At 58.5% G+C, this 57,671-nt stretch carries 49 protein-coding genes (1 of these 49 only partly in view); 24 read left to right on the top strand and 25 right to left on the bottom strand.

The window, feature by feature from the left end; genetic code table 11:
* Positions 1-264 precede the first annotated feature (264 nt).
* Positions 265-474: a hypothetical protein gene (locus IEX44_RS14820; protein WP_188695498.1), complete on the bottom strand. Its 210-nt coding sequence runs from the start codon at positions 472-474 to the stop codon at positions 265-267.
* A 693-nt stretch (positions 475-1,167) separates the two neighbouring features.
* Positions 1,168-1,740 (bottom strand): flavodoxin family protein, encoded by a 573-nt coding sequence (locus IEX44_RS14815; protein ID WP_188695494.1) that lies wholly within the window; start codon positions 1,738-1,740, stop codon positions 1,168-1,170.
* 186 nt (positions 1,741-1,926) lie between these two features.
* Between IEX44_RS14815 and IEX44_RS14810 the strand changes: the two genes are divergently transcribed.
* The gene (locus tag IEX44_RS14810; protein WP_188695491.1) at positions 1,927-2,313 is read left to right on the top strand and encodes a tautomerase family protein; all 387 of its coding nucleotides are present in this window, start codon (positions 1,927-1,929) and stop codon (positions 2,311-2,313) included.
* Here IEX44_RS14810 and IEX44_RS14805 read toward each other — a convergent pair.
* Positions 2,308-3,213 carry a LysR family transcriptional regulator gene (locus IEX44_RS14805; RefSeq protein ID WP_188695489.1) on the bottom strand — a complete coding sequence of 302 codons (906 nt, stop codon included), beginning with the start codon at positions 3,211-3,213 and terminating at the stop codon, positions 2,308-2,310. The genes IEX44_RS14810 and IEX44_RS14805 overlap by 6 nt on opposite strands.
* 116 nt (positions 3,214-3,329) lie before the next feature.
* Here IEX44_RS14805 and IEX44_RS14800 point away from each other — a divergent pair, with 116 nt between their 5' ends.
* On the top strand, positions 3,330-4,751 hold the full coding sequence (locus IEX44_RS14800) for an aldehyde dehydrogenase family protein (protein ID WP_188695484.1): 1,422 nt from the start codon (positions 3,330-3,332) through the stop codon (positions 4,749-4,751).
* A gap of 551 nt (positions 4,752-5,302) precedes the next feature.
* On the opposite strand, the gene IEX44_RS14795 is transcribed toward IEX44_RS14800, so the two are convergent.
* Positions 5,303-6,286 (bottom strand): LysR family transcriptional regulator, encoded by a 984-nt coding sequence (locus IEX44_RS14795; protein WP_188695481.1) that lies wholly within the window; start codon positions 6,284-6,286, stop codon positions 5,303-5,305.
* A gap of 818 nt (positions 6,287-7,104) precedes the next feature.
* Here IEX44_RS14795 and IEX44_RS14790 point away from each other — a divergent pair.
* The 4 genes from IEX44_RS14790 to IEX44_RS14775 all read left to right on the top strand — a co-directional run bounded on the left by IEX44_RS14790 (position 7,105) and on the right by IEX44_RS14775 (position 14,586).
* Positions 7,105-8,118 (top strand): zinc-dependent alcohol dehydrogenase family protein, encoded by a 1,014-nt coding sequence (locus IEX44_RS14790; RefSeq protein WP_188695478.1) that lies wholly within the window; start codon positions 7,105-7,107, stop codon positions 8,116-8,118.
* A gap of 103 nt (positions 8,119-8,221) precedes the next feature.
* Positions 8,222-9,418 (top strand): efflux RND transporter periplasmic adaptor subunit, encoded by a 1,197-nt coding sequence (locus IEX44_RS14785; RefSeq protein ID WP_188695475.1) that lies wholly within the window; start codon positions 8,222-8,224, stop codon positions 9,416-9,418.
* A gap of 544 nt (positions 9,419-9,962) precedes the next feature.
* A complete protein-coding gene (locus tag IEX44_RS14780) occupies positions 9,963-13,160 on the top strand; it encodes an efflux RND transporter permease subunit (protein WP_188695472.1) in 3,198 nt (1,065 codons plus the stop codon).
* 1 nt (position 13,161) lies between these two features.
* Positions 13,162-14,586, top strand: a complete 1,425-nt coding sequence (locus tag IEX44_RS14775) for an efflux transporter outer membrane subunit (protein WP_188695468.1) — start codon at positions 13,162-13,164, stop codon at positions 14,584-14,586.
* A gap of 74 nt (positions 14,587-14,660) precedes the next feature.
* Here the strand turns inward: IEX44_RS14775 and IEX44_RS14770 are convergent, their stop codons facing one another.
* The 3 genes from IEX44_RS14770 to IEX44_RS14760 form a co-directional block, all read right to left on the bottom strand.
* Positions 14,661-15,863 (bottom strand): SEL1-like repeat protein, encoded by a 1,203-nt coding sequence (locus IEX44_RS14770; RefSeq protein ID WP_188695467.1) that lies wholly within the window; start codon positions 15,861-15,863, stop codon positions 14,661-14,663.
* Between the two features lie 188 nt (positions 15,864-16,051).
* Positions 16,052-16,432, bottom strand: coding sequence for a VOC family protein (locus IEX44_RS14765; protein WP_188695464.1), 381 nt, complete (start codon positions 16,430-16,432; stop codon positions 16,052-16,054).
* Positions 16,433-16,452: 20 nt separating this feature from the next.
* Positions 16,453-16,809 (bottom strand): antibiotic biosynthesis monooxygenase, encoded by a 357-nt coding sequence (locus IEX44_RS14760; protein WP_188695461.1) that lies wholly within the window; start codon positions 16,807-16,809, stop codon positions 16,453-16,455.
* An 85-nt stretch (positions 16,810-16,894) separates the two neighbouring features.
* On the opposite strand from IEX44_RS14760, the gene soxR reads away from it, so the two are divergent.
* Together soxR and IEX44_RS14750 are read left to right on the top strand one after the other, a co-directional pair.
* Complete coding sequence (gene soxR / locus IEX44_RS14755; protein ID WP_188695460.1) at positions 16,895-17,356, top strand: redox-sensitive transcriptional activator SoxR; 462 nt, start codon at positions 16,895-16,897, stop codon at positions 17,354-17,356.
* Positions 17,357-17,495: 139 nt separating this feature from the next.
* Positions 17,496-19,109: a methyl-accepting chemotaxis protein gene (locus IEX44_RS14750; protein WP_188695457.1), complete on the top strand. Its 1,614-nt coding sequence runs from the start codon at positions 17,496-17,498 to the stop codon at positions 19,107-19,109.
* A gap of 144 nt (positions 19,110-19,253) precedes the next feature.
* Here the strand turns inward: IEX44_RS14750 and IEX44_RS14745 are convergent, their stop codons facing one another.
* From IEX44_RS14745 to IEX44_RS14715, 7 genes are all read right to left on the bottom strand, one after another.
* Positions 19,254-19,514 carry a hypothetical protein gene (locus IEX44_RS14745; protein ID WP_188695454.1) on the bottom strand — a complete coding sequence of 87 codons (261 nt, stop codon included), beginning with the start codon at positions 19,512-19,514 and terminating at the stop codon, positions 19,254-19,256.
* A 144-nt stretch (positions 19,515-19,658) separates the two neighbouring features.
* The gene (locus tag IEX44_RS14740) at positions 19,659-21,317 is read right to left on the bottom strand and encodes an alkaline phosphatase family protein (protein WP_188695451.1); all 1,659 of its coding nucleotides are present in this window, start codon (positions 21,315-21,317) and stop codon (positions 19,659-19,661) included.
* A 95-nt stretch (positions 21,318-21,412) separates the two neighbouring features.
* Entirely contained in the window at positions 21,413-22,696 is a 1,284-nt protein-coding gene (locus IEX44_RS14735; RefSeq protein ID WP_229679184.1) for a sensor histidine kinase, read from the bottom strand.
* Positions 22,697-22,752: 56 nt separating this feature from the next.
* Positions 22,753-23,418, bottom strand: coding sequence for a response regulator (locus IEX44_RS14730; RefSeq protein WP_188695444.1), 666 nt, complete (start codon positions 23,416-23,418; stop codon positions 22,753-22,755).
* 81 nt (positions 23,419-23,499) lie between these two features.
* Positions 23,500-24,114, bottom strand: coding sequence for an undecaprenyl-diphosphatase (locus IEX44_RS14725; protein ID WP_229679182.1), 615 nt, complete (start codon positions 24,112-24,114; stop codon positions 23,500-23,502).
* A gap of 197 nt (positions 24,115-24,311) precedes the next feature.
* A complete protein-coding gene (locus IEX44_RS14720) occupies positions 24,312-26,030 on the bottom strand; it encodes a hypothetical protein (protein WP_188695441.1) in 1,719 nt (572 codons plus the stop codon).
* Positions 26,031-26,351: 321 nt separating this feature from the next.
* Complete coding sequence (locus IEX44_RS14715; protein ID WP_188695439.1) at positions 26,352-26,735, bottom strand: hypothetical protein; 384 nt, start codon at positions 26,733-26,735, stop codon at positions 26,352-26,354.
* Positions 26,736-27,129: 394 nt separating this feature from the next.
* Between IEX44_RS14715 and IEX44_RS14710 the strand changes: the two genes are divergently transcribed.
* Together IEX44_RS14710 and IEX44_RS14705 are read left to right on the top strand one after the other, a co-directional pair.
* Positions 27,130-28,749 carry a methyl-accepting chemotaxis protein gene (locus tag IEX44_RS14710; protein WP_188695436.1) on the top strand — a complete coding sequence of 540 codons (1,620 nt, stop codon included), beginning with the start codon at positions 27,130-27,132 and terminating at the stop codon, positions 28,747-28,749.
* A gap of 232 nt (positions 28,750-28,981) precedes the next feature.
* Entirely contained in the window at positions 28,982-31,705 is a 2,724-nt protein-coding gene (locus tag IEX44_RS14705) for a bifunctional diguanylate cyclase/phosphodiesterase (protein ID WP_229679180.1), read from the top strand.
* A gap of 135 nt (positions 31,706-31,840) precedes the next feature.
* Here the strand turns inward: IEX44_RS14705 and IEX44_RS14700 are convergent, their stop codons facing one another.
* The 3 genes from IEX44_RS14700 to IEX44_RS14690 all read right to left on the bottom strand — a co-directional run bounded on the left by IEX44_RS14700 (position 31,841) and on the right by IEX44_RS14690 (position 35,161).
* On the bottom strand, positions 31,841-32,959 hold the full coding sequence (locus IEX44_RS14700) for an ABC transporter substrate-binding protein (RefSeq protein ID WP_188695432.1): 1,119 nt from the start codon (positions 32,957-32,959) through the stop codon (positions 31,841-31,843).
* Positions 32,960-33,060: 101 nt separating this feature from the next.
* A complete protein-coding gene (locus IEX44_RS14695) occupies positions 33,061-33,510 on the bottom strand; it encodes a hypothetical protein (protein WP_188695428.1) in 450 nt (149 codons plus the stop codon).
* Between the two features lie 676 nt (positions 33,511-34,186).
* On the bottom strand, positions 34,187-35,161 hold the full coding sequence (locus IEX44_RS14690) for a hypothetical protein (protein WP_188695426.1): 975 nt from the start codon (positions 35,159-35,161) through the stop codon (positions 34,187-34,189).
* A gap of 231 nt (positions 35,162-35,392) precedes the next feature.
* On the opposite strand from IEX44_RS14690, the gene IEX44_RS14685 reads away from it, so the two are divergent.
* Positions 35,393-36,469, top strand: a complete 1,077-nt coding sequence (locus tag IEX44_RS14685; RefSeq protein ID WP_188695422.1) for a Gfo/Idh/MocA family oxidoreductase — start codon at positions 35,393-35,395, stop codon at positions 36,467-36,469.
* A 99-nt stretch (positions 36,470-36,568) separates the two neighbouring features.
* Positions 36,569-37,366 (top strand): alpha/beta fold hydrolase, encoded by a 798-nt coding sequence (locus IEX44_RS14680; protein ID WP_188695420.1) that lies wholly within the window; start codon positions 36,569-36,571, stop codon positions 37,364-37,366.
* An 11-nt stretch (positions 37,367-37,377) separates the two neighbouring features.
* On the opposite strand, the gene IEX44_RS14675 is transcribed toward IEX44_RS14680, so the two are convergent.
* The 3 genes from IEX44_RS14675 to IEX44_RS14665 form a co-directional block, all read right to left on the bottom strand.
* Positions 37,378-39,636: a putative bifunctional diguanylate cyclase/phosphodiesterase gene (locus IEX44_RS14675; RefSeq protein WP_188695417.1), complete on the bottom strand. Its 2,259-nt coding sequence runs from the start codon at positions 39,634-39,636 to the stop codon at positions 37,378-37,380.
* 113 nt (positions 39,637-39,749) lie between these two features.
* The gene (locus IEX44_RS14670) at positions 39,750-40,178 is read right to left on the bottom strand and encodes a TOBE domain-containing protein (protein WP_188695414.1); all 429 of its coding nucleotides are present in this window, start codon (positions 40,176-40,178) and stop codon (positions 39,750-39,752) included.
* Positions 40,179-40,235: 57 nt separating this feature from the next.
* Positions 40,236-40,874: a PEP-CTERM sorting domain-containing protein gene (locus tag IEX44_RS14665; RefSeq protein ID WP_188695411.1), complete on the bottom strand. Its 639-nt coding sequence runs from the start codon at positions 40,872-40,874 to the stop codon at positions 40,236-40,238.
* A gap of 560 nt (positions 40,875-41,434) precedes the next feature.
* Between IEX44_RS14665 and IEX44_RS14660 the strand changes: the two genes are divergently transcribed.
* Positions 41,435-41,953: a hypothetical protein gene (locus IEX44_RS14660; RefSeq protein WP_188695408.1), complete on the top strand. Its 519-nt coding sequence runs from the start codon at positions 41,435-41,437 to the stop codon at positions 41,951-41,953.
* A 209-nt stretch (positions 41,954-42,162) separates the two neighbouring features.
* On the top strand, positions 42,163-42,495 hold the full coding sequence (locus IEX44_RS14655) for a hypothetical protein (RefSeq protein ID WP_188695403.1): 333 nt from the start codon (positions 42,163-42,165) through the stop codon (positions 42,493-42,495).
* Between the two features lie 63 nt (positions 42,496-42,558).
* Here the strand turns inward: IEX44_RS14655 and IEX44_RS14650 are convergent, their stop codons facing one another.
* Positions 42,559-44,268 carry a purple acid phosphatase family protein gene (locus tag IEX44_RS14650; protein ID WP_188695400.1) on the bottom strand — a complete coding sequence of 570 codons (1,710 nt, stop codon included), beginning with the start codon at positions 44,266-44,268 and terminating at the stop codon, positions 42,559-42,561.
* 163 nt (positions 44,269-44,431) lie between these two features.
* The gene (locus tag IEX44_RS14645) at positions 44,432-45,400 is read right to left on the bottom strand and encodes a threo-3-hydroxy-L-aspartate ammonia-lyase (protein ID WP_188695398.1); all 969 of its coding nucleotides are present in this window, start codon (positions 45,398-45,400) and stop codon (positions 44,432-44,434) included.
* A 496-nt stretch (positions 45,401-45,896) separates the two neighbouring features.
* Here IEX44_RS14645 and IEX44_RS14640 point away from each other — a divergent pair, with 496 nt between their 5' ends.
* Positions 45,897-46,952, top strand: a complete 1,056-nt coding sequence (locus IEX44_RS14640) for an OmpA family protein (RefSeq protein ID WP_188695394.1) — start codon at positions 45,897-45,899, stop codon at positions 46,950-46,952.
* Between the two features lie 85 nt (positions 46,953-47,037).
* Here the strand turns inward: IEX44_RS14640 and IEX44_RS14635 are convergent, their stop codons facing one another.
* Together IEX44_RS14635 and IEX44_RS14630 are read right to left on the bottom strand one after the other, a co-directional pair.
* Positions 47,038-47,613: an FxDxF family PEP-CTERM protein gene (locus tag IEX44_RS14635; protein ID WP_188695390.1), complete on the bottom strand. Its 576-nt coding sequence runs from the start codon at positions 47,611-47,613 to the stop codon at positions 47,038-47,040.
* Between the two features lie 622 nt (positions 47,614-48,235).
* Positions 48,236-48,712, bottom strand: coding sequence for a MarR family winged helix-turn-helix transcriptional regulator (locus tag IEX44_RS14630; protein WP_188695387.1), 477 nt, complete (start codon positions 48,710-48,712; stop codon positions 48,236-48,238).
* A gap of 33 nt (positions 48,713-48,745) precedes the next feature.
* On the opposite strand from IEX44_RS14630, the gene IEX44_RS14625 reads away from it, so the two are divergent.
* Positions 48,746-49,486 carry a siderophore-interacting protein gene (locus tag IEX44_RS14625; RefSeq protein WP_188695384.1) on the top strand — a complete coding sequence of 247 codons (741 nt, stop codon included), beginning with the start codon at positions 48,746-48,748 and terminating at the stop codon, positions 49,484-49,486.
* Positions 49,487-49,582: 96 nt separating this feature from the next.
* On the top strand, positions 49,583-49,885 hold the full coding sequence (locus IEX44_RS14620; RefSeq protein ID WP_188695381.1) for a putative quinol monooxygenase: 303 nt from the start codon (positions 49,583-49,585) through the stop codon (positions 49,883-49,885).
* Positions 49,886-49,901: 16 nt separating this feature from the next.
* Here the strand turns inward: IEX44_RS14620 and IEX44_RS14615 are convergent, their stop codons facing one another.
* The gene (locus IEX44_RS14615; protein WP_188695379.1) at positions 49,902-50,948 is read right to left on the bottom strand and encodes a putative signal transducing protein; all 1,047 of its coding nucleotides are present in this window, start codon (positions 50,946-50,948) and stop codon (positions 49,902-49,904) included.
* Between the two features lie 188 nt (positions 50,949-51,136).
* Here IEX44_RS14615 and hemP point away from each other — a divergent pair, with 188 nt between their 5' ends.
* The 7 genes from hemP to IEX44_RS21395 form a co-directional block, all read left to right on the top strand.
* On the top strand, positions 51,137-51,307 hold the full coding sequence (gene hemP / locus IEX44_RS14610; protein ID WP_188695376.1) for a hemin uptake protein HemP: 171 nt from the start codon (positions 51,137-51,139) through the stop codon (positions 51,305-51,307).
* 182 nt (positions 51,308-51,489) lie between these two features.
* Positions 51,490-53,718 carry a TonB-dependent hemoglobin/transferrin/lactoferrin family receptor gene (locus IEX44_RS14605; RefSeq protein ID WP_188695374.1) on the top strand — a complete coding sequence of 743 codons (2,229 nt, stop codon included), beginning with the start codon at positions 51,490-51,492 and terminating at the stop codon, positions 53,716-53,718.
* Positions 53,719-53,841: 123 nt separating this feature from the next.
* Positions 53,842-54,897, top strand: coding sequence for a hemin-degrading factor (locus IEX44_RS14600; protein ID WP_188695371.1), 1,056 nt, complete (start codon positions 53,842-53,844; stop codon positions 54,895-54,897).
* A 15-nt stretch (positions 54,898-54,912) separates the two neighbouring features.
* Positions 54,913-55,743, top strand: coding sequence for a heme/hemin ABC transporter substrate-binding protein (locus IEX44_RS14595; RefSeq protein WP_188695368.1), 831 nt, complete (start codon positions 54,913-54,915; stop codon positions 55,741-55,743).
* Positions 55,740-56,774, top strand: coding sequence for a FecCD family ABC transporter permease (locus IEX44_RS14590; protein ID WP_229679178.1), 1,035 nt, complete (start codon positions 55,740-55,742; stop codon positions 56,772-56,774). Before IEX44_RS14595 ends, IEX44_RS14590 begins: the two co-directional genes overlap by 4 nt.
* On the top strand, positions 56,774-57,559 hold the full coding sequence (locus tag IEX44_RS14585) for a heme ABC transporter ATP-binding protein (RefSeq protein ID WP_188695365.1): 786 nt from the start codon (positions 56,774-56,776) through the stop codon (positions 57,557-57,559). Before IEX44_RS14590 ends, IEX44_RS14585 begins: the two co-directional genes overlap by 1 nt.
* 93 nt (positions 57,560-57,652) lie before the next feature.
* A protein-coding gene (locus IEX44_RS21395; RefSeq protein WP_188695359.1) for a methyl-accepting chemotaxis protein crosses the window boundary here: on the top strand, positions 57,653-57,671 show its 5' portion. 1,307 nt of this gene lie beyond the right edge of the window; only the first 19 of its 1,326 coding nucleotides appear in the window; the start codon lies at positions 57,653-57,655; the stop codon falls past the right edge of the window.

Below are 57,671 nucleotides of genomic sequence, written 5' to 3'. Positions count from 1 at the left end.
GGGACAGGGTGGCATTTTTGGATGCCGCTATCCTGGCATGATGGTTTGTGGCTTTGCCACTGAGTAGCCGGGATGGGGGTCACCTCTGGCCGGGAATCCGGGGAGACTGATCTTGTTCACATTGTTGGATGTTGTTAGCGCCTTCGGCACGGCTTTTAAAAGCTTTTGATACCGGCGGTGGCCGGAGCACCCTACTTTCTTTGCTTCGCCAAAGAAAGTAGGCAAAGAAAGGCGACCCCAGCCTGGCGGCCCTCCGGGCTTCCCTCAGTCGGTCGGGAGCCTTGGGTCTCCCTCCACTCCATCGGCGCTTGGCTTTAACGGGGGAAGAAAGTCAAAAGCAGCGGCAACCCCAAAACCCAAGTCAACAACAACAACAACAGCAGCAACAGCAGCAACAACAACAGCAACAGCAACAGCAACAGCAACAGCAACAGCAACAGCAACAGCAACAGCAACAGCCAATTCAACACGCATCCCACTGACTCGTCATTCCGGCCTGGAGCCGGAATCCAGCTGCGATGTATGCCTGCCGCTCAAGACAATTCAGAGTGATCGCGGTAATCCACCACAAGCAGCCCGTTGGGCTGCGGACTGGATTCCCGCCTCAGCGGGGGCCCGCCGAGGGGAATGACGAAGTGGTGGGCGTGGTGGACCGTTCTTGCAAGCGAGCGTTGGGGCCTTTGCCTTTGCCTTTGCCTTTGCCTTTGCCTTTGCCTTTGCCTTTGCCTTTGCCTTTGGCTTTTGATGTTGCCGTTGCTTTTGACTTGCCTCCCCTCCGGCAGTGCCGAGCATCGCAGCGGGGCCCGGGAATTCGGCGAGGGGTGTCTGAGCGTAGCGAGTTCCCGAGCCTGCCGGGCCACGCGAGAAGCGCAGGGAACCCCGAAGGGGCGCTGTCGCAGGGGTCGCCTTTCTTTGGTTACTTTCTTTGGCGAAGCAAAGAAAGTAACGTGCTCCGGCCACAGCCGGTATCAAATGCTTTTCAAACCGCGCCGTCAGGCGCTAACACTGGTTCAGGTTTGAAACCAGCCATGGTGGATTGTCGCCAAGGCTCCAAATACCCCTTCCCGCCACAAAAAACAAAAAACGGCCATCGCCAGCTCATGCCGACAACGACCGTTTCCTGATCACCCGCGCCAGACCGACACTCGGCGGGCAGCAGCAAATAACTTACTTCGCCAGCTTCGCCGCAAATTCCACGACCCGCTTGCCCAGCAAACGCGCTGTTTCCAGATCACCACTGCGCGGTGCTTCCTCTGGCGAGGCATCCGACGGCGAGATCGCCAACGCACCGGCAAAACCCGCAGTCCAGTTCACATCATTCGGGCCGTGGGCCTTGGTATTGGCCGGCATCAGACCTGTCCCCACCCACACTTGCCCGTGCTGTTGCGACAGCGTCCAGAAGTACTCGATCGTCGAGAACTTGTCACCGTTGGTAGAGGCCGAATTGGTAAAGCCAGCCGCCACTTTGTTTTTCCACGCTTGCATAAACCATGGCTTGGACGATGCATCGGCAAACTTCTTGAACTGCCAGGCCGGTCCGCCCATATAGGTCGGGCTGCCATAGATGATGGCGTCTGCCGCGCCAATGGCATCAAACGCGCCATCAGGCAGATTGCCTTCGCCATCAATGCGGTACAGCGTGGCCTCAGCACCGGCGGCCACGGCACCTTCGTGCACAGCCTCAGCCTGTTTGGCGGTATGGCCGTAGCCGCTGAAATAGACAATTGCGATTTTGCTCATGACTGACGGTCCTTTGGTATTGATCAGAGTTTGAACAACAAGTGACTTCGGCAAGAAAACGGCGCGTTTCGGCAGGAACTATAGTCTGCCGCCTGAACAAGTTGAAGCTGCCGATTGGCGCACGAGCATCGCATGGCTGGAAGCCCACTCTATGATGCGGTCATACCCCTGAGCAGGAGCCTTACCATGCCGCTGGTCCGCATCGATATTCGCAAACACAAAGACCCGACCTTTGCCAAACGCGTGGGTCAACACGTTTTCGCCGCCTTGCAAAGTGCCATGAATGTGCCGGATCACGATCTGTTTCAGGTCCTGGCCGAACACGATGCCGAGCACATGATCTATGACCCGCAGTACCTTGGCATCCATCGGACGGATGGGATCATCTTCGTTCAGATTACTTTGAACGAAGGCCGTACCGTAGAACAGAAAAAGTCGCTTTACCAAACGCTGGCCAAAAGTCTGGAGAAGGATTTGCACGTGCGCCAGGAAGACGTGTTGATCAACCTGGTTGAGGTAAAAAAAGAAAACTGGTCTTTCGGCAACGGCATTGCCCAGTACGCCACGTCATAAGGCCGATGGCTGTAAATCACTGCTGCGGATCAGGTCTATCAACGCGCGCAGGCCGGCAGAGAGGTGTTTGCGGCTGGGGTAATACAAACACAGACCCGGGAAGGCGGGTGTCCACTCTTGCAAAACGCGGACCAACGTCCCATTTGCCAGATCTGCCGCCACCGAACTGTCGCTCAGGTAACTCAGCCCCTGACCTGCGCGGGCAGCATCCAGCATCAATGTCCCTTCATCCAGCGTGATCTGCCCCTGTACATCGACCACTGTCGACTCGCCGTGGCGAAAGAATTCCCAGCGATAGATACCACCGCTGGGCAGGCGAGAGCGGATGCACTCGTGCTGCAGTAAATCCCCCGGCGTTTGCGGCGGCGGGTTGCGCGCAAAGTAGTCGGGGCTACCAACGACGGCAAAAGACAAAGGCCCGCCCATCGGGATGGCGATCATGTCTTGCGGTACGGTCTCTGCCAGCCGGATGCCCGCATCAAACCCCGCCACCACAATATCAATCAGCTTGCCCTCCGTGACGATGTCCAGCCGCATGTCCGGGTAACGCTGCAGAAACGCCATGAACAACGGCATAGCCGCGCGCGCCGCACCGGTAGAGGTATTGATCCGTAACGTGCCAGAGGGCGTGTCGCGGTAGTTACCGGCAGTATCAATGGCACTGCGGATCAGCGTCAGCGCAGGGGCGATCTGGTCTGCAAACTGGCTGCCGGCCTCGGTCAGCGCCACGCTGCGGGTAGTGCGGTTAAAGAGCCTCACCCCCAGACGCGCTTCAAGTGCAGCGACAGTGTGGCTCAAGGCGGAAGTCGACACCCCCAGTTCTGTTGCCGCTGCGCGAAAACTCTTCAAGCGGGCAACAGCGAGGACAGCTTCCAGTTCATTCAGGCCGGATGTTTGCATTGTCCTGATTTCCTCAACAAGTCATCAAAGATTGTACGGCTAGTTAATGCAATCCGGTAAGCCTATCTTCCCTGCATGGATGCTGAAAACACAGCGACGAACCCAGGAGAAACAACATGCAACGCATCAATCAGGTGTTTATTGATGGCGCTTTGGTCACCCCACATGGCACCGAACTCTTTGACCTCTATAACCCGGCCAAAGCCGAGGTGATCGGGCAGGTACAACTGGCCGACGCCACCGACGCAGAGCGCGCCATTGCGGCCGCCAAACGCGCCTTCCCCACCTTCAGCCGCAGCAGCAAAGAAAGCCGTATCGCCCTGCTGCGCCGTATGGCGGCCCAGGTCCGTGCCCGTGTGGATGACCTGACCGAAGCCCTGGTGACTGAATACGGCGCACCGGTATCCCGTGCGGGCTGGATGGCCCATCATGCCGTCAACGTACTGGAAGACGCCGCCAACGTACTGGAAAACTACAGCTTCACCTACCGCGCCGGCACGGCCGACGTCATCATGACGCCGCTGGGTGTCGCGGGCCTGATCACGCCGTGGAACAGCAATGCCGGGTTTATCTGCGGCAAGCTGGCCGCCGCGCTGGCGGCTGGTTGTACCGCCGTGGTCAAACCCAGCGAAATGAGTGCGATCCAGACGCAAATCGTGATGGAAGCCCTAAGCGCCGCCGACATCCCGCAAGGCGTGGTGAACATTGTGACCGGCCGTGGCGAGGTCGTCGGCGCGGTGCTCAGCAGCCACCCGGACATTGCCAAAGTGTCTTTCACTGGTTCCAGCGCCGTCGGCAAAGGCATCCTGAAAGCCGGGGCCGAGACCTTCAAACGCATCACCCTGGAGTTGGGCGGCAAATCTCCGGTCGTGGTGCTGGACGATGCTGACCTGAACGTGGCCGTAGACCAGGCACTGCAAGCGGGCTTCACCAACAGCGGCCAGGCTTGCATTGCCGGCACGCGCATTCTGGTGCCGGAACATATGGCCACCGACTTCGCCGCTCGTGTGAAAAACGCCGTGGCGAGTATCCAGTCTGGTGACCCGCATGACCCACAAACACAGATCGGCCCGATGGTCAGCCAGAAACAATGGGAACGCGTACAACGCTATATCCGCCTGGGTCAGGAAGAAGGCGCAACATTGCTCACCGGCGGCGAAGGCCGGCCTGACGGCACCGACAACGGCTGGTTCGTGAAACCGACCGTGTTTGCCGATGTGCACAACGACATGACCATTGCCCGTGAGGAGATCTTTGGGCCGGTGTTGTCGATCATCACTTACAAGACCGAGGAAGACGCCATCCGCATTGCCAACGACACGCTGTATGGCCTACAGGCGTACGTGTTGTCGTCTGACGTGGCGCGTGCGCAACGCGTGGCCAACCAACTGGAAGCCGGCCGCGTGGCCATCAACGGCGCCCCGCACGAACCGGCGGCACCATTTGGCGGGTTCAAACAGTCCGGCATTGGCCGGGAATACGGCAAGAACGGGATGGAAGCGTTTCTGGAACCGAAGGCCGTGCTGGTGCCGCGTTGAGGGAAGTGTTTCGCGATCCGTCATCGCTTGATGGATCGCCTCTTTTCGGAGCCATTCCGCGGAGCCATTTCCACGTTTGTGGATCGCCAAGAGCGTAGCTGGATTCCCGCCTTCGCGGGAATGACGAGGTGGTGGAGCAATCAGATCATGCTTGCGTAAAGATGGTTTGCGGGGTTGGGGTTGCTTTTGACTTTCTCCCCCATTAAAGCCAAGCGCCGAAGGAGCGAGGGAGACCCCAGGCTCCCGACCGACTGAGGGCAGCCCGGAGGGCCGCCAGGCTGGGGTCGCCTTTCTTTGGTTACTTTCTTTGGCGAAGCAAAGAAAGTAACGTGGGCCCGGCACCCCGGGTATCAAATGCCTTTCACCCGCGCCGCAAGGCGCTAACAACCCACAATAATATGAACCAGGCCCGCGACCCCGGATTCCCGGCCTTGCGACCGCCATCCGGGCTACATTTTGGCAACGGCCAGCAAAGGCCACTTGCAGCGGCCAAACAAGACTCCGGCGCCAGGCCGGAATGACGAAGTGATGGGCTCGCAAGCCCATCCTTTTTACTCCTCCAGCAACGCCGGCATCGGATCCTGCCACTGCTGCGACGACGATCCCGCCCCCGGCAACAACCGGCTCTCACACGACGCACACACCCGCATACAGATATCCATAATCGTCTGCCGCAACCACTGATGCCCCGGATCACGCTCGCACCGGTTATGCCAAACCATATGCGCGTGAGACTGCGGCATCTCAAACGGCAAGGGGGTGGCATGGATTTCAGCGCGGCGCGGGTGCGTCAGCACTACGCTTTCTGGCACGACGGCGATCAGGTTACAGGCGGTCAGCAAGTCGATCACGCCATAGAAATTGTTCACCGTCATGGCCACGCGGCGGCGCATGCCCTTTTGCAGTAACAACTCATCCACAAACCCGACCGGATCACCCGAGAGTGAGACCAGCAGGTGATCCGCGCTCAGAAAGTTTTCCAGCGATAGCGGCCGATTAGCCAGCGGATGATTGCGGCGCATGGCGCAGACAAAGCCGGTATCGAACATCCATTGCTGACGCAATTCACCGCCTGGCAAGGCTTTGACGCCGACAGCGAGGTCAATCTCGTTCTCGTCGAACTGGTCTTTCAGGCCGTTCACGCGGATTGGCACGGCCAGAATATCGATGCCCGGTGCACGCGCTTCCAGCAGGTTGCGTAGTGGCGGCCACAACGGGTAGGTCATATGGTCGGTCGCCGCAATACGGAACCGGCGCGCCGTGGTGGCCGGGTCAAACGGCGCCGGATTGATGGTTTCGCGGATCGTGGCCAGCGGCAGGCCAATATCCCGCCAGATGGCCGATGCACGCGGCGTGGGACGGATGCCACGGCCTTCCTTGATGAAGAGTGGGTCTTTCCACACCACGCGCATGCGGGCAACGGCGTTGCTGACCGCAGATTGCGTCATGGCCAGTTGCTGGGCCGCCTTGGTGACGGAGCCCTCGGTCATGATGGCGTCGAAGATGGAGAGGAGGTTCAGGTCTACATCACGCATGAGGGGTTCCTGGTTGATGGAAGGTTAGCGCCTTGCGGCGCGGGATATTTGTTTGTTTCATAAGCAGCGCACTTGCCATATTTGGCTACCTGTTCGCTGCTTTTGGGACCACGTTGTCCGCAATATGAATGAACTTCATTCTTCACCGGCTCGCCATTCCGGTCCTCGGCGGGCCCCTTGAGCCGGAATCCAGTCCAGCCGCCGGAGGTGGCCTTTATTGGCAAGAAGGCCAGCCTTGTAGGGTGGATTCGGAGCGGCAGCGACAATCCACCTTTGCGATATGTGTTAGCGCCTTCGGCGCGGGTGTTTTTGATACCGGGGGTGCCCGGAGCACGGTACTTTCTTTTGGGTCGCCAAAAGAAAGTACCCAAAGAAAAGGCGACCCCCGGACTTTTGCCCTCCGGGCTTCCCTCAATCAGTCGGGAGCCCAAGGTCTCCCTCCCTCAATCGGAAAAGTCCTCGACAGGGGGAGAAAGTCAAAAACAACCGCAACCACAACCCAGTTTGCTCTCCGGGTTTTGCCCGGAAATCACGTGGACTCACACCAAACCAACTAATCACTACAGGTGATGATTACCACATGCCAAATCAATAGGTTCACGCAAATTTCATGCTGACAACCACTGACACTACAACCCACTTTCGATTTTTCTAATACAGGCTTGCATCTGCCACAAACGCGTTGAAACCGCGCCAGTGTTCAACTGCGTTGTTTATCCATCATTCCTGGTGATGACATTGTTATCAACTGTCAATTAGACGACTGGTCTAGTTTATCAATATTCTTGCCGCAATCAATCATTATCTGGATGGCCGACATGCGCGCCTTTGTCCTCGACCCCTCTCAATGCGGCAGTGCATCACTGCGTTTGCAGAAGAGCCGCGCCACGCCGGCGCTGGGTCCACGGGATGTACTGGTGCGGGTGCGGGCGGTGTCGCTCAATCATCGGGATCTGGCCATTGCGGATGGTTGCCTGGGTTACCGGGCCGAGCACGCTGTGGTGCCGTTGTCGGATTCATCAGGTGAAGTGATCGAACTGGGCAAAGAAGTGCGCAGCCTGCGATTGGGTCAGCGGGTGGTCAACACGTTCTTCCCGGACTGGACCAGCCAGAACGCCACGCAAGAGAACACCCGCCGCACGTTCGGCGCGGACAGCGACGGTGTGGCCAGCGAGTTCGCGGTGTTTAGCGAATCCGCGCTGTTGCCGCTGCCTGACGCCCTGAGCTTTGAAGAAGCCGCCGCGTTGCCTTGCGCCGGTGTCACCGCCTGGCATGCGTTGATGGAACACGGCGCGGTGCGACCGGGTGAGTACGTGGCGGTGCTGGGCACAGGTGGTGTGGCATCCATGGCGCTACAACTGGCCGTGGCGGCGGGTGCGCGGGTGGCGGTGATCAGTGGTGATGACGACAAACTGTGCCGTGCCGTGCACATGGGCGCGAGTTACACCATCAACCATCACCGTATGCCGGAATGGCAAAACGGCTTGATGGCGTGGACCGAGGGCCGCGGTGTAGATCAGATGGTCGATGTTTGTGGCGACACCCTGCCGCGCTCGGTCGCCGCGACGCGGGTCGGCGGCAAGGTCAGCGTGGTGGGTGATCTGGCCAGCCAGGGCACTTTGCTGGACCCGCGACAGGTGCTGGAGCGCCAGGTGCGCTTGCAAGGCGTCAATGTGGGCAGCCGCAGCATGTTCCAGGCGCTGCTGGCCGCGTTGTCAGTCAACCGGATCAAGCCGGTAATCAGTGATCTTTTCGGCTTTGACGAAACCCCCGCCGCCTACGACGCCCTGCGCCGTGGCCGGCACGTCGGCAAGCTGGTGGTCGCCCTCTAGCGCCCATCTGCCCTTCCCCTTTTTCAATCAAGTAGTTCGCAGTACCGGAATCAAACGGCGATACAGCCGTGGATAACAGCCAACTTTTTTTCGGAGAAACGTCATGCAACGCAAACGCATTTCATCAGTTGCCGCCTTGCTGGTGCTCGCCCCCATTGCTGCGGCGGTGTTGTCTGCCTGCCAGGACAGCCGCGCCAGTGAGCAAGCCGCTGCGCCACCGCCCCCGACGGTGAGCGTGGCGGCAGTGGTGCACAAATCACTCAACGACTGGGATGAGTTCACCGGCCGGCTGGAAGCGCCGCAAACGGTGGAAATCCGTCCCCGTGTGAGTGGTTACGTGCAAACCGTCAACTTTCGCGAAGGTGCGGTGGTCAAGAAGGGCGATCTCTTGTTCCAGATTGACCCGCGCCCCTTCCAGGCAGAGGTCGATCGCCTGACTGCGGAAAACCAGTCTGCCAAAGCCCACCTGGCCCAGGCGCACAGCGATGCCGAACGCGCCCAACGCCTGAAGTCACAAGACGCGATCAGCCAGGAAGACTTTGACGCCCGCAACACGGCACTGCTGGCCGCGACCGCTCAGGTCGATGCCACCTCGGCGGAACTGGCTTCGGCCAGGCTCAACCTGGAATACACCCACGTCACCGCGCCCATCAACGGCCGCGTGAGCAACGCGCTGATCACGGCGGGCAACCTGGTGAGTAGCAGCGCAGCAGGGGCCAGTTTGCTGACCACCGTGGTCTCTACCGACAAGGTGTATGCCTACTTTGATGCGGACGAGCAAACGTTCCTGAAGTACCAGCAACAAGCACGTCAGCACAAAGTGAACGCGGCCGACGACAAGTACCCGATCTTCCTTGGTCTTGCCGATGAAGCCGGCTACCCGCATCAGGGTGCTGTGGATTTCCTGGATAACCAGGTGAACCCGCGCACCGGCACCATCCGCGCCCGCGCCGTGTTCGACAACCAGAACGGCGAGTTCACGCCGGGCCTGTTTGTGCGGCTCAAGCTGATTGGTGAAGGCCAGCGCGACGGCATCCTGATCAACGATCGGGCGGTCAGTTCTGACCTGGGCAAGAAGTTTGTGCTGGTGGTCGGCGCGGACAACAAGCTGGTTTACCGCACGGTGGAACTGGGTAGCGATGTCGACAACCTGCGGCTGGTGAAAAGCGGGTTGAAGGCGGGCGATGTGATTGTGGTGAATGGGCTGCAGAAGGTACGTCCAGGGATGGCGGTGACACCGGCCAAGGTGCCGATGGATACACCGTCTGACCTGGACCGGCAGTTTCCGGCCAAAGGGTAATCACCATCGGGATGGGGTGTTTGCGGGGATGTGGGTTGGGTTGTTGTTTGGGTGATGGGTTTTTGCTGGCGTGGGTTGGAACTGCAAAGTCAAAGGCAACTGCTTGAGCGCCTTTGGCGCGGGTGATTTTGATACCGGGGGTGCCCGGACCACCCTACTTTCTTTGCTTCGCCAAAGAAAGTAGGCAAAGAAAGGCGACCCCCGCACTTTGCGCCTCCGGCGTGCCCTCAGTCGGTCAGGAGCCTAAGGTCTCCCTCTCTCCATCGGCAAAGTGCTCGACAGGGGGAGGAAAGTCAAAAACAAACCCAACAGCAACAGCAAACCCAACCGCGGACTGCGTAGGGTGGATTCGGAGCGAAGCGACAATCCACCATTGCGACGGTGGATTGCTACGCGAATCCACCCTACCGCCACCACCCCCAACTCCGTCATTCCCGCGAACGCCGGAATCCAGGCGGCCACCGCAGGTGGTCTGCAGGAACCACAAGTTCAAGACACGTCAGGGCCTTTAACCCTGGCAGGTACAAAACACTGGGACAGAGACATGAACTTCTCTCAATATTTCATACAACGGCCGATCTTCGCCGCGGTGCTGTCGATGATCATTTTCATCGCCGGTCTGTTGGCGTTGAAGGTGTTGCCGATCAGCGAGTACCCGGAGGTGGTGCCGCCCACAGTGGTGGTGCGCGCCAATTATCCGGGGGCTAATCCACAAACCATTGCGGAAACCGTCGCCAGCCCGCTGGAGCAGAAAATCAACGGGGTCGAGGGGATGTTGTATCAGTCCTCGCAAGCCACGTCCGATGGCGCCATGACGCTGACCGTCACCTTTGCCCTGGGCACAGATGTCGATAAAGCGCAGGTCCAGGTGCAGAACCGCGTAGCGCAAGCCACGCCGCAGTTGCCGCAAGACGTACAACGTCTGGGCGTGACCACGGAAAAAAGCTCGCCAGACCTGACGATGGTGGTTCACCTCACCTCGCCCAACAACCGCTACGACATGCTCTATCTGAGCAATTTTGCCAATTTGCAGGTGAAGGATGCACTGGCGCGGATTGATGGCGTGGGCGATGTCCAACTGTTTGGCGCGGGTAATTACTCCATGCGCTTGTGGCTGGACCCGGAAAAAATCGCCAGTCGCAATCTGACCGCAGGTGACGTGGTCAAGGCGGTACGTGAGCAAAACATCCAGGTGGCCGCCGGTACGCTGGGCACGCCGCCGTCGTCTTCCACCGCCAATTACCAGCTCAGCGTCAACACTCAGGGCCGGCTGATTACCGAGGAAGAGTTCGGCAACATCATCATCCGCAGCGGTGCGGATGGCGAGATCGTGCGCCTGAAAGACGTGGCCCGTGTGGAACTGGGTGCTGACAAGTACGCCCTGCGCTCCTTGCTGGATAACAAACCTGCCGTGGCGATTCCGATCTTTGCGCGGCCAGGTTCCAATGCGCTGGATATCTCCAGGAACGTGCGCGCCACCATGGCGACACTGAAGAAAGACTTCCCGGAAGGCGTGGATTACTCCATCGTCTACGACCCGACCGTGTTCGTGAAGAGCTCGATCGAGGCCGTGGTGCATACGCTGTTCGAGGCCGTCTTGCTGGTGGTGCTGGTGGTGATCCTGTTCCTGCAAACCTGGCGGGCGTCGATCATTCCGCTGGTAGCGGTGCCGGTATCGCTGGTAGGTACGTTTGCGCTGATGCATCTGTTTGGCTTCAGCCTGAACGCGCTTTCCCTGTTTGGCCTTGTGCTGGCGATTGGTATCGTCGTGGATGATGCCATCGTGGTAGTCGAGAACGTCGAGCGGAACATTGAGCTGGGCCTGTCCCCGATCGATGCCACGCGCCGTGCCATGGGCGAAGTGACCGGCCCGATTGTCGCCACCGCCCTGGTGCTGTGCGCCGTGTTTATCCCGACCGCGTTTATCTCGGGTTTGACCGGCCAGTTCTATCGCCAGTTTGCGCTGACCATTGCCATCAGCACGGTGATTTCGGCCTTCAACTCGCTCACCTTGTCCCCGGCGCTGGCTGCTGTGCTGCTCAAGGGGCATGACGAACCCAAAGACCGCTTCACCCGCTGGATGGATGCCGCGCTGGGCTGGTTCTTCCGTCCGTTCAACCGCTTCTTTGTGCGCTCGTCCAACCGTTATGTGGGCAGTGTGCAGAGCATGCTGCGCCGCTCAACCATCGCCATGATTGTCTATGCCGGCTTGTTGGGCTTCACCGTGCTGGGTTTTCGCAGCGTGCCAACGGGTTTTGTGCCGCAGCAGGATAAACAATACCTGGTGTCGTTTGCGCAGTTGCCGGGTGCGGCCACGCTGGACCGGACTGAAAGCGTCATCCGCGCCATGAGCGCCATCGCCCTGAAAGAACCGGGCGTGGAAAGCGCCGTGGCGTTCCCGGGTTTGTCGATCAACGGGTTTACCAATAGTCCGTCGGCCGGGATCTTGTTTGTGACGCTCAAGCCGTTTGAAGAGCGCCGCTCGCCAGAACTGTCTGCGGGTGCCATTGCGGGCAAGCTCAACGCCAAGTACGCCGGTCTGCAAGATGCCTTTGTGGCCATTTTCCCACCACCGCCAGTACAGGGGCTGGGGACGATTGGTGGTTTCCGCATGCAGATTGAAGACCGCAGCGGGCTGGGCTTTGACGAGATGTACAAGCAAGTGCAGAACCTGATCGCCAAGGGCAGCAAGACACCAGAACTGGCCGGGATGTTCTCTGGCTACCAGGTCAACGTGCCGCAGATTGACGCCCATATCGACCGCGACAAAGCCAAGACCCACGGCGTGGCGCTGACCGATGCCTTTGACACCATGCAGATTTATCTCGGCTCTTTGTACGTGAACGACTTCAACCGCTTTGGCCGCACTTACCAGGTGAACGCCCAGGCCGACCAGTCGTTCCGCCTGCGCCCGGATGACATTGCCCGCCTGAAAACCCGCAATGCCGATGGCGACATGGTGCCGCTGGGCGCGTTCATGACCGTGAAGGAAACCAGCGGCCCGGATCGCGTACAGCATTACAACGGCTATGTAACGGCTGAAATCAATGGTGGCGCGGCACCAGGCTTTAGCTCCGGTCAGGCGCAAGCGGCCATGGAAAAACTGGCCAAAGAAGAACTGCCCAATGGCATGACCTACGAGTGGACCGAACTGACGTATCAGCAAATTCTGGCTGGCAATACCGCCATCCTGGTGTTCCCGCTGTGCGTGCTGCTGGTGTTCCTGGTGCTGGCTGCGCTGTATGAAAGCTGGACCATGCCGCTGGCCGTGATCCTGATCGTACCCATGGGTTTGTTGAGTGCCATTACCGGGCTGTGGCTCACCCACGGTGACAACAACATCTTTACGCAGATTGGCTTGATTGTGTTGGTGGGGCTGGCGTGCAAGAACGCGATCCTGATTGTCGAATTTGCGCGCGAGAAAGAAGAACTGGAAGGCATGGACCCGATCCACGCGGTGCTTGAGGCTTGCCGCCTGCGCCTGCGCCCGATTCTGATGACCTCAATGGCCTTCATCATGGGCGTGGTGCCGCTGGTGACCTCTACCGGTGCTGGCGCCGAAATGCGCCGCGCCATGGGCACCGCCGTGTTCTCCGGCATGCTGGGTGTGACCTTCTTTGGTCTGTTGCTGACCCCGGTGTTCTACGTCCTGCTGCGCAAGCTGGTGCTGTCTGGCAAGAAGCACAAAGCCACCACCGAACAACCGCCGCTGCTGCCACCGGCCCAACTGGAGGCGAAATAACATGATGCATTTACCACTCAAGGCGCTGACCGCGGCGCTGCTGGCCCTGGGGCTGGCGGCCTGCGCGGTTGGCCCGGACTATCACGCACCCAGGCCGGCAGATTTCCAGATCGCCAATGCCAAACTGGACGACTACAGCACCACGAAGATCGAACAGAACTGGTGGGCACAACTGGATGACCCGGCGCTCAGCCACCTGATTGATCAGGGTCTTGCCAACAACAACGACCTGCGTGTGGCGCTGGCCCGCGTCAACGCCGCCCGTGCGCAGTTTGATGTGGCCAAGATCGACCAATGGCCGACGGTCACGTTGAACGCTCAGGCGACCCGCCAGAATCAGCAAGTGCCCGGTTTCACCACCGACCGCGTGCTGACCAACTCGTTCCAGGCCGGTTTTGACGCCGGCTGGGAGCTAGACCTCTGGGGCCGCGTGGCCAATCTGGCCAAAGGGGCGGGCGCCCGCGCCGATGCCGCCGGCTACGATCTGGAAAGCGCCCGCATCAGTGTGGTGGCGGAAATTGGCCGCAACTATTATCTGATGCGGGGCGCCCAACAACGCTACGCCGTGGCCTTGCGCAACCTGAAGAATCTGGAATCGACGCTGGATATCACCCAGGCGCGTGTGACCAATGGTCAGGGCACGGAACTGGATGTGGCTCGGGCCAAGGCCAATCTGGCCAATGTGCAAGCCACGTTGCCGCCGCTGGAAACCGTGATCAAGCTGGCGCAGTACCGGCTTGATGTCCTGACCGGCGTCATGCCCGGCACCCAGGAAGCACAGCTGCAACCGGTCAGCTTGCCGCCGATCTCCAAACCCATCCCGATTGGCGATGCGACAGAACTGGTCAAGCGCCGGCCGGACATCGCCTCCGCCGAGCGTGATCTGGCGGCAGCCAATGCCGACGTCGGCGCAGCCATGGCCGAACGCTTCCCGCGCATCAGTGTGGGTGGTTTCCTGGGGTTTATCGCCAGCCGGGGCGGTGAACTGGGGCAGGCCAGTTCACAAGCCTGGAGCATTACGCCGTCCGTAGACTGGCCAGCGTTCCGGATGGGTGCAGTGAACGCGCGGATTCGTGCTAACGAAGCCAATGTGGATGCCAGCCTGGCACGCTACAACCAGACCGTGCTGCAAGCGGTGGAAGAAACCGAAGGCGCGCTCGTCACCTACAATCGCACGCAACAACGGCTGTCGCGGTTGGTCGAATCAGCCCAGCAAAGCAAACGTGCCGCCGACATTGCGCGTGTGCGCTACAAGGAAGGCGCAACAGACTTCCTGACCTTGCTGGATGCCGAACGCACCCAACTGGCTGCCGAAGATGCCATGGCACTGGCGGAGTCCGATTCCTATGTGGAACTGGTGGCGGTGTACAAAGCACTGGGCGGCGGCTGGCAAGCGCCGGTGGTGGCGACGGCCAGCAAAAGCTGAACGGCTGTTGTGCTGGTTTGGCGGTAAAACAAAACGGCTTGCCTTTGGGCAAGCCGTTTTTTTATACGCCAGACTCACAGCTCTTTTTGCAACAGCGGCCAATTCTTGATCGCAGCTTCTTCACCCTGGTCCACGGCCATTTTCATGTAGTGCGCCGCTTTTTTCTTGTCGACCGGAACGTGCGTGCCTTTCCAGTAATACACGCCCAAAAGACTCTGCGCCCAGTCATTGCCCTTGTCTGCCCCAGTAATGTAATCACGCATTGCGTCGTCAACGTGTCCCAACCGTTCTTGCGCAAGGCCGCGATTGGCGTAGTAGTGATCTTCGCAATCGCAACCGCCAGCAACGGTCAGTGCCCGGGTATACCAGACAACTGCATCCGCATTTTTTCCTGTCCGCAGATAACTATCGCCAATTTCACCAAACGTTTCAGCTGCAGCGCTTGGCGCCATCAGTTGCTCTTTACCTGAAACCAGTGCGGCGGATTTGGTCAACTGGGGAAGTGCCACCGCATATTGCTCTGCCTGAAAAGCAATCCAGCCCTGATCCTTGTAAACCATCGCCTCAAGCACGTTCATCTGGTCTTTGGACAAACCCTTGTCTTTGCAGTCATTGAGAAAATCGGCCATTTCACCAATAGAACCACCCCATCGGGTTTCCAGCGTGTGCATATATTGACGTCGCAATATAAAGCTATCAGGCACAGCTTTGATCGCGTTTTCGTAGAGCTGCCTTTTTTGGTCTCGTGACGCAACGTGATTCGCCATATCCAGCAGGGTGTAATACGCCATCACGGGCTTGCGCGTCATCCCGAGTGAAACCTGTAGATCCGGATACGCCATGCGATACAGCTGATCCATCTTGTCGAAGTTTGCCTGGGGAGTCTGGTTGCTGAACTGCCCTCCCCGGGCCTTGTGCGCCAGTATTTTGTAATGCAGTCCCCGCATCACGTGAGCCGCATGGGATTTGGGAAACTGTTTTACCCAGTCATCATAAAAGTAATCTGGCACCACGTTGGGGTTATAAATCGCGCGGTAGGCATCCAACAAATCCTGATCGGTGACTTTGCCCGCCTCATAGTTTTTCTGAATCTGGCTGATCTGCCGATCCAGTTCCGCAAACTGGCGATGCTCAAACAGCGAATAAAGATTGCCGAACTTGCCCGTGAAGGCGGACACGGCGGCTGGCACAGGCTGTGCGGCCATACTCGTCGCGGCAGACAAAAAAACGAACGTACCCCAAAGGGCCGTGCCCAGTCGGGCAATTGCAGTTGGCATTGTTGTTCTCAGGCGGGTTGAACTGATTTTTTGTGCAATCGCACTATATTGATGGCCTCACACTTGCGCACCCGCAACACCGACAGGCGTAGCAACCACGTTACAGAAGGCAGTGCGGCTGATGTGCGGCCCTCCAGTCCCCCACAGATCAACCCGCATTGAGAATGCCACCGGGTGTATTGGACAGATCAAGCCGCCCCACGCTGAAACAGCGCGTCACTGTTTTTCAGCTCACAGCGATTGCCATCGGGGTCATGAAACACGCCAATCACACCCCATTCAAAATGCATCACCTGAATCAATACGCCTTTAGCGCGTAATGCTTCGGCCGTCGCTTCCACCTCTTCAACGTTAAACCGGATCACGACCGGATTTTCACCACGGTGCTTCTCAGACTCTTTGGCAATGCCGCCCGATTCGACCATGAGATATGCATGACCAAACTGCAAACAGGTCAAGGTTGGCTTTGAGAACAGAATGGGAAGACCCATGACCTCATGATAAAAACGGACACATTGTTCATAACGTCCGGTCAATAAAACGATCCCTGACTTTTCAATGTTCATCATTCTTTTTCCAGTGATTGAGATCAAGCCAGGCCGTAAATCCCGAAGTCCGCCGTTACCCCCAGTTTTTGTATAAACGCAGACGGTTCAAATCCTTCGCTGGCATAGATCTGTTGCACCACCGCTTTGGCGGCGGCCATTCCTGCTTCGTTGTGCCATTGCACCAGCGTCAGTACGCGGGTGTGGGTGGCGTCATGCTGGCGCGTCAGCACCAGGTGGTGTTCGCAGCCGGGCATTTCGTGCAGCAAGGCGTCAATGCGGTGGGCTTGTTTCATGAACGCCGGCAAAACCTGGTCTGGCACGACAAACTGGTCAATCCGAAAGACAGCGGACGGGTTAGCAACCGGAACGGGAAGATGGGCAAGCCTGGTCGAAGTCATGGTGGTCTCCAGTAGACAAGCGGGCAGTGCACCCGCACCAACACAGCCTAGAATCTCAAGTTAACTTGAGGTCAAGAGGTTTTTCATGACACTGGAAGAGATGGGTATTGCCAGCACACTCACAGTGGGTGAAGTGGCATGTCGTGCCGGGGTGGCTGTCTCTACCCTGCATTTTTATGAGACCAAAGGTCTGATCAGTAGTCACCGCAGCGCCGGCGGACAACGCCGTTATGGCCGGGATGTATTACGGCGGGTGGCGTTTATCCGGGTGTCGCAACGCGTGGGTATCAGCCTGGCGGATATAGCCGCAGCACTTTCTGCCTTGCCCGGGCACGCCGCGCCCAGCCGGGAAGACTGGACCCGTTTATCGCAACACTGGCGTGCAGACCTGGATGCACGGATCGCGCAATTGCAAAAACTGCGTAATGAACTGGATGACTGCATCGGCTGCGGCTGCCTGTCGATCGACCGCTGCCGGTTGCGCAACCCGCTGGATGAACTGGGCCGACAAGGGCCGGGGCCGCAACGGTTGTGGATCAAGACCTGACCTGCCAACCCCGGCAGATAGATAGCCATCTATATCTATCTATATTTAGTGATCACCGTATCTGCCTGCGGCTGCAAAAACCCAAAGCTGCCCTATGTTTAATGCATCACCCGTTTGATCAATAACAAGGGACCCTCCCATGACCCTGCGTTCTCGCCTTATTACTATGGCTGCGCTCATGTTGGGCGTGTGTCTGGTTTTCATTGCCAACAATCTTTACGGGCTGCACCGGATGGCGCGCTTGCAAGATGCGGGCGTGCAAAGTTTCCAGGAGGCCGCGCAAGTACAACGCGCCGTCGGGATGAGCGCTGCGTTGTATCAGGTGATCGCGGATGCCGTGATCAACCACGACCTCGCTGCCTCTGACAAAGAGTGGGCTGACACCAGGGCCGAAGCGCAAAAACAGTTGGCTGACGTACAAAACCTGGCGCAAAGCCCGCAGGCCAGACAATCGGCCCAGGCGGCACAAGCGGCATTGAACCAGTATCTGGATCTATACGAAAAACAGTACCGTCCGCTACTGGCTGCCCAGCCCATGGATTTCGAAGCCATCCGCAAGGTCGATGGTCAGATTGATGGCATCCGCGACACGCTCGAACACAACCTCAACCAGATTTCGACCGAACTGAACCAGACCGCAACGGACTCTGATCATGAGTTCGACAGTACCCAAAAAGAGATGGAAGCGACATCCATCATCATCAGTGTCATTGCCGTCGCGGTGCTCAGTATTTTGCTGTTCTATACCGGCCGCGCCATCTTTGGCCTCTTGGGGGGCGAGCCCGCTGTCGCTGCCAACGTCGCCAAAGAAATTGCCGGTGGCAATCTGGCGGTACGCGTGCCGCTGGCCGGGAGTGATCGCACCAGCCTTCTGGCTTCCATGGCTGAAATGCGTCAGCAATTACATGCCTGGGTTACCCATTTATCACGGGCCAGCCATACGCTTGTGACCGCCGGGCAATCGCTCACCAATGTGGCCAGCGCGGTGTCCAGTGCCGCTGAAGAACAAAGCAATGCCAGTTCTGCAATGGCCGCAACGGTGCAGCAACTGACCGTGTCGATCAACCATGTCTCCAGCAGCGCCGAACAAACCGCGCAATCGGCCCGCGCAGCGGGTGAACAGGCGCGGATCGGCGCAGAACAGGTTGAGGGCGTGGTGACCGAGATCGACGCCGTCAACAAAAGCGCCCAGACCGCCGCACAATACGTGCGGGAACTGGGTGATAACTCTGAACGCATTGCCGGCATTGTGCATGTGATTAAAGAGATCGCCGGTCAGACCAATTTGCTGGCCTTGAACGCGGCCATTGAAGCGGCCCGCGCTGGCGATGCCGGCCGCGGTTTTGCTGTGGTGGCCGATGAAGTGCGCAAGCTGGCCGAAAAAACCGCCAGTGCCACGGTCGAGATCACCCAGATGATCGACATGAACCAGCAATCCACCAATGCGGCAGTGCGCGAAATTGCCAACAATACGGATCGCGTGAACTCTGCCACCGGCCGCGCCACAGAGGCCGGTGCCGGCATGGGTGTGGTGCGTACCAGCAGCACGGAGTTGATGGAACACATCGGTGTGATTTCCGGCGCGCTGCGTGAGCAAGCCGAGGCCAGCAATCAGCTGGCGGTAAATATTGAGCGCATTGCCAATGGCGCCAGCGATGGCAGCCGCCGTGCAGCGGAAGTACCGGCTGCCGTGGCCGAGATCACGCGGATTTCAGGCGAGCTGGACAAAATGATTGCGGATTTCAAACTCTGATGGACGCCGCGCTCTGCGTGCCAGCGTTCTCCGGCAGGTCAAAGCGCTGGTAACACACCCAAAAAAACGGGCGCGTGATCTGCGCCCGATAGTCAGTCCACTCCGAATTACCCTTGCTGGCGGTCGGCTCAAAGGCCGACTGGCCTAAACCTTGATGTCGACGTTCTGACCACTATTGCCAATCACCAGTGATGAGCGCTGTCCGGCGTTGTCTGCCGCATTGCTGGCTGTTTTGGCTTCTTTGGCTTGCAGGCGTTGCGCCTGATGATCGCCCTTGCGGGCTTCTTGTGCCGTTTGCGTCGGTGTTTCACGGGCTTCTTGCGCAGCGGCCGTGAGCGCGCTGGTGCTACTGGATGACGAGGTGCCGCTATAGCTGCTGGTCACCGGGCTAAGGTTGACGTTCATATTGCCTCCTGTGCGGGTGGCCCCAAGCTCAGCGGGCCGTGTTATCAGCATGCAGGGGCAGACTTAGCCCAGCATTAGTCCAGGTTTTTACACCACAACGCGACGCCACCATCCCGTGCGTGACGCTGCGTTGTGGTTACCCGATCAGAAACCCAGACCTGGCAGTACCACGGTGCCTTCCACTTGCACTGCGTTCAGCAGTGTCGGGGCCACGCCCAGCGCCTTGAGCATGGTCGGTGCGACTTGCGTTGTGCCTACCGCATTGGTGTTGGTCGCTGCGGTCAGTGTCGGGAACGACACCAGCAAGGCGACGTGGCTATCGTCTGGCGCGTTCCCGCCATGTTCTGCGTCTTTTTTGGTGCTGCTGGTGTAGATCACGCCCGGGTTCGGCTGGACGATGATGTCGGGTGTACGGCCTTGTGCCGGATCACCAAACTTCGCGGCCAGTTGGGTACCAGACAAGATGTAGGCTTGCGCGTTGTTGGCGCAGATGCCGGTGCCGGTACAACCGTTGTTGGCGTTCAGCGTGGCCAGCACAGCGGAAAGCTGGCTTTGGTCACGCAGCCAGATCAGGCCCACATCGTCATCCTGCACCATGCCCGTACCGGCCAGACCGGTCCCATCGTTCAGGTTGCCGCTGGTGGTGGCGTTCTGGCCAAAATTACCGCTGGAATCCAGATAGTTGTTGGCCTCCAGCAGCGCCATCAGCGTGTCACCGTTTTTCACCAGCAGGCTATGGTCAGACGGCGACTGGCCGTGCTTGGCGGTAATGACAATCATGGTGCTGCTGTACAGGTTTTGCGCCTTGAGTTCAGCCACCATCTTGCCGATGGCGGTATCCACGTAGCTGATCGCCGCAGCCACTTGCACGCCTGGTGTGAATTTGGCATCGGTATAGCCGCCACCGCTGGCATTGGTCGCTTTCTGCGCCACGCTCAGCGTCTGGAAATTAGTGCCAAACAGCGTTGGTACGCTGGCCGTCACACCGGTCGAATCCTTGCCATCAATCTGGTTAATGATGGCCTGCACATGCAGGTTGTCGAAGGTCTCGGTGTGGGTATAGACGTCGGTGTAGTCCTTACCGGTGGCGGCATCAATCGAGTTGATTTCCGTGCGGGCCAGGTCATCCACCCCTTTGCCAGACGGGCCGTTCACCCAGTCGTAACCCCAGGCGTGCTTGTCGGCCCAGGCGGTACGCGCGCCTGGCAGGCTGGCCTTGATGACTTCAAACACGGTGTTGGTTTTGATGTAGTTGTGCGGATATACCGGCTGGCACACGCCATTCACTTTCTGATGCGGAATGGCATCCGGGTTGAACGCACCGCCACCGTCCATATGGATCAGCGAACCACCGTTCCAGGCATCGATGCCGGTGGTTTCATCAAACACCACATTCCAGCCTTGCGCGCCGGTGCAGGTGGTGTCGGTCGGTGCGTACAGGGTGCGGTCATAGGACACGTCGTAGAACAAGCCGGCTGTTTTGGGCGAACCGCCGGTCAACAATGCTGCCAGGCCTGGAAAAGAATCCGACAGGCCCGGCGTCGTGGCACCGGTATAGTTCACGCCGGTTTTGGCCAGTGCCGCCAGATTGGGGCAGGTATTGTTGGCCAGACAATTGACCATATCCTGCTGATGCATGCCATCCACGCTAATCAGTAACACGCGTTTGGCACTCACTGCCGCGCTAGATACCGGTGTGGGCGTCGGGGTCGGGGCGGAAACAGACGAAGAATCAGATGAGCCGCCGCAACCGGCCAAAGCCGCAGCCAGCACCGTCGCGGAAAAAACGTGAAGCGGTTTCATGCCATGTTCTCGCAGTGAGGGAAAGAAAGAAGATGGCGCAGCATATACAGCTGACATGAAACTGTATTTTCGTTTGTATTAGATGAAACTTAGAGTTACGAATGCAAGAAAGTGATACGCACACGCAGTCCGCTGTGCGTCAATGCGTCGGCCTCTTCCAGTGCGATTTTCGCTCTGGCGCGACCAACAATGGCTTGCACGATGGACAACCCCAGCCCGGAGCCCGTCTCATCTGAACCCAGCACGCGGTAGAACGGGTCGAACACCCGGTCTCGCTCGTGTTCCGGAATACCAGGGCCGGTGTCTTCGATCACCACGGTGACGGCGTCAGGCTCACACGCGACAGAAAGATCAATCCGCCCACCCGCTGGCGTGTAGCGGATGGCGTTATCCACCAGATTCTTGAGCAAGATGTGTAATTCCGCCGGATGCATATGCACCTCGGCTTCTGTCTCGCCCACAACACCGATGTCGATATTTTTCGCTTCTGCCAGCGGCAAGAGGTCTTCAAGCACGCGTCGGAAAATTTGCTGCACCGGCGTTGTTTCAGTCTGGGCATGGGCAGCGTCTTGTACCCGCGCCAGGGTCAGCAATTGATCCAGCAATTGCCGTGTGCGCTGGATGCCTCCCCGCAACGCAGCCAACCGTTCTTGCGCCGTGTCAGACATGGGTGCCGTACCCAGTCGTTCTGCCTGCAGCGACAACGCAGTCAGTGGCGAGCGCAATTCATGGGCGGCATCTGCCACGAAGCGGCGCTGCGCATCCATGGATTGCGCCACCCGTCCCAGTAGCCGATTGATGGCAACCAGAAACGGGCGTATTTCCGTGGGTAGCGACTCGGGTTTGATCGGGTGCAGTTCATGATCTTCGCGCTGATCGATCTCCCGTGAGAGTTCAGCAATCAGTTTGAACATATGCCGCACCAGCACGGAGACCACGACCAGCAACACCGGCACCAGCACCAGAAATGGCAGCAAGGTACGCAAGGCGCTGGCCCGGGCAATTTCATTGCGGATGTCGGTTTCCTGCGAGACCGCAATGCGCGCGCCGTTACTCAGGGTTTTGACCAGCACGCGATAGTCTTCATCTTCCGCAGTCACGGTTTGCAGGCCATCCGCCAGGGAGTCGGGCAAACCGGGAATAGCCATATCCACGTCAGCAGTGGTCGCATCATTGCGCTTGAGCTGCTGCACCACCACGCGGGAGTCTTCTTCCTCTTCGCTCAAGACACGGCGCGTGCCCGGTGCAGGCAAGGGCAAATGATGTTCATCGAACAACGATGCCACTTGCCGCAGCGTGTCGTCCTGCAATTCGTTGGCTTCTCCCTTGGCGTTAAAGAACGCAAATGTGCCTGCCACGATGGCAATCAGCACAATCACGGCGGAGAGCCATAAAGAAAGCCGGATTTGCAGCGAATTTCTGACGGGGTCTTTAATTACTCGCCCTTTGAAACCATCCATCCCACGCCCCGTACGTTCTTGATGATGGTGTTGCCCAGTTTCTTGCGTAACGAGTGAATGAGGAATTCGATCACATTACTTTCGACCTCCTCCCCCCAGCCGTAGATGCGGTCTTCCAGTTCCGTCCGCGAGAGGATGGCGCCCGGCCGGGTCAACAGGGCTTGCAACAACGCGAACTCACGGTTGGATAAACGGACGGCGTCGGCGTCTTTGACCTGTGCCTCACGCGTGGATGGGTCAAGCGTGATGATACCGTTGGTCATGACGGGTGAAACCACACCGTTCTTGCGGCGGATTACGGCGCGAATGCGGGCCAGCAGCTCGGCCATCTCAAAGGGCTTGAGCAGGTAATCATCGGCGCCGGCATCCAGACCATCAATGCGATCAGGCAACGCGTCCCGCGCGGTAATGATCAATACCGGTACCGCATTGCCCTGGCGGCGCAGACTTTGCAGCACACCAAGACCATCTTTGCCGGGCAAGCCCAGATCCAGCAATACGGCGTCGTAATACTGGCAAGCCACCGTATTGATCGCGATCTGTCCATTACGCACCCAGTCCACCGCGTAGGTTTGGTCCTTGAGTGCGGACTGGATGGCGTCACCAATCATGGGGTCGTCTTCGACGAGCAACACCCGCATGGGCCTTCTACTCCTGACGGATTCATGCATGTATGAAAGATGATTCGGGCTAGAGACGCAAATGCGCGTAGCCCGACGCTGCTATCGGCGCAACCAGTGTTGCGCAATCAGCGAAGAAAACATCAGGCGATACACACGCAATGCGAGGTTGAAGACCAGTGCCACCACATGCTCACGTTGTTGCATGCAAATGGCTGCACTCAAAAGGGAAACCACCAGCGCGCCCGCCATATCCAGCGGGAAATGCACGCCCAGGTAAATGCGCGCCCACGCGACGGGCAGACCCGCAAGCCACAACGCGGCACCCAGCCGGCGCGCTGACGGGTTCAGCAAAAAACTGCACGCCACGCTCCATAACAGCGTCAGGTGATCGCTGGGCATGGAGGCATCCGGTGCGTGCTCAATCCATGTGTGCCCCAGACCCATCACAAACGGGCGTGGGTGCGGCATTACAAGGCCCACAATCTGAGCCATCACCAAACCCAAAGCACCCGCCAGTGCGGCTTCCAGCGCCAGCCGGCGGATGGCCACATGGCCACTGAGCCAGCCCACAACCAGCATGGCGGGAATCAGCCAGATCAGCCCGTTGGCCGCGAATACAGCCAGCGGCATCATCACCGGGCCTGGCTGGCTGGCGGCATTCATCAGTAAAAACAAAGCACGGTTAGCGTGCTCCAGTTGGTCCAGCACCATCATGCGTGGCCTTGGCAAGCGGACATGGTTTTCTCCTTGGTACGGTCTTGCGTAAAACGTCCCGACCATACCGATGAAAACTTAGCGATGCCTGAGCCCTTGCTGGTATTTGTGCCAGTGTTTGCCCAAGAAAAAACCCGCCGATGAGCAGCGGGTTTCTGGCGTTCCGACCCGGCAACCCGGGTCGTGAGCTGGTTTATTTACTGGTTGTTGATGTTGTTCGGTGCTTTGGGCAGAGACTTGCTGGTGGTCAGCATCACGTTGCCAATCTGGCGATAGTTCATCAGGTTGGTGCCCGGTGTTTGCACTGCATAGCCGGCGAAGGTCATGGACAAATGCGTGGCATCAATCTGCACGGCGCTCGGCGCATACAGACGCTGCGCAAACCACGGCTGGGTCGGGATCACTGGCGTGTTGGCCGGAACCGTCACCGTATTCTTGTTGCCGCCCTGGTTGGTCGTGGTGATTGAGTTGATCGAAGCGATCGGGCTGTTGATGTCGTTGAACACCGTCCAGTTCTTCAGATCGGTAGACTCGGCATAGCCGATGTAGTGGAATGCATCAGAGTCGCCGTCCAGGCAGTTACCGCCAGAGAACAACAAGCCCCAGCGGCTACCATCGCCATTGATGTCGATCAGCGTACCGCGCGGGCTGATCCAGCGAGTCTTGTTGTAGTCCACCGAGGTCGGATCGTTCAGGCCGCTCACCACACCTTGATCGATGAAGTTGATGCCATCCATGGTCGTTGCCAGACGCACGTTGGAGATATCGTGGTTGGTCTTGCCGCTGAAAGGTGCCGCCGTACACTGGTTGGCGGTCGGCATGGCCGTGCTGCCCGTTTTGTCACCGTTCAGGATCTTCTGCACGTAGATCACCGTTGTCGGCTTGGTCGGGTCCGTATTCGGGACCACCGCCAGAATGCCATCCGGGTTCAGCAAGCCAACGGTTTGCTTGACCACGACCGGGTTGGTTGCGCCGGCGGTATTGGTCAGGGCCGTACTGATGGTGTTGATATCCTGGCCACCCGGGTTGGTGGTGTTGGTATTCCACAGCGGGAACTTGGCACTGGCCAGCGGCAGCGCGATCACGTTCAGCGGCGCGACATCTACCTGAGCCGGATCACGATTCAGGGTGTACAGCATCTGGCCCGTCGCCGCCGACGTTCCCGGCAATTGCAGGATGGACGCATGGCCCCAGCCATCATCGGCATCCGTTGAGGCAAACGTGCTGTGTACATCGGTCGGACAGGAACCCGGATTCAGTTCCAGTACGTTTTGCATGAAGTACCAGGTCTTGCCGTTGTCGTCGGATTCAGCAGCAACCACAGATTCGTTGATGTCTTTCGGACGCCAGTCAAACAGGCCAATCAGCGGCGTGCTGGTCGTGGTCACGTGGCCCGCGGTGGTCAGGTTGCTGGTGTAGACCAGCGGGAAATAGAACGGCGCCATGTTGACCATCGGGTCCGTGGGCGGCGTGACAAATGTGCCAACAGTCGCGTAGGAAATCCGTGTAGCCGGGCTGGCGGTAAAGTCGCAATAACCGTACGCAGGGTCCGGCACCGTGCCTGTGCTGAGGAATGGATTGGTCACATTCTGGGTGTTGTTGGCATCACCCACCAGCTTGTCCAGAGTAAATGGCGTACCGCCCGCGCCCTTGCCAATGGCCGTGCCCGAGTTGATTTTCGCGGCGATCGGGCTATTGCCGGCATCCAGCGACCACTTGATCGAAGCCGTTGCTGCAGACGGTGCCGGTGTCGGCGTGGGCGTTGCGCTGGAAGACGGCGCGGGTGTGGGGGTCGGTGTTGCGACCGGTGCCGAAACAGAAGTGGAACTACCATCGCCAGAGCTACCGCCGCAGGCGGTGAGTGCTGCGCTGCCGAGCACCAGCGTGCCCAGCATCATCATTTGACGCAATTGCATGAATACTCCCCGTATCTTGTGGATTGGTGAGTACGAGTGACAACGTTATGGTTTTTAGATCCAAAACTGGACGACAACTTGGGAAAGCCGCCAGAAAGGTGGGCGCATCATGCGAGTGAAATGTGACAGGAAGAAGACAGACACAAATATTGCTCAGGCAACAATATGCAGCCGGGGATACCTGAACATCAACACCGGTGCGGGCTATGTCTGGCTAAAACGACGTCGGCAAAAAGGTCGTTAACATGTGTCATAACATGCCAAAAGATACAAAAAAGCCCGCAAAATGCGGGCTTTTGATACTGCAGACTTCAAACGTGTTTAGTTGAAGGCGGTACGTTCGTTGATTTGCGCAGCAAAGTTCTGTTCTGCGTTTGCAGCCACTTGCCACTTGGCGGCGGTTGCCGGGGTGGCCGGTTCAACAGCGTGGGTGCTGAACGGTGCGCGACCCGGTTGTTGCTTGGGTTGCGAGGTAAAGTTCTGATCCGCAGCAGCAGCACGTTGCCAGGAAGCCAGCACTTGTGGCTTGGCTTCGGTCACGCGGCCGCTGAACGGGGCACGACCTGGTTGCTTGTCGATCTGGGCGCTGTAGTTCTGAGCGGCACCAGCAGCACGTTGCCAGGGTTGCAGATCAGCAGCTTGTGCCGACAGGGCGGCGGTAGCAGCAACAGCAGCAAAAACGATGGAAGCAGTAAACTTGTTCATGATGTTTCTCCGTAGATTGATGTTGAGCTGTCGTTGTTTTGTTTCCGACATTGGTGCTCATAATACGTAACTCAATTACGTAGAAAAACTACCAAACCGTTGTTTCACTGATTCCTCTGTGTTGATAATCCAGCACTGCCAAATCCCTGGTTTTGCGGGGTAAATTCCTTTTTCAATGCGGCCTGACAGCCCGCCATACGCTTCTTTTTCCTGTTTCAGACAGATTGCAGTACGTGCCGCTTGTCTCCCCTGGCAAATTCTGCGCAATTGCCTAGAACCAATGCATAACCGTTCATAAAACGCGCCCGCGCCGTTGTATGGCTGTCTCTGGGTTGCCGCATTCACGTGCCTTGACTGTCACCGATATCCGGACCAACGTTTTCAGGATCAAGCCATGAAGATCAGTACGCGCATTGCCGCTTTGCTCGCCCTTGCGGTGGCGGGCCTTGTTATTGTCTCTGTCTGTTCTTTTGTCGCCTTCAGTCATCTAAAGAGCAATGTGTACGACATTGCGGAAAACACGGTCCCCAGCGAAACGCTTATTTTCAGAATCAAAACAGCGGTCGGACGCGCCCGGTTGGCAGCGGTACAGCGGCTTTATTTTGAAGGCGACCAGACCCAGCGTGATCAGCGCTTGACCCAGCAACTGGCCGAGATCGATGGCCTGTTCAAGAAGTACAAAGATGACGGCATGATCTCGGACGACAAAGATCAAGCCGGGCTGGATGAAAACCTGGCCTTGTACAACCAGTGGGCTGGGCTGGCGCGCAAATACGCGGTGGGCGTTGATGCTGCGCGGATGGATGAATCACGCCGTGTTTTCCAGGACCAGGCCGCACCATTGGCAGAAAAACTGTCGACACGTCTTGATGCCTGGACGGATTACAACGACAGCCTTGGCAACGCCGCCAAAGACGCTGCGTACAGCACCATTGCCAGTTCCCGGGTGATTTTGACCAGCGTGAGCGCCGTGGCCATCCTGGCCATGCTGGTGATTGGCATCTGGCTGTACCGCAGCATCACTGCGCAGATTTCCGGCTTGCAGAATCTGGTCACCGGTATTGCACAGACGCTGGATTTCACCCGCCGTTCCCACTCCAGTTCACATGATGAAATCGGCCGTACGGCCTCGGCAATCAATCATTTGCTGGGCACGGTAGAAGACAGCATGCAAAAAATCCTGGCGGCCACCGGTGAGGTATCGACCATGGCCAGCAGCATGTCAGGTGCGGCCAACGCGGTGGCCACCAGTTCAGTCCAGCAAAGCGATGCCGCCAGCAATATGGCGGCTGCCGTGCAGGAGGTGACTGTGAGTATCAACCATGTGTCAGAGCAGGCTCGCCAGGCCGCAGATGCATCCAGCCGCTCTGGCGCGCTGGCAAGTGAAGGCGAGCGCGTGATCGGCCAGACCACCAGCGACATGCGCAATATCCAGCGCACGATCGAAGCGGCAGCCGGCAAGGTGGGTGAGGTGCAAACCAGCAGCCAGCAAGTCGACTCGGTTTTGCAAGTCATCAAAGACGTCGCCGACCAGACCAATCTGCTGGCCCTGAACGCCGCCATTGAAGCCGCCCGCGCCGGAGATGCCGGGCGGGGGTTTGCCGTGGTAGCCGATGAAGTGCGCAAGCTGGCAGAACGCACGGCTTCATCCGCCATCGAGATCCGTACCATCGTGCAACAGATGCAAAGCACCAGCCACGATGCCAACACACAAATGGTCGATGCAGTGGAAATTGCCCGCAGCGCGGTCGAACGGGCGGCCCAGGCAGAAAGTTCGATCTCAACCATTCGCCAGTCATCCAGTACCGCCGTAGAACTGGTTGGACAGATTACGAATGCGATTGCCGAACAAAGCGCCGCCAGCAATGTGATCGCCAATCAGGTGGAAAACGTGGCGCAAATGACCGAGCACAACAGCGAATCTGCCCAGAGTACCGCGCGTTCTGCGGATGCCCTGCAGCAGATTGTGTCCCGCCTGACGTCGGAAATCGGGCGGTATCGACTAGCATCTTGAGCCGTTTTGTCACATAACACGGCTATCTATCTCATTGATAACAGGTTTCCCGGCGTGACAGAAAGACCTGGCGTACGAAGGCCCGTGGGCAAAAAATTGCCTGCGGGCCTTTGGGTCGGGTTCATCTGCCTGCCCATGACAGGGCCCTGCCCACCTCCCGCATCGCCAAAAGTGCTGTGCTATAACAGGTTCAGGCCCACCTTCTCTGAGCCATAACCAGAAAGCGCCCGCCATGACCGCTCCAAGGAGCCCGTTGGTCAGCAGACTCGTCGCCGGCTTAGTGCTGTTGAATGCGTTTGTCTATGTCCTGGTGGCCGCAGCGCTTTGGCAAAGCCATCAGCAGTACGAACGCCAGGCCGTCCAGGCAACACAGAATCTGGCGCAGTCGCTGGCCATCAATGTCTCTGGCACCCTCAAGAAAATTGATGTCGGGTTGTTTTCCATCGCCACCGAGACAGAACGCCAACTGGCGCATGGCGCTATCGACGCCGAATCGCTCAACCGGTTTATCTACGCTCAGCACCAGTTGATTCCGGAAGTCGAAGGGCTGCGCGTCACGGATGCGCACGGCCAGGTCTTGTATGGCGACAAAGTGCCGCCCGGCCCGGCGCGCAATGTGTCTGACCGCGAGTTGTTCCAGCGACTGGCAGCGCACAACACGCGTGAAGCACAAATTTCAGATTCAGTCGTCAGCCGCGTGACGGGCGCCTGGTCGATGGCCATTGCACGGCGGATTACCACACCAGACGGTGCGTTCGCCGGCATTGTTTATGCGCTGCTGCCCCTGGACTGGTTCAACAGCCTCTATCACCCGTTTGACCTTGGTCCGCATGGCATGATTTCCATGCGCGATAAAGAACTGCGAGCCTGGTTCCGGCTGCCCTCAGTCCCAACCATGAATACGCCCGATGGCCGGGCCATTGTCTCGCAAACCACCGCAGATTTCGTCCACGGGCATCCGGAAGGTGCGACGTATGAAACCGTGGTCAAGCTGGACAGCACGCGCCGGCGCATGTCATTCCGGCCAGTGGATGGCCAACCGTTGTTCATTTTTGTCGGGCAGGCCACCGAGGATTACCTGGCCTCCTGGCGCCAGGAAGTCATCGCAGCGCTGCTGTTATCGCTGATTTTCTCGATCATCAGCATTCTGATCACACGGCATGCTTATCGCACCCGGCTGGCTGAACTGGAGTCGATTGAAGCGCTGAGTACGAGCCGTGAAGAATTACTACGCTCTGAAACACGGTTTCGTACGCTGCATGAAGCCACCATTGATGCCGTGTGGCTGCGCGACAAGGACTACCACATGATCGACTGCAACCCTGCGGCCATCCGCCTGATGGGGGCACGATCACGCGCAGAACTGATGCAAACCGCCCCGGATGATCTGTGGCCCCCGATCCAGCCGGATGGCACGCCCTCCTGGATGAAACGCGATCAATGCCTGGCGCAGTTGCGGCGGGACGGGAATATCCGTGTTGAATGGGTCTACAAACGCCTCGATACCGGCGCGCCGTTTCCGGTAGAAGTGCTGATGACCAGCCTGATGCTGGATGGGCACCCGCTATTGCAAATGGTTGTGCATGACATCAGCGAACGTAAAGCGGCCGAGGAACAGATTCGTCATCTGGCTTATTTTGACTCACTGACCGGCCTGCCCAACCGCCGTCTGTTGATGGACAAACTGGATCAGGCATTGGAAGCCAGTGGTCATTCTGGCCAGTTTGGCGGGTTGATGATCCTCGATCTGGACAACTTCAAACTACTGAACGACACGCGCGGTCATGAGATTGGTGATCGCTTGCTAGTGGCCGTGGCCCAGCGGCTGATGCAAACCGTAGAGTCATCTGGCATGGTCTGCCGCCTGGGCGGTGATGAATACGTGGTTATCCTGGAAAACCTGGGGCATGACCATGCGATCGCACATCATCATGCCGAAACCCGCACCGAGATTATCCGCGCCGCGCTGGATCAGACCTGGCCATTGCAGGACGATGATCTGCCCTTTCATAGCACGTCGAGCATTGGCGTCACGCTGTTTCAGGGGCAAGACACCGAAATGCGGACCCTGCTCAAACAAGCTGATGTCGCGCTGTATCAGGCCAAAGCCGCCGGGCGTAACGCTTTTTGTTTGTTCAGCCCGGCGCTGCAAGATGTAATCGACACCCGCTCGTCTCTGGAGTCCGCCTTGCGGGGTGGGCTGAACCGGGCCGAGTTCCAGCTGTATTATCAGCCGCAATTCAGTCTGGATCATGGTTTGTTGGGCGCGGAGGCATTGTTGCGCTGGTCCCCGGAACACCATCCGGCCGTCTCGCCCGCCGTGTTTATTCCGGTCGCCGAGGAAACCGGGCTGATCCTGCGGCTGGGCCAGTGGGTGCTACATACCGCATGCGAACAACTGGTGCGCTGGGCCCAGCAACCCCAAACGCGTGATCTGAAAATTGCCATCAATGTCAGCGCCAGGCAGTTTCACCGGCCGGATTTCGCGGCACGAGTACGCAGTGCGCTAGAGGCCACAGGCGCCAACCCGGCGCGGCTGCAACTGGAGCTCACAGAGAGCGTGGTGCTGGAGAAGGTCGGCGAAGTGGTCGAACGCATGCAGCAGATTCGCCAACTGGGTGTGACGTTCTCACTGGATGACTTTGGCACCGGGTTCTCGTCACTGTCTTATCTCAAGCAACTCCCGCTGGACCAGATCAAGATCGACCAGAGCTTTGTCCGCGACCTCATGAGCAGTGGCAACGACGCCGCCATTGTCCGCGCCATTGTTGGTATTGGTCGCTCACTGGGTTTGCAGGTGATCGCCGAAGGCGTGGAAACACAAGATCAACTGGTGTATCTGACCAGTATGGATTGCCGGGCTTTCCAGGGGTACCTGCTGGGCCGACCTGTGCCCATGCGTGATTGGCAACGCACCTGGCATGACTGGCATCATCAAGACGCACAGACCGGTTAAGCCGTTGATCAGCAATTGAAAAAGAAAAAAGGCCCGCACTACGCGGGCCTGAGTAACTGCATTGTTGGGAGTCAGAGCAAATGCACTTCTACTTCTACAACGCGTACAACAAGGTTTACGGCGAAAACGGACGCGCTAGCGCGTGAGCGTGCCTGTGGCAGAAATCATGGTCAGTTCTACAAAACCGGAACCCAAACGCTTTTTGTCGCTGAAATCCACGATGTAACCCCCCAGGTCATACCGTTTCATGTCATTGAGCGCCTGATAGACCGTGGCACGCGTCGGGTTCTTGCCTGCACGCCGTAGCGCCTCGGTCAGGATACGGGCAGAGATATACCCCTCCAGCAAGGCATAACTGGGATATTCGCCTGACTTGAGAAATGCATCGGCATCTTGCTGGAAATCACGCACGATCTTGAGCTGGGCATTGGTCGGTGCCGGGAATACCTGGGACAGCCCCAGCCCATGGGCCACGTTCAGACCGGCCTGGCGGGTGACTTCATCAAACTGGATGGCCGACAACCCATACAGTTGCGACGTACCACCCGCAGCCTTGAACTGCCTGGTGAAGGTTGCAGCAGGTTTGGAGATCGCCACCATGATCACCGCTTCCGGATTGAGCCTGGCCAGATCAGTGGCCGCAGCTGCCGTGTCGCCCGTGTTGCGGTCATACCAGGCTTCGCCCGCCAGTTGCATGTTATGGCGTGCCAGTTCGGCCTTGATCGCGGTGTAACCTGCTTCACCAAAACTGTCTTTCTGAGCCAGCACGGCAATGCGTTTAATCCCCAGCGAGCGATGGAGCAACACCACAATCTTTTCGACTTCCTGGCTATAACCCGCACGGGTCTGGAAGAAATACTGGCTGCCCGGATTGCGCACGCTTTCAGCGCCGGTATACGCACCAACCAACGGTACCCCCGCATTTTCAAGCGCTTTGGATTGCAACAACTGCTGGAGTGGCGCCGTCCCGTAATAACCCACCAGCGCCACCACGTTTTCTTTGTCGATCAACTCACGGGTATTGGCCATGGTCCGCGCTGGATCATAGTTGTCATCCCGCGTGATCAGGTTGATGGGTTCGCCATTGACACCCCCCTGCGCATTGACCCGACCAAAATAAATGGATGCACCCACCGCAAGCGCCTTGCCAGTGACGCTGGCCAGACCCGTGGTCGGCACGGATTCACCGATATTGATATCCGCACGGGCATTGAAAGCCAGCGTGGCAAGCATTGCACACATCAGTCGCTTCATGGCTTGAGTCTCCTGCGGCAAATGAAGGGCAAAACAAGGGCTACCCGGCCTGGAAACGGGCCGTGGCTAAACGGTAAAACGAGCGAAAAATCAGAGGAAAATCAGAGAGAAACGCACCAGCCCGTGCCTGTGGCCGTGCCGTAATGAGGTTTGTAATCAGATGCCGGCAGATGGCGTTCCTGCGCCAGCCAAAGATCACGCAGTGCCATGCCCATCACCGGAATCAGCAATACAAGGTGCCAGTGGACGGTTTCATCTGGCCATGGCTGGCCGGCATAGCCGTGCCGCTGCAATAACACGCAAAAAACCGGGGTCAGCGCACTGCAGATAATGCTGAGCGCCGCCAGCAAGAACGGGAAGGTTTCCGCGGAGGACAACCAGCCCAGCGCCCACACGGCAAAGCCGATAGCGCAAGTACCCAGGGCGGCCAGCACGAGCGGCATGTCGACACGACAAGCCACCATCAGCCAGAACGCAAAAGAAAGAAAAAACACGCCAGCCAACAGTGCCAGCACGCCCCGGTACAGTCCGTCTTGCAATTTCAGTTCCATCGCCGCCCTCTGTCTGGATCAGCATTCTTCCCGTATCGGGAAATCAACCCTTGGCCTTTGAGTTGATTTATATGAAGCGGCCAAGTGGTCTTATATTTTTTACTACTGTTTTGGCGCAACGGCTCGCTGGCGCCTCCCCCGTCCAGCCAGCAAGCCGTCGTCGTCTCGCCTTTTTGTTTGACGCAATTACGCGACAAGCGACTCAAACTGTCAATTCGGGTTCGAGCAGAAAAACGGTGCCCGGGCTGTATCCGGCTTGCGACAAATGAACCTGCGGATACCAGCCACTGATTGATTTACGCCTCGTCGCGGCGCACAAAAAGGTCGTTACAAATGGCATAAAACCTAGCATTCACGGGAACTTGCACCAAATCATGGCTGATACCACGCACAAGGCGGGTGCACGTTACAGGCTTTCGTGAAATGTTTGATATGCCGACGAACGGCAGGAAACAAGTGTTGCAGGAAAAGCGCAATGTGCAGAGCATCATGCGCCTTTGCCACACCGCAAAATACTTTCACTACATGAAAGTATTTTGCATCAAACTCACCCCGTGCGCCGGGAACGACGAAGGCGATTTTTCGATACACACAACACAAAGTGGTATTAACGACTCAAGCCATGTGATTGCAATTGGCCACCCAAGACGCGTGTGGTGCGCAGTGCAGATCGGGATCAGAAGGCTGGATACGGCTGCGTCAGACGCGTCGCGCCCCACCAGGCGGTGACATATTTGCTCTGCGCGCTCTGGCCAACTACGTGATAACGGGCGAAATTAAGCAACGCCGGCTCTGCCAGCGCGTCCAGGCCATGCACCTCACACCAGCACGGGTAGGTCCGCGCATAACGCTGCCATGCGTCATAGAACCAGCGCGGCAAACCATGGGTATCCCGTGGGTGCAAGCGAAACAACAAGGCCTGGTGTGTATCGTGATGCGCATCCAGAGTTTCAGCCATGGAAAGCAGTTGTGCGCAGCGTGCTTCAAGTTGCCCTTGTGAGGCAGTGCCCGGCGCAAACCGGTTAAGCACGCTGGCAAAGCTGACCAGTTGTGCTGCCTGAAGGTGTGGATGGCGAGGCAAATCCAGCAGGGTCACGCCAGGCATGCCGGAAAACGCATCGGCAGAGCAGGCAAAGCGGCCACCGTACCGGGTGTTGTGCCAGTCAAATGCAATGCTGGGGGTATGCGGCAACTGCAGGACATCAGATGGGTCCAGTTGCAGTGCATCGAGTAATCCGTGCTGTTGTAGCGCGTGCAAGAGTGGCGCGGCATCAGCCAGCAAGGGCGGTATGTTCGCCAACCGTGCCGGTTGCGTACTGGTCAGCCCTTCTTCCAGGTAGTAAATCTGCTGCACGCGTGCGCTATGGCGTAGCAACTGGCCGGCCAGAAATACCGTGTGCGGCACATACAGCACGAGGCCGCGCCCAGGCTGGCACACGCCCAGCAATTGCTGCAGATAGGCGCAGGTCTGTTCGATGGATAAACCACCGTCGTCCTCCACCACCAGATCCATCTCCGGCCCCGCCATGCCACGCGCGCCAATCAGACGGACATCCGCGCGATCCAGCCGAGCAATAATGGCTTGTGCCAAGGACCAGGTGATCGGGCTATGCACATAAAAAACGTGCGTATTCTTGCCGGGCAAAACCACAACCAGACTCCACGCAATAGCAGGTTACGGAACGGATGCGCACAGAAACGCGCGTTGCTGCACCGTACAAACCATGTTGCGGTGGTGTTTTGTCATGCGGCATGCCGGTGCAACCGGCGATATGATCAATAAATACAGGGCGCTTGTGGATGGCTGCGCCGGTAGAATTTTGTACCGCCAGGTATCGTCGGACGCAGTGCGTTACATCTTGCAGACAAACAGGAAAAGCATATGCAGATCGGTTTTGCCGGAATGGGCGCGGTCGTTCAGACCGCCTACTTGCCAGCGCTACAACGGTTAGGCATGGCAGATACACCATGTTACGGATTCGATACTGACCCGGCCCGTGCCCCGGCGGGTGTCATGCGCTGCGACAGCCTGCAAGACCTGCTGAGCCGGCCGCTGGATATTCTGTTTATCACGACATCCAGCACCAGCCATCTACCTGTATTGCACAGCGCCCTGGCCAGCCCGGTACCGCGCATTTGCGTCGAAAAACCCGTCGTCGCCAGTCTGGCGCAAATGGCACAACTGAACTCGCTGATTGCCGTCCCCGCGCATGCGCGGCGCGTGCTTGCACTTGATCACTGGATGGCCCGCCTCAGCTGGCTGCTGCCTGGCGCTGAACGCCACCGGGTTGACCCGCACTGGCTGCCCGCAGACCACCAGGGGCATGACCTGGCACTGGCGCTACCGGAGATCACCCGGCTGGAGGGATTTTTACAGGAGCCCAGCGGACTCAACGGCGCGGGCGAAGCCATCGCACTCAACTTTGCCACCGGCCAACCCGACACACGCCAACTACAACACCCGGATGGTGTCATTCTGGATACCGGCACGCACGTGCTGGCACTCATGCGTGAACTGATTCACCGGCTGGGCGGCGAGGACACCTTGCAACTGCAACTGGCTCACGCCAAAGATCGCCTTGGTCGCCCCATCGTGCGTACCGATCTCGTCACTGCTGAAGGAGAAGCCCATCTGCACGGGCGTATCAGCGGCATTACGACGGATATCTGGCTGAACAAGTACGCTGGCCCGGCTGGTGGCCAAAAGGGTATCGCCATTCATTTGCGGGATGGCCGGATCATCCGCCAGGACCGGCAAGGCAATCTGGATGTACTGACACTGACTCATGGGGCACACAGCGTCAGCTGGTCTCTCCCCGGCCCGATTTATGACCATTGCCTGGCCGCCGTGCTTGGACCGAAAGGTCCGTTTGTCCAGGCGGCCGCCTACACGCGCCGGCGCATGGCTGAAGTCACCTGCTTGTTGCAGATCCAGCAGCTTTTGCGTGGGCCGCATTGATCGCGGTGACGGCGCCCGCACGCATTGCCGTTTCTGCCAAGTGCGAAGCGCGATGCATCATCCTATGGTGAACCGTGTTCATCGCCAAAGGTCGCAGAAATGCCTGCTTCTGTCTTGCAGCGCCACCACGTGCAAATGGTGGGAGATGGCCCGGTCACCCTGGTACTGGCCCACGGATTTGCCTGTGATCAGACGATCTGGCGGCGGGTCGTGCCGGAGCTGGCTCACCGCTACCGGCTAGTGCTGTTTGATCATGCCGGGCATGGCATGGCAGATGCGTTTGATACCGAGCGGCACGCCACCCTGGATGGCTATGCCGAAGATGTCGTTGCCGTGCTTGAAGCGCTGGATCTGTGGAACGTGGTGTACGTTGGCCATTCGGTCAGTGGCATGATCGGCCTGCTGGCCTGCGCGCTGGCACCACGGCGGATCGAGCGCATGGTCATGCTGGCCCCCTCTCCGTGTTATATCAACCATCCGGAAGATCAGTACGTCGGCGGTTTTGAGCGCTCAACCATTGATGAGATGCTGACCGCCATGGATCTCAACTACGAGGCGTGGGCCGTACAGCTGGCGCAGATTGCGTCGCTGGAAGAATCCGCAGGGCCGATCAACACGGAAATGCGTCACCGGCTGTTTGCACTGGACCCAACCCTGGCCCGCCATTTTGCGCACGCCATTTTCTTGTCGGACCTGCGGGATAAAGTCCGCGGATTCGCACACCCCTCGCTGATCATTCAGTGTTCCGATGACCCGATCGCTCCGGTCAGTGTGGGCCGCTGGATGGAACAGGCCATGTATGCTGCGCGACTCCACGTCATGACCGTGCACGGACACCTGCCCCAACTGACCAACGCGCCACAGGTCGCCAGCCTGATCCGCAATTTCGTACAGTGATAGAGAGAGGATTAACCCGGTTGCACCACCAGCGTGGCATCAAGTGCAAACCGGATATCCTCTGCGGTGAGCGGTTGCGCAAAGTAATAGCCCTGGTAGTCAGCACAATCCAGCCGGTTCAGATGCGCCAGTTGCTCATCAGTTTCTATGCCTTCGGCGGTGACTTCAATATTCAGGCTGCGGGCAAGCGCGACGATGGCAGCGGCAATGGCGGCATCTTCCTGGTTGATGTCGATATCGCGCACGAAACTCTGGTCGATCTTGATCCGTGAGGCCGGGAAACGCTTCAGATAGCTAAGGCTGGAATAACCGGTGCCAAAATCATCGATCGCCAGCCCTACCCCCAGTGCTCGCAGGGCATGCATCATCATCACCGCATTTTCGGGGTTGGCCATCAGCATGCTTTCAGTGAGTTCCAGTTCCAGGTCGTGCGCCTTCATGCCGGTTTCAGCCAGAATGGCGGCGACCTGCTCAACAAAACCCGCCTGCCTGAACTGGACGACGGAGATATTCACCGCCATCAAACCAGGTTGCAGCCCCTGCGCACGCCAGATGCTGTGCTGACGACAAGCCTGTTGCAGCACCCACCGGCCGATCTCGATGATTTGTCCGCTGTGCTCAGCGACAGGAATGAACTCCGCCGGGGTGATATCACCCAGTTCGGGGCTACGCCAGCGCAAGAGCGCTTCAGTGCCGGTCGGGGTGCCATCAGTTGCAGACACCCGGATCTGGTACGCGAGATAAAACTCGTTGCGCTCCATGGCGTGCCGCAAGGCAGTTTCCATCACCAGACGCTGGTTAGCTTCTTGCGCCATATGTTCAGAATGCAGCGCAAAACGATTACGGCCGCCAGTTTTGGCTTCGTACATGGCAAAGTCGGCTTGCTTCATCAGTTCGCCCGGCTCGGCGCTGTCTTTGGGGAATAGCGCCAGCCCGACGCTGGATGACAAAAACAGCTCTTTGCCATCGATATTGAATGGTGCCAGGAACGCAGCAACCACCTTGCCGGCTACCGCACGGGCGGCGTTCTCGCCACCCAGTTCTTCCAGAATAACTGTGAACTCATCGCCACCAATGCGCGACACCATGTCACAACTGCGCAAGGTGCCAGAGAGCCGTTGTGCGGCCTGCCGCAGGACCTGATCGCCCGTGGCATGACCTAGCGAATCATTAATGGATTTGAAACGATCCAGATCAATAAACATCAGCGCGCCCAATGTGCCCATACGGATGGCACGTTTGACCGCGACATCCAGGCAGGCCAGAAACATGGCGCGATTAGGCAGGCCGGTCAGCGAATCAAACCGGGCCAGTTGCTCTAGCTGACGCGCCATTTCCTTGCCATTGGCCAGTTCGATTTCCAGCTGCCGGTTGGCCGATTGCAGCGCCGCCGTGCGCTCTGTTACGCGCTCCTCCAGCCGGGCGTTGGCCTCTTCCAGCGCGATCTGCGCTGCGCGACGTTCGGCGACTTCTTCTTCCAGCGTCATGCGCGAGCGGGTGAGTTGCGTGCTCATATCATCAAATGCACGTGCCAACCCGGCAAACTCATCATGCCCCTCAATTGCCACTGGCCGCAGCGGCCGTCCTGCAGCCAGCGCCCGGGTTGCGCCATGCAAACGGCGCACCGCCAGCGCGATGGGCCGCACGGTGGCAAGACCGAACAAAAGTGTCAGTGCCAGTACAAACGCGCCAGCGGCGGAGAGAATCAACAGGGTTTTGCGCGCCGTACCGGTGAGTTCATCAGCCAGGTGGGTGTAATCCATCGCCAGGCCGCCCACCAGCCGGCCTGTACGGTTATGCAATGGCGTAATGAAGAGTTGCCGCACATCACCTGCTGCCGCAATGCGCCCGGAAAAAAACACCGGTGCACCATCGCGCATGGCGGCCGAAATATATCCATGCCACGCCGTCGGCACAGGCGTGCCAATGTCTTCGTGGTCGGTATCGACCACAATGCGTTCGTTGAGATTAAAGACCCGGATATCGCGCCCCTTGGCTTGATGGGCGTAGTCCAGCGTGCGCTGCAGGTTGTAGCGCTCAAACGGGCGCGGCGGGTCCAGATCATCGTCTTCGCCAAATTGCGCTGCGACCTGGACCACCAGATTTTCTGCCGCTTGTTGCGCCAGCACGCGCGATGCATTTTGCGCGTCGCGATACACCAGCCACGCCGCCAGCAACGCAAGCGCCAAAGAAGCACCAATTGCAAAGATCACCACAGCAAGCAAGCGCGTGCCCACCCGCTGCGGCAACCATCGCACCAGAGAGAACATGACACCCTGCCACGAGAGTTGGACCTGATATCTTGTTTTTAGACCTAAACAAGACCGGCAGGGCGGATGCAATCACCCAGGCGAGTCCTGCCAGAAATGGCAGGTCAGACAAATCAACCGGTCACACCAACCACCACTTGGGACGCCTTGAAGAAAGCCACCGCCGGTTGGCCCACAACCAGCCCCAGCCCGCTGACGCTTTCCATGGTCACAATCGCTGCCAGTGTACTGCCGCCTTTGAGCGTGATTTCGACTTCGGCATTGACGGCACCAGGCTTGACGGCCTTCACCGTGCCTTCCAGGCGGTTGCGGGTGGACAGGCGAATGCCTGATTCAGACCGCGCCAGGATAATCCAGGACGCCTTGATCAGCGCGAGCGCCGGACTGCCGGTTTTCAGGCCAAGGGATTGGGTGCTGTGACGGGTAATGACGGCGACGATGACTTCGCCACCAGGCAGGGTTATCTCGATTTCATCGTTCACCGCGCCTTGGGTCATGGCGGTGACGGTACCGGCAAACTGATTACGCGCACTGGTATGCATAAGGGGTGTCCTGGTGTTGTGGTTCAAGAACACCCCATCATAGCCGAGCCGGTAACGTCAAACTGCTTTGCGATCCTTGCGCATGGCGCGCCAGCGGCTTGCCGTGACCGCAGTCAGACCCAGACCGAGGAGTGCCCATGTCTCAGGCTCCGGCACCGGGGTTACCGGAAAACTGGCGTACCAGGCGCTGTCGTCACAGTACTTGGTGTTCTGGACATGAAGGGCGAATGAGTTGGCAAACACGTCCGGCACAATCAGCTTGTTGCCTATGCCCTCAAACGTCACCGCCCAACTCACTGTATCCCCCACCTTGAACTTGTTGGAACCGCCGCCAAAGTTGAACCGGAAGTCATAGATGCCGCTGGGGCCACCCCCATTTGCGCGGGTCACCGAAGGCGTCCACGGGCCGGTGCCACTGACGCCACTGACCAGTTCATGCGTAAACGGACCACCCAGATCAATCGCCATGGAGCCGATAAATGCGCCGCTGCCAAACAAGGAAGTGAAGTCTTGATCCAGCGTCAATGAGAACAACCACGTTGACGTGTTGCTTTGCGTAATTTTCAAACTGGCAAAATCAGCAAACGAGGGCCCGTCGCCCGCGATCAAGTGCCCGAAATCATAATGTCGGGCTTGCGCCGCCGCGCTCATCGCCAACATGACGGCAAGGCCCGCCGCCTTCATTTTGATGTTCATGCTACCCCCCCAAACGAACTGACTGCTGTTATTGAATCTGACGCCCCTAAGCTAACTCTTGCTGTAGACAAAAACAATACTTTCTGTCTTTTTTGGTAAGAAAAAGAATCACAAAAACGACAAACGGCAGCTCAACAACGTAAGTAGCAACCTACAGACTGCGATACTCCAACGCCTGAAGTCCTGTTGCATTGCATGATAAACACGGGCGCCATCTGCCGCTGAAAGCAGCCTGCACAAAGGCCTGAAGAATATAATAAAACCATTGTATTTCATTGCTTTATAAGTAATTCCTGTTTATTGAACGGTACATGACCAGGCATTTCAAGGGATGGCTACAATCGTAAGTGTTTCACATTTTCGCCCAATTTCCGGACAGTCAGGAACACCAACCCCAACTTACAACCAGCATCCATGCGGGTTTGCTGTGTAATGTTAAAGAAAGTTATCAACTTTCCAAATGACAACATCTGATTCAACCTTTGCCTGGCAAAGCTGACGCCGTCATGCTGCTGTCCTAAGATGGATTTCAAACCCTTGTGGTCCTCAGGTAACCGGCCATGTTCACGCTCTCCCGCATAGAACGCGATCTACTCTCCCAGCTATTGCGGTACCACGTTTCATTTGTGCTGGTTGGCAGCAAGGCCATGCAGCTATTGGGCATGCAACGCCAGGCCCAGGACTTGAACCTGTTGATTGATCAACGGGAAGAAAATCTGAAAAAGCTGGTCGAAGCGTTTTCTGTACCACCAGAGAAAACCGCTGCCTTCATGGCGCAGATGGCACGTTTTGGTGGCACACTGAATGTGCCGCAGCAACGCCCGTATCTATATCGGTTGTTCACCATCCGTGAAGGTCAGAACTATGATGAAATCCGCCAGCGGGCAGTGCCGTTGCAGATTGGGGATGAACATCTGAGTTTTGCCAGCGTGGTGGATCAGGCCGCCATGAAAATTGTGCTGATTCGTGAAGGCCAGTTTGAACTGGACAGGGGCAACCACGCGGCAGACGTCACCCGCTTGTTGCAAGATCAGTTGCGACGGGATGTCGATGATCTGGACATGCTTCGCAAACTGTAGTGCCGCGCGTTGAGTCCATCACGCAGGATTTTTCCTACATGGCATGCCAGCGCTGCAGCCTGCCAATCAGCACATGACCCACAATGGCGATCGCCCTCGCTGACAGCACAAACAGAACCTGGCAGGCAGCACGATACCCATCGCTTGCGGATACTGGTCACAACGGCGCAAAACGCGTCGCAACGACCGGATTGCATGGAGTATCCGCCATGAACATCTACCAGATTCCCGACCCCGTCAGCCATAAGCCGCTGTTTCTCTTGTGCAGCGCCTTTGCCATTCGCGGTCACATGCGCCACCTTGGCCTTGGTTGGGCCGACAAAGTGCAAAGTGCCGTCCAGGGCACAGTGCTGTTTAGCGCGCACTACAATACCGCGACCGACAAAAGTGGCGAGATCCGCTTTTACTGCCAGCCCGAACAACTGGCAGCGCTGATCAAGGCCTGGCAATTGTCCGCTGTGACCAGAGTGGCGCTCATGGACGACGCACCGCAACTAGAGGGTGCAGGGACGGGGTTGAAAATTCTGGGTGCCCTGCATTAACTTGCGGCCCCATGAAAAACGGCCAGCCGAAACGGCCTGGCCGCGGCGTCAAGCAGGTCATTTTCAATCGTGATGATGGCCGTGCCCGTCTCGCTGGCGATCCTTCGAAAGCACAATTGTTTCGAACAGCGAGTACTCGGCATTCGCAGTCTGATCTGCGCCGGCTGCGTGATAATAGTTCATGGTCAACGTCGTCTTGCCGCCGGGCTGACCGGGATCATGATCAAACACGGCAATGCCGTAGCCAGTACCGGTATCACGCTGTGCCGACCAGATCGCATCTTCCAGGGCATCTGCAGGAAGCCGGACGTAAGTACCCGCCGTGGCGCCAGGAACCGGACGATTGGGCCTCGTAATGACCTTTGCTTGCGGACTACCGGTTCCTGCATCCAGCCCATAGTTATCAGCTGGCGAACTGGTACCACCGCCGCCCAGAATCAGGTGAATGGTGCCGTGACTAGTGTCAAACGTACTACCGCCTGTTTGCGCATGCGGGACCGGCTTGGGTTGCAGCGTATCGACCGTCTGCCCTGTGACGGCATCGGTACCCACGTTATGATTGCAACCCCGCACCGGGAAGCTGCGTTCGTAATCGTGATCATGACCGCACAACACCAGGTCCACGCCGTAGCGATCAAACAGGGGCAGCCATTCTGCGCGCAAGCCCTTGTCAGAACCGTTACCGCCTTTGGAAGAACTCAGTGCATCCTGGTGCATCTGCACCACAATCCAGTCGATATCCGGATCATGTTCTGCGGCACGCAGGGTGTGTTCCAGCCAGCGCGTCTGCTCACCGTTGCTGTAACCGTTGATGTAAAACGAGGTACCCGGTTCGACAGGTGGGTTACCCGTACTGGCCGCAGGGACCAGCGCGGCGGGGCCGGCCACGAAAGCGGCGCCATCTTGCAGCACCACGTCGTCCGCATCCAGCGACACAAACAGCACTGAACTGACCTTGAAGCTATACCAGCGCCCCGGAAAACGGGTGCCGTTATCCGGCAGCGAGTAGCGCGTCAGATACGAATCAAAACCCTGCTGGCCGTTATGAAACTCTACCTCGTGATTGCCAGGACATGGCATCCACGGGCGTAGCGCGGCGGAGGTCTGATTGTTATTGCCAAAGTCACGCCAGACTTCCGGCTGGTGCGTCGGATTCAGGTTGGCATAACACAAATCACCGTTCAGCAAATGGAACAGCGGCGCAAAGCGCTCAACCGCCTGGACCGCGAATTTGCTCTGTGGTGAGGACAACACCCAGTTGGTGTTGGGTGTGGCCAGATCACCGTAGCTGGTAAACCGGAATGGCGCGCGGCCGCGCGGTGCAGTGCTGAAACTGGCCGCAAAGGGCCGTGTTGCGTTGCTGTCGTTATCGGCAGTCACTTCATACTGATAAGTCGTGCCCGGACGCAGATCATGCAAGCGGGCGTGATAGGTGAAAACCACCTCACCGTTCAGCCCGTCGGTATAGGTACGCTGTACAGCATGTACGCTAGTGCGGGCGTGGTTTCCCCCTGCCACGTGAACGCGTGGATTAACCGCTGCAGCCAGGGAAGCCCAGGAGATCACGACCTCGCAACAGGGATCATTCCCCCAGGTCAGGTGAATTTGCTCGGGCGTACCATCCGGTGCTGCGGCGGTAGCCTTGCCGGCGAGCACGAGTCCCCCCGTCGCCGTGGCCACACCAGAGACCCCTGCCAGCTTCAAAAAACCGCGTCGCGTCACAGCCGGCGCAGCTTGCCTGGATGCCTCATCCACTAAAGGTTTGTCAGACATGTCATAGTTTCCGGGCTAAAAAGTAGATGCCGGCGTACGGGCCTGCGCCGGGCCTGAAAACCGTTCTGACGACGGTTCTGCGGCGCATGGTAGTCTCGGAAACATGACTCAAATATGACGCATAACTTTCTGAAACAGATAATTCACGCGCTGGTCATAAACCTCACGTCAGGGCGAAATACCGGGCCAGATCAGCCAGATCCACGTTCCCGCCACTGACAATGACCCCCACCCGCTGCCCCTCCAGCTGGCGCCCCATGGCGCGTGCGCCCGCAAAGCCCAGGCAGCCCGTGGGTTCGATCACGAGTTTCATACGGCTGGCGGCAAAGCGCATGCAATCGACCAGTTGGGTATCTGTCACAGTGAGGATGTCATTGACCTGGTCGCGGATGATCGGAAAGTTCAGCGCCCCCAGATAACCCGTCTGCGCACCGTCAGCGATGGTTTTGGGCGTGGCAATGCGCACAATCTGCCCGGTTCTGAATGACTGTTGTCCATCGTTACCGGCCTCGGGTTCTACGCCATAAAGTCGGCATGATGGCGCTTGCGCACGCGTCGTTAGCGCGGTGCCCGCCAACAAACCGCCGCCGCCCAAAGGTACAAACAGCGCATCGAGCGGCCCGGTCTCTTCAAACAGCTCCAGCGCAGCCGTACCTTGCCCGGCAATAATGTCCGGGTGATCAAACGGCGGAATCAGTGTCAGCCCTTCACGCTCGGCCAGGCTGCGGCCCAGCGCCTCGCGGTCATCCCGGTAACGATCAAAAAAAACCACTTTGCCGCCGTAGCCCTGCGTTGCGGCCACCTTGGCTACCGGCGCATCCTGCGGCATCAGAATAGTGGCAGGCATGCCCAGCAACCGCGCTGCGACGGCAATGGCCTGGGCATGATTACCAGAGGAAAACGCAATCACCCCACGCCGGCGCTGGTCGGCGTCAAAGCGGGACAACGCGTTGAATGCACCCCGAAACTTGAACGCGCCCATACGCTGAAAGTTTTCGCACTTGAAAAAAACCTCCGCGCCCAGTTCGTCATTCAGCGTGCGCGAGGTCAACACGGGTGTGCGATGTGCATGCCCGGCGATACGATCAGCAGCGGCGCGCACATCCTGGAAGGTGGGAAGCATGGCGGTCATGGCGTTCTCCAGACGGGATGGATGAATGCATTCATCTTATAAGGAGACGCGTCGACCCAATGACAACAGACTGTGCGATCAGGGTGGGATACAGCTCCACAGCACCCCGCCAGCGCGCGAAAAACCCTGTGGCCGGGGTGCAACAAAAGTGGTATCAGATGCCAGAAATCCACCCTCGTACCACTGGCAAACAGGACGGCATTCCGATTGTGCGAGTACGCCTGCAAGGCTTGTGGTTACTCGCTTGTCCGACATCCGCGCCAAGCCCTGCCAAGTGGTCCTGTCTGCTTTGCATCCGCCTGAAAAAGTGTCTCAAAAACCCCGCACTAAAGCTTTCGCCGACCGTATGTCTGCCGATATACGAGTGTCATTTATCGTTGGCCAACTGCCAGTCCTATATTCCCAAAGATTGTCGTTACAAACGCAATCGAGGGTCTGGGGTCCCGCAGCTTTGCTGGCGCGGCGTCCCGGTAAAAATAAAGAAAAGGAGTTCGCAATGAAGAAAGCTCGATTGGGCCTGACCATTCTGGCCACTCTGATCAGTGCACAGGCGCTATGCGCTGATGATTTCTCCGGTCCGTTTTTTGGCATCAATAGCGGGATCAACACCTCCAAGACAAAGGGCGACTTCAGCACCGGCAGCAGTAGCACCTACACCGGTGGCGGCGAATTGGGTTACAACGCCCAGTGGGATAGCTGGCTGTTGGGTTTCTCCGGCTTTTTTGACTATATCGCCAAGAGCAACCACGACGGGCCGGTAGACGGTGAGCAGTCCAAGTACGGTGCCAATCTGGGCGGCGCAGACGTCAAGCTGGGCTACCAGATGAACAGTTGGCTGCCGTATATCAAGCTGGGCTTCGGGCGTCTGAGCGGCTCCGGGCAGAGCGATGATTTCGCCGGCAACGGGCTTCACGGTGGTGCAGGTCTGGAATACAAGCTCGCGCCGCACTGGGGTCTGGCGGGCGAATGGACCGCCATGGCACCGTCTAACCATGGCACGAAATTCCAGAGCAACAGCTTTACGCTCAACCTGAACTATTACTTTGGCAGCCCGACCCCGCCACCGGCACCGGTCGTCGAGGCCCCGGCACCGGCGCCTGCTCCGGCACCAGCCCCTGCGCCAGCACCAGAACCGCAAGTCGTCACCAAGCACTTCACGCTCAAGACCGACGTGCTGTTCCCGTTCGACAAGGCCACGCTCAAGCCTGAGGGCAAGGACGCGCTTGACCAGTTGTACCAGCAGGTCAAGGCCATGGATCCCAAGGAAGGCAAGGCCATTGTTGTTGGCTATACCGACCGTCTGGGTAGCGACAAGTACAACCAGGACCTGGGCCAGCGCCGTGCACAAGCTGTCGTCGATTATCTGGTGGCACAAGGCGCCCCGGCCGACAAGGTAGAAGCCCAGAGCAAGGGCAAAGCAGATCCGGTCACGGGCGATACCTGCGCCAAGATCAAGAACCGCAAGAAGTTGATCGAGTGTCTGGCTCCGGATCGTCGCGTGGAAGTCGATGTCAGCGGCATTCACGAAGAAACCCAACCGGCAGCCCAATAACCCGGTTGCCCTGGCTAACGCAACAAACAACAAGGCCCGCCAAAGCGGGCCTTGTCCTTTTTATGCATTACGCCTGGCAGAGCGCTTAAGCGACAGAGGCCTCAAGCCGGCCACTGGCACGCTTGCGTGCACGGGCGCGGGCCGCCACCAGCGACACCATGCCCAGACCCAGCAAAGCCCAGGTTTCCGGTTCCGGCACCGGGCTCAGCAAGCCACTAAGACCATAGGAACCACCGCGAGACCCATTGGCCAGCGCGCCGATCACTTCGAGCTTGTACTGGTGGCCCGAGAAGAAAATCTCCGCAGCATCGAACACCGGCTCATTGAGGTTAACGGTACCGAAGAAAGTATGGGTGGTGGTATCCCACAACGAGAGCGTCGCCCAGGCAATGTCATGCAGCGGACCAACCTGGAACTGGTTGAAGTACACCTGTTCCGCATAAGAGGTCGGGTTGACGCTGAATGTGATGATGTCGTCAAACGACTGGCTGTTCACGTTGTAACTAAAAAAGAAGTCAGTAGGCGCCTGCAGGGTACCCACGTCATAGACATGACTGCCGGTTGCCGGTAACGGCGGAAGTGGTGCAGGCGTTTGCTTGGCGAAGGCGCTGGTGGCAGCCAGCGCCAGCGCTACGCCGGCTACAAGTTGACGAATTTGCATGATGAACCCCTGGATTGGTTGACTGACTCTGACCCGCCCGGCATAGGCTGGCCTGTTCTTCCTGATTGGTTATTTCTTCCCGCAATTGCTGACCGGCACGACATACCCGGCCTTCCCCCGGTGGATTCTGGTTGCTATCTCTGGTGCGTCCCATGATGCTTTTTCGTGTTTTTTCCGATTCAATTTGTAAGGAAAAAACTTTTATCAGCATTTCTTTAAGCAAAATTTAATTAGAATTCTTTTGTAAGTAAAATAACGATTTGCTTATGTAGTTTGCATAACTCGCCAACAAAACCCATTCATAAATAAAACAAACTTGTATTAATTGATGTAAGAAACACGAAAATAACGAGAATAAATGCGGGTTTAGCCCGTAAATTAGAGAGTGCTCATTTTAAATTCTTAGCTATTTCTTACGATCAGGAGTAAGTACACCAGGGGGCAGGACTTCCAGACGAGCGGCAAGGCAGCTTCGCAACAGACCGTTTATCTGCCGGGTTCAAATTGATTGTAAGCACCAATACAGGATTATCTTGCTGACCAATGCACACCCGCAGTGCACGTAAAAAAGCCCGGTCAGCGCAAAGCGCTGCCGGGCGGCCAGAATGTCTGCCGAGACCAATCAACCTTGGCGATCGGCTTCCAGGTTATCGCGCAGCACCGAAAGCGCTGCCAGTAGTTGCGTGCATTGTGCCGCAGACAAACCTGCTACTCCCAGATCTGCCACCTGACGCGCCTGTTGCCGCGCGGCGGCAAAGAGTTGCTCTCCCGCAGCGGACAAACGCAACCGGACGTTACGCCGGTCCGCCGCATCGGGCTGAGCATCCAGCAGACCACGATCTTTCAGTCCTTTGATGAGTCGGGCCAGCTGCGCCTTATCGCGCCCGGAATGCGCCACCAGATCGCTTTGCGTGGCATCTGGGTGCCTCGCAAAAAAACCCATGGCTTTGTGTTCCATATGGGTGAGTTCCTGCGCGTCATCCCGCATCGCCCGGTACTGACAGGAGCGGTAGAGGTGCATGACGGTGTGGATCGCTTCAAAGACCGCCTCGGCCGTGTCGCCGTTTTGACGGTTGACATTATCAACTGTATTTTGCATGATGGGTGACATTATCAACTAAAAGGTCATGCCATGGAATCCACAAAGCCATCTCGCCGCATTGAACGCGTGCGCCACGAGATCCGTATGCGCCCTGCCACTGTCCGCCAGGTGACGCCGGTGGGCAAACATTTTGTCGCCGTTACCTTTGGTGGCGAGGCGATGGCCGACTTTGTTTCGGCCTCGTTCGACGATCACATCAAGTTCATTTTTGAAGACGAAAACGGCGAACAACTCCGACGGGATTACACGCCCCGCTACTTTAATCGCCAGACTGGCGAACTGACCATCGAGTTTGATCTCTCGCACGATGGCAAAGCGGCCAACTGGGCCAGGGCAGCCCAGGCAGGAACACAAGCAATCATTGCTGGCCCGCGTGGCTCCATGATCATCCCGGCTGATTTTGACTGGCACCTGCTGATTGCGGATGGCAGCGGCATGCCAGCCATTCGTCGTCGCGTCGAAGAACTGCCAGCAGGCGCCAAAGTCATGGTGATCAGCATGCTCGGTGATGAAACAGATCGCGTACTGGGCACCAGCAAGGCGGAGATTTCACAACAGCAAGTGGCGAACGCAGACGAATTATTTGCCACCGTGCGCGCCTTGCAATTGCCCACTGGCGAAGGCTTTGTCTGGGCGGCAGGGGAGCTTTCTGTGATGCGAACGCTGCGTGAACTGCTGGTCGCTGAAAAACAACAGCCCAAGGAACTGATGCGTATCGCTGCGTACTGGAAACCCGGCGCTGCGGATTTCCACGAAAACCTGGAAACGTAAGCAGAAACCTGCCGCCTGCCGGTGGAGTCCTGTGAAGCCGCGTCTGTTTTCTAGAATGGGACTTCCGTTCATCAAACCCGGTACGGGAGTCCCGCCATGGTTGATCTTGCGATTTACGCCGAACTGAAAGCCAAACCCGGCAAAGCTGCAGAAGTAGAAGCATTTCTGAAAAGCGCCTTGCCGCTGGCCAACCAGGAAGCCGGCACGACCGTCTGGTTTGCTTTGAAGCTGGCGCCGGATATTTACGGCATCTTTGATGCATTCCCCGATGAAGATGCCCGCACCGCGCACCTGCAGGGCCCCATTGCTGCGGCGCTGATGGCCAACGCCAGCGAGCTGCTGGATGGGCCACCGGCCATTCACAAGGTGGATATCCTGGCGGCCAAGTTGAACCGCTAACGCCCCGCTATCGCGCTCAGTACGCTGGGCAGTCGTGCCAGGTGAGTCGTGTCTCACCCAATGGCGTGCCATCGGCAGCCACGAAGCGGCTTTCCAGCGTCATCCCTTGTTGCAGCAATGGGGCCAGTGCCAGATCTTTGCAGCTTTGCCAGACCGAACTCTGGTGCGCCTGTGCCAGAAACTCCGGGGTGATATAAACGCCGGATACCTTGACCACTTCGACCAGCGTGGTGCCTTCCGTTGCGAATCTGAGTTGCTGAAAGTTCTCGTTGCGCTGGAACACGCCCTCGCTATTGAGATGCGCAGCAAAGTCCGCCACTTTGTCTTGCAGTGGCACGCCCCATTGCAGCATCAATGTCACGCCGGCCCAGAAGCCAACGGACACCAGTACGCCCAGCCAGCCGGCCAGCCACAACGGTCTGCGCGGATAAGACCAGGGCAGAACCAGCAGCGATTGGGCGCGCCCCTGCCGCCAGTACCAGATCAGGGTCAATGGGGTGAACACGAGCGTGCCGACCGCTGCCAGCGCGTGAATATCGTGCACATACCCCACAAAATAGATCGTCATGGCGCCCATCAGAACCAGGGAACCGACGAGCCAGACCAGCGCCTGACGGGTACGCCGCAGGTCGCCAAGCCGCCGCCAGTTCTGGTAATGCAGCAGCATGGGTAGCCACGATCCGGCCAGCAAACACAGCAACGCAGCGCCATCCGGGCTCCACAGCGCTGGCATGGGGTTAGCCGGGGGCATGGGAGGCGGCGCATCAGCGGGGGCGTCGGCGTCTATCAACTCGCCGGCCGCCATGCTGGCGAGTAACGCCTGAGCTTCCTCAACCCGATCCGCAGGGACTTCCAGCTTCATGCCGCCGGCCGCAATGGACATCAACCCGTCTGCCTGAACGAAATTCACGTCTCGCAGCCGCACTGGAATGCCGTGGCTTTCCAGTAAACCGCGCACGGTGGCGGCCTCTGGCAGCAGGTCATATCGGCGCAAGGTCACGAGCGTGGCCGGATCAGGCGGATGACAATTGATAATGCGGTTGGGTTCAGTCCCTGCTGTCATGAGTGCGCAATCCGGGCGTGAAGACACGGCATGATAAACGCATGTGAACACGCCGTGGCTCCGTATCAAGTTGCAGGTGCGCATCTGCACAGATCACGGTCAGGGACTGGATCACCTGGCGACATTCAGACACATATTCTCGCCATGCCATCTTGTTAATGAGAATAATTATCGTTTACCATTGCGAAATGGATCGACGACAACGCCCTATTGCCAGCATCAACACAACCACCAGCATCCCGCAGGTGGTCGATAGCCGCACGCTCTTGCAGCCCGGCCAATCCGTGGTGATCAAGCACAACGGCGTGCACTACACCTTGCGTGAGACACGCCAGGGCAAGTTGATCCTGACCAAGTAACCACTGGTCCACACAACAATCACAACCAACCGCGCATGCCAGCCGGACCCGCGCCTGCGTCTGCCCCACAGACGCCCCCGGGCAGCCAGCCGCGCCGGGCTTTGTGCCGCTTGACCGGCGCACATTAGCCCCGAATCTGTCCGGCCCGCTCATCCGGCAGGTTCCACTTCCAAGGAACTGGCATGAACCGCACCCAGCACACGCTTGCGCTGAGCCTGATGGCCTGCGCGCTGCACTCTGCTTTTGCCGCAGATGCGCCTTCGCAATCGACGACAACCACCACCAAACCGGCCGCCGCCACGGCCAGTGGCACCGCCGCGCTGTCACAAGTGGTCGTCACCGCCACACGCACAGAAAAAACCATTGATGAGCTGCCGCCGTCCGTTACCACAACCGATCGCAGCACACTCGATGACGACTTTATCCGCGACTTCACCGATCTGGGCGACCGCGCAGAACCCGGCGTCACCATGACGCGCCAACCCCGTTATGGCGGCACCAATATCAATATCCGTGGCCTTGAGGGCAACCGCATTCTGATGCTGGTCGATGGCATCCGCCTGCCCGACACCTTCAGCTTCTCTGGTCGCGACACCTACATTGGCCAGGACATGGTGGACTTCGGCTCGCTGGCAGCCATCGATATCGTGCGCGGGCCAGGCTCCACGCTCTATGGCTCATCCGCGCTGGGCGGGATTGTCGGCCTGCGCACGCTAGACCCGTCTGACCTTTTGAAAGGCGGCAAAAAGCTGGGCGGCCGGGTTGATGCCGATTACGACAGCGCCGATACCAGCTATGGCGCACGCGCCTCTGTGGCTGGTGAAATGGCTGAAGGCACGTTCTGGCTGGCTCAGGTCGGCGGCCGTAAAGGCAATGAACTGGAAAACAAGGGTGACAACGGCAGCACCGGCGCCAACCGCACCGAGCCCGATCCGCAAAACACCGAAAGTCGTAACGCACTGGGCAAGTTGCAGCATTACTTTGAGGGCGGCCACAAACTGGGTGTGACTGGCGAATACCGCAACACCACCACCGACACCAATCTGCTCAGCGACATTAGCAGTTCAGTTAAATCGAGCCGTGCGACGGATGAACAAACCCGCAAGCGCCTCTCGCTCGATTACGACTACACCGCGCCTGATAACAACCAGTGGATCGATGCCGCCACCGCCCGCGTGTACTGGCAAACACTGGAAAGCGATCAGCACCGTTATCAAGTCCGCACCACGGCAGCGGATTACCAGCGTGATGGCCAGTACTACGAAAACATGAAGGGCACCAACGGCCAGCTGGTGAAAAAGTTTGATGGGGCGATCAGCCAGGAATGGGTGGTCGGCGGTGAATGGTGGCAAACCCGCACCACCGAGTTTGCTGCAGGCAAGCCGGCTTCAAGCACCATCAACGTTCGCACTGTACCAATCACCAATGTCACGCAGTACGGGCTGTTTGCGCAGAACGAAATCGGCTTTGACGGCGGCCGCTTCAGCCTGACGCCGGGTATCCGCTACGACAACTATCGCCAGGACCCGGAAGTCGACAGCATTCTGGCCGCGCAGATTGCCGCTGGCACAGCCGTTGCACCCAAAGACCAGAGCGACAGCAAGTTCTCGCCCAAGCTCCTGGCGACCTGGAAAGCCATGGACAACCTGACCGTCTTCGGCCAGTACGCCCAGGGATTCCGTGCCCCCAGTGTGGTTGAAGTCAATGGCGAGTTTACCAACGCGGCCTTCGGTTATACCTTGGTGCCTAACCCCAACCTGAAGCCTGAAACCAGTTCGGGTTATGAGTTCGGCGCTCGTTTTGGCACCGATCATTTGGGTGGCACCGCCACGGTGTACGACAACCGTTACCGCAACTTCATTGAACAAGTCACCTTGCAACAAGGTGATGCGGGCTGGATCGCGGGTTACCCGGCAGGCGTGTTCCAGAACATCAATATTGATCGTGCGCGCATCTACGGTGCCGAAGCCACCGGCCACTGGCAGTTTCTGCCCAACTGGCACAGCAACGTCTCGCTGGCCTACGCCGTGGGCGTGAATGAAACCGAGCATACCTGGCTCGATTCGGTCGCCCCGCTCAAAGCCATCGTCAGTGCCGGCTACGCGCTCGAGCAATGGGGCGTCGATGGCACGGTCACCGCTGCCACCGCCAAACGTCATGTTTCCACCAATACCTTGTTCGAAGCACCGGGTTACGGCGTGGTCGATTTCACGGGCTGGTACAAGCCGGTGAAAGACCTGCGCCTGTCTGCCGGCGTGTTCAACCTGTTCGATCACAAGTACTGGAACAGCCAGGACATGCAGTCGAGCAATGGCGGCCCAGGCACGTTGCTGCAAGCCAATAACGCCGCGATTGATCGTTATACCCAGCCAGGCCGCAACTTCCGGGTTGCCGCCAGCTACTTGTTCTGAGGTGTGTCAGAGCACGCCTTATCCACGCAGCAGTCGCGACAGCAAGCACTGCTTTTTCCGGCCTGGCCACGCCCGTATGGGTGGTCAGGCGGTTTTTTCTGTTTCATTGAGAAGAGGACCGACATGAGCCACGCTCTGTTTTCATCTTTCGCCGATTTCGCTACCGATCTGCAACAACACCACGCAAAGCTGATTGCCGCCGAACCCAAACTGCGCGTTCGTGAACGGGCCAATCGCCTTGGCGTGAGCGAAGCTGCGCTGGTCGCAGCCGACTGCGGCGTTACCTCCCACGAACTCTCTGGCACACCGCAAGAACTATTCCGCCAGTTGGGTACGCTGGGTGAGGTGATGGCCTTGAGCCGCAACGACTGGTGCGTGCACGAGCGCCACGGCCGCTATGAAGATATCCACGCTGATGGCCCGGTGGGGATGGTGTTGGGGCCGGATATTGATCTGCGCATGTTCTTTAGCCAGTGGCGTTTTGCCTACGCCGTGACTGAAAGCGGCCGCGACAGCATCCAGTTCTTTGATGCCGAAGGCATTGCGGTCCACAAGGTCTATCGCACCGACATGACCGATCTGGCGGCCTGGCAAACATTGGTCGCCGCCTTTGCGCGCCCGGCCAAAACCCTCCCCCATTTTGAAGTCATCAACGCCGCCGACGAATCCCCCCGTGCCAGCGACCCCGCAGCCCTGCGCGCCGCCTGGCTGGCGCTGGATGACACCCACGCGTTCTTCCCCATGCTGCGCAAGTTCAAGGTGTCACGCCTTGGTGCCCTGCATGCCGCAGGCCCTGATCTGGCGCAACGCGTCGCCATTGATGCCACCCAGGCACTCTTGCAACGCGCGTCCGAAACGGGGTTGTCGATCATGTGTTTTGTCGGCAACCGCGGCATGGTGCAGATCCACACAGGCCCGGTACACAAACTGGTAGAAACAGGCCCGTGGTTCAACGTGCTGGACCCGCGCTTCAACCTGCATTTGCTGACCAGCGCCATCGACAGCACCTGGGTGGTCAACAAGCCTACGCGTGATGGTTGGGTGACCTCGCTGGAGGTCTACAACGCGACAGGTGACCTGATCGTGCAGTTCTTTGGCGAACGCAAGCCAGGCAAGCCAGAACTGCCGGCCTGGCGCGAACTGCTGGTCAATCTGTGCCAGGAACCCCTGGCTGCCTGATTCGGGATCACGACCATGAAACAACTTTTCTGCGCCCTGTGGTTGGGTTTGATGACCACGCTGGCGCACGCCGCCGACCTGCCCAAACGGGTGGTGAGCCTGGGCGGCCCGCTGACTGAAGTCATCTACGCGCTCAACGCAGGGGATCGGCTGGTCGGGGTCGATGCCTCCAGCCTGTACCCTGCTGCAGCGACCAAATTGCCGCAGGTGGGGTATTACCGGGCGTTCTCGGTCGAGGGCGTCGCCGCGCTCAATCCGGATCTGATCCTGGCCACCGACCAGGCCGGGCCACCGGCTGCACTCAAGCAATTGCAAAGTCTGGGCAAGCGCGTGATCGTGCTGCCTGGCGATGCAACGCTCGATGCACTGGAGCAACGTGTACACGGCGTCGCACAGGCACTGGGCCTGAAAGACGATGGCGGCAAGATGGTGGCGCAAATCCGCCAGCAGATCGCCCCGTTACAAGGCAAAGCAGGCGGGCTGAAAACGCTGCTGGTCATGAACCGGACTGGCAAGCTGGAGGGTGCCGGCACCGACACAACGGCCGATGCCATGCTGCAACTGGCCGGCGCGAAAAACGTGCTGGCCGCACAGAAAGGCTACAAGCCATTGTCTGCCGAAGCAGCGTTACTGCTGGCGCCGCAAGCCATTGTCACCACCACCATGTCCATTACCGCCTCAGGTGGGCTGGAAGCCTTCCTCGCTCTACCCGGCGTGGCCGGCACACCGGCTGCCAAAGCGCATCGAGTGGTGGTGATGGATGACCTCTTGCTGCTCGGCTTTGGCCCGCGCTTGCCGGAAAGCCTGCGCACGCTGCTAGCGGGTTTGCAGGCGCCCGCGTCATGAGCCGCAGCGCCTCGCTCGCCAGCGCGCCAGCCCGTGATATGAGTGTGAACAAAGCATTATGGGTACTCCTTGCACTCTGTGCGGCGCTGATTGTGCTGGTACTGGTATCCAGCAGTCAGGGCGCTGTGCGTATTCCGGTGACTGAAATTCCCGATCTGCTGTTTGGCGATCTCTTGTCAGATGAAGAAGCACTCTGGCGCAACGTGCTCATGGAAGTCCGGCTACCGCGTGTGTTGTTGGCTGTCATTGCCGGGGCCGGGCTAACCGTCACCGGCACGGTGATGCAGGCCCTCTTCCGGAACCCGTTGGCAGAGCCTGGCTTGATCGGGATTTCATCCGGCGGTGCGCTTGGCGCCGTCGCGGCCATTGTGCTGGGTGCGCCCACGCTGTTCTGGCTGGCTCCGGCCGCGTTTGCCGGTAGCCTGGTCGCTACCGCGGTGTGCTATGCGTTGGGGCGGCGACATCCGGGCATGAGCAGCCTGTTGCTGGCGGGCGTCGCCATCAATGTCATCTGCGGCAGCCTGATTGGCTTGTTTACCTATATGGCCAATGACGCCCAGTTACGCAGCCTGACCTTCTGGAATATGGGCAGTCTGGCTGGCGCCACCTGGCAGCAACTGGCGTTTCTGGCACCGTGGACCCTCATCCTGTGCTTGCTGTTGCTGCGTGAATGGCGCGGCCTGAATGCGCTTTTGCTGGGCGAACGCGAGGCACGCCACCTGGGTTTTGCCATTGAACGCCTACGCCGCCGCCTCGTCGTGCTGGTTGCGCTGATCGTTGGACCGCTGGTGGCGGCGACAGGCGTCATCGGCTTTGTCGGGCTGGTCGTACCGCATCTGGTGCGTTTGTCGCTGGGGGCGGATCACCGCTGGTTGCTGCCCAACACGGTGGTTGCCGGCGCCATTGCGCTGTCTTTGGCGGACTGGCTGGCCCGCATGGTCGTCATCCCCGCCGAGTTGCCCATTGGCATGGTCACCAGTCTGATTGGTGGTCCGTTCTTTTTGTGGATGCTGACCCGGAAAATGCGCTAATGCTGATCGCAGAAAACCTGTCTTGTGGTCGCCACGGCAAAACCGTGCTGGATGGCGTATCGCTGCAACTGAAACCCGGTGAAGTGCTGGGAGTGTTGGGTGCCAACGGGGCCGGCAAATCGACCTTGCTGGCGACACTGGCTGGCGAATTGCCGCCGCTGGCCGGGTCGGTAACGCTCAATGCCGTACCATTAACGATGCAATCAGCCCAACAGCAAGCGCGTTGCCGGGCCGTGCTGCCACAGACACCTTCACTGGCGTTTGAATTGGGCGTGCGCGCCGTAGTAGCAACAGGTGCATACCCGTTTCCGGAACTCTCTCCTGCTGCGCTGGATACGCTACTTGACCGGGCGCTTAATCTGGCCGATGCAGCTGCCTTCACCACACGTCGTTACACCGGGTTATCTGGCGGCGAACAACAGCGGGTGCAGTTTGCGCGCGTGCTGACGCAAGCGCTGGCGCAGCGCACCTCCGGAGAGTATCGCGCGCTATTGCTGGATGAACCAACCGCCAGCCTCGACCCGCGCCACCAGTTGTTACTGCTGCAAACGGTGGCACGCCTGGCGCATGAGGAGCAACTGGCCGTGCTGGTGATCCTGCATGACGTGAACCTGGCCGCCTGGTGGTGTGACCGTTTGCTACTGCTGGCCAACGGTACGGTGGCCGCACTGGGCACGCCGCAAAACGTGCTGACCCCACCCCACTTGCGTATGGTTTATCAGATAAACGCTACCGTCATGCCGCACCCGAATGCCCCGGAGCGACAGTTAGTGTGCTTTGGCTAAAGGCATCGCAGAACATGACAATGCGCTGGGCTCTCCCCGTGTGCTATAGCACTTAAGCAGGGCCACTCCGGTCCATCCTCGGCGAGAGCGCACATGTTCAATAACAAGGCAT

Origin of the sequence: Silvimonas amylolytica (assembly GCF_014645555.1) — a bacterium.
Lineage (GTDB): Bacteria > Pseudomonadota > Gammaproteobacteria > Burkholderiales > Chitinibacteraceae > Silvimonas > Silvimonas amylolytica.
Note: the sequence above shows the minus strand (reverse complement) of the source record. Positions and strands in the feature narration are given on the sequence as shown.

Bases quoted from the DNA above. Each gene is read 5' to 3' on its own strand.
- IEX44_RS14765 (WP_188695464.1), bottom strand. From the start codon at position 16,432: ATGATGAACATTGAAAAGTCAGGGATCGTTTTATTGACCGGACGTTAT.
- IEX44_RS14740 (WP_188695451.1), bottom strand. From the start codon at position 21,317: ATGAAACCGCTTCACGTTTTTTCCGCGACGGTGCTGGCTGCGGCTTTG.
- IEX44_RS14805 (WP_188695489.1), bottom strand. From the start codon at position 3,213: ATGCAAACATCCGGCCTGAATGAACTGGAAGCTGTCCTCGCTGTTGCC.
- IEX44_RS14705 (WP_229679180.1), top strand. From the start codon at position 28,982: ATGACCGCTCCAAGGAGCCCGTTGGTCAGCAGACTCGTCGCCGGCTTA.
- IEX44_RS14595 (WP_188695368.1), top strand. From the start codon at position 54,913: ATGAAACAACTTTTCTGCGCCCTGTGGTTGGGTTTGATGACCACGCTG.
- IEX44_RS14630 (WP_188695387.1), bottom strand. From the start codon at position 48,712: ATGCAAAATACAGTTGATAATGTCAACCGTCAAAACGGCGACACGGCC.
- hemP (WP_188695376.1), top strand. From the start codon at position 51,137: ATGGATCGACGACAACGCCCTATTGCCAGCATCAACACAACCACCAGC.
- IEX44_RS14685 (WP_188695422.1), top strand. From the start codon at position 35,393: ATGCAGATCGGTTTTGCCGGAATGGGCGCGGTCGTTCAGACCGCCTAC.
- IEX44_RS14645 (WP_188695398.1), bottom strand. From the start codon at position 45,400: ATGACCGCCATGCTTCCCACCTTCCAGGATGTGCGCGCCGCTGCTGAT.
- IEX44_RS14820 (WP_188695498.1), bottom strand. From the start codon at position 474: ATGCGTGTTGAATTGGCTGTTGCTGTTGCTGTTGCTGTTGCTGTTGCT.
- IEX44_RS14790 (WP_188695478.1), top strand. From the start codon at position 7,105: ATGCGCGCCTTTGTCCTCGACCCCTCTCAATGCGGCAGTGCATCACTG.
- IEX44_RS14635 (WP_188695390.1), bottom strand. From the start codon at position 47,613: ATGCAAATTCGTCAACTTGTAGCCGGCGTAGCGCTGGCGCTGGCTGCC.
- IEX44_RS14605 (WP_188695374.1), top strand. From the start codon at position 51,490: ATGAACCGCACCCAGCACACGCTTGCGCTGAGCCTGATGGCCTGCGCG.
- IEX44_RS14600 (WP_188695371.1), top strand. From the start codon at position 53,842: ATGAGCCACGCTCTGTTTTCATCTTTCGCCGATTTCGCTACCGATCTG.
- IEX44_RS14590 (WP_229679178.1), top strand. From the start codon at position 55,740: ATGAGCCGCAGCGCCTCGCTCGCCAGCGCGCCAGCCCGTGATATGAGT.
- IEX44_RS14780 (WP_188695472.1), top strand. From the start codon at position 9,963: ATGAACTTCTCTCAATATTTCATACAACGGCCGATCTTCGCCGCGGTG.
- IEX44_RS14585 (WP_188695365.1), top strand. From the start codon at position 56,774: ATGCTGATCGCAGAAAACCTGTCTTGTGGTCGCCACGGCAAAACCGTG.
- IEX44_RS14800 (WP_188695484.1), top strand. From the start codon at position 3,330: ATGCAACGCATCAATCAGGTGTTTATTGATGGCGCTTTGGTCACCCCA.
- IEX44_RS14715 (WP_188695439.1), bottom strand. From the start codon at position 26,735: ATGAACAAGTTTACTGCTTCCATCGTTTTTGCTGCTGTTGCTGCTACC.
- IEX44_RS14675 (WP_188695417.1), bottom strand. From the start codon at position 39,636: ATGTTCTCTCTGGTGCGATGGTTGCCGCAGCGGGTGGGCACGCGCTTG.
- IEX44_RS14660 (WP_188695408.1), top strand. From the start codon at position 41,435: ATGTTCACGCTCTCCCGCATAGAACGCGATCTACTCTCCCAGCTATTG.
- IEX44_RS14785 (WP_188695475.1), top strand. From the start codon at position 8,222: ATGCAACGCAAACGCATTTCATCAGTTGCCGCCTTGCTGGTGCTCGCC.
- IEX44_RS14745 (WP_188695454.1), bottom strand. From the start codon at position 19,514: ATGAACGTCAACCTTAGCCCGGTGACCAGCAGCTATAGCGGCACCTCG.
- IEX44_RS14725 (WP_229679182.1), bottom strand. From the start codon at position 24,114: ATGATGGTGCTGGACCAACTGGAGCACGCTAACCGTGCTTTGTTTTTA.
- IEX44_RS14815 (WP_188695494.1), bottom strand. From the start codon at position 1,740: ATGAGCAAAATCGCAATTGTCTATTTCAGCGGCTACGGCCATACCGCC.
- IEX44_RS14760 (WP_188695461.1), bottom strand. From the start codon at position 16,809: ATGACTTCGACCAGGCTTGCCCATCTTCCCGTTCCGGTTGCTAACCCG.
- IEX44_RS14655 (WP_188695403.1), top strand. From the start codon at position 42,163: ATGAACATCTACCAGATTCCCGACCCCGTCAGCCATAAGCCGCTGTTT.
- IEX44_RS14775 (WP_188695468.1), top strand. From the start codon at position 13,162: ATGATGCATTTACCACTCAAGGCGCTGACCGCGGCGCTGCTGGCCCTG.
- IEX44_RS14695 (WP_188695428.1), bottom strand. From the start codon at position 33,510: ATGGAACTGAAATTGCAAGACGGACTGTACCGGGGCGTGCTGGCACTG.
- IEX44_RS14620 (WP_188695381.1), top strand. From the start codon at position 49,583: ATGGTTGATCTTGCGATTTACGCCGAACTGAAAGCCAAACCCGGCAAA.
- IEX44_RS14650 (WP_188695400.1), bottom strand. From the start codon at position 44,268: ATGTCTGACAAACCTTTAGTGGATGAGGCATCCAGGCAAGCTGCGCCG.
- IEX44_RS14720 (WP_188695441.1), bottom strand. From the start codon at position 26,030: ATGCAATTGCGTCAAATGATGATGCTGGGCACGCTGGTGCTCGGCAGC.
- IEX44_RS14750 (WP_188695457.1), top strand. From the start codon at position 17,496: ATGACCCTGCGTTCTCGCCTTATTACTATGGCTGCGCTCATGTTGGGC.
- IEX44_RS14665 (WP_188695411.1), bottom strand. From the start codon at position 40,874: ATGAACATCAAAATGAAGGCGGCGGGCCTTGCCGTCATGTTGGCGATG.
- IEX44_RS14680 (WP_188695420.1), top strand. From the start codon at position 36,569: ATGCCTGCTTCTGTCTTGCAGCGCCACCACGTGCAAATGGTGGGAGAT.
- IEX44_RS14640 (WP_188695394.1), top strand. From the start codon at position 45,897: ATGAAGAAAGCTCGATTGGGCCTGACCATTCTGGCCACTCTGATCAGT.
- IEX44_RS14700 (WP_188695432.1), bottom strand. From the start codon at position 32,959: ATGAAGCGACTGATGTGTGCAATGCTTGCCACGCTGGCTTTCAATGCC.
- IEX44_RS14795 (WP_188695481.1), bottom strand. From the start codon at position 6,286: ATGCGTGATGTAGACCTGAACCTCCTCTCCATCTTCGACGCCATCATG.
- IEX44_RS14730 (WP_188695444.1), bottom strand. From the start codon at position 23,418: ATGCGGGTGTTGCTCGTCGAAGACGACCCCATGATTGGTGACGCCATC.
- IEX44_RS14810 (WP_188695491.1), top strand. From the start codon at position 1,927: ATGCCGCTGGTCCGCATCGATATTCGCAAACACAAAGACCCGACCTTT.
- IEX44_RS14615 (WP_188695379.1), bottom strand. From the start codon at position 50,948: ATGACAGCAGGGACTGAACCCAACCGCATTATCAATTGTCATCCGCCT.
- IEX44_RS14670 (WP_188695414.1), bottom strand. From the start codon at position 40,178: ATGCATACCAGTGCGCGTAATCAGTTTGCCGGTACCGTCACCGCCATG.
- IEX44_RS14770 (WP_188695467.1), bottom strand. From the start codon at position 15,863: ATGCCAACTGCAATTGCCCGACTGGGCACGGCCCTTTGGGGTACGTTC.
- IEX44_RS14625 (WP_188695384.1), top strand. From the start codon at position 48,746: ATGGAATCCACAAAGCCATCTCGCCGCATTGAACGCGTGCGCCACGAG.
- soxR (WP_188695460.1), top strand. From the start codon at position 16,895: ATGACACTGGAAGAGATGGGTATTGCCAGCACACTCACAGTGGGTGAA.
- IEX44_RS14710 (WP_188695436.1), top strand. From the start codon at position 27,130: ATGAAGATCAGTACGCGCATTGCCGCTTTGCTCGCCCTTGCGGTGGCG.